Origin of the sequence: Paraburkholderia dilworthii, from assembly GCF_000472525.1 — a bacterium.
Classification (GTDB): domain Bacteria; phylum Pseudomonadota; class Gammaproteobacteria; order Burkholderiales; family Burkholderiaceae; genus Paraburkholderia; species Paraburkholderia dilworthii.
The window spans coordinates 1-56,269 of sequence record NZ_AWZT01000038.1 but is presented as its reverse complement, the minus strand read 5'-3'; the positions used below and the strand labels follow the sequence as shown (position 1 = coordinate 56,269).

58 protein-coding genes, 2 pseudogenes and 1 riboswitch (1 of these 61 cut by a window edge) are annotated in these 56,269 nt (G+C 59.9%); of the genes and pseudogenes, 35 read left to right on the top strand and 25 right to left on the bottom strand.

What is annotated here, in order from left to right; genetic code table 11:
• Positions 1-443, bottom strand: partial view of a LysR substrate-binding domain-containing protein gene (locus F759_RS45445; RefSeq protein WP_456088827.1) — the 5' portion only. It extends 757 nt beyond the left edge of the window; 443 of the gene's 1,200 nt are visible here — the first part of the coding sequence; the start codon lies at positions 441-443; the stop codon falls past the left edge of the window.
• 102 nt (positions 444-545) lie between these two features.
• Here F759_RS45445 and F759_RS0126345 point away from each other — a divergent pair, with 102 nt between their 5' ends.
• Positions 546-1,280: an SDR family oxidoreductase gene (locus tag F759_RS0126345; RefSeq protein ID WP_027802490.1), complete on the top strand. Its 735-nt coding sequence runs from the start codon at positions 546-548 to the stop codon at positions 1,278-1,280.
• A 348-nt stretch (positions 1,281-1,628) separates the two neighbouring features.
• On the opposite strand, the gene F759_RS38645 is transcribed toward F759_RS0126345, so the two are convergent.
• Genes F759_RS38645 through F759_RS0126310 form a run of 6 tightly spaced genes read right to left on the bottom strand, consistent with a single transcriptional unit; the run spans position 1,629 to position 6,821 of the window.
• Entirely contained in the window at positions 1,629-2,528 is a 900-nt protein-coding gene (locus F759_RS38645; RefSeq protein ID WP_051377470.1) for an amidohydrolase family protein, read from the bottom strand.
• A complete protein-coding gene (locus F759_RS0126330) occupies positions 2,525-3,610 on the bottom strand; it encodes a GntG family PLP-dependent aldolase (protein WP_051377469.1) in 1,086 nt (361 codons plus the stop codon). The genes F759_RS38645 and F759_RS0126330 overlap by 4 nt, the downstream gene beginning before the upstream one ends.
• A gap of 18 nt (positions 3,611-3,628) precedes the next feature.
• Positions 3,629-4,363 carry an amino acid ABC transporter ATP-binding protein gene (locus tag F759_RS0126325; RefSeq protein WP_027802488.1) on the bottom strand — a complete coding sequence of 245 codons (735 nt, stop codon included), beginning with the start codon at positions 4,361-4,363 and terminating at the stop codon, positions 3,629-3,631.
• A 16-nt stretch (positions 4,364-4,379) separates the two neighbouring features.
• A complete protein-coding gene (locus F759_RS0126320; RefSeq protein ID WP_036025295.1) occupies positions 4,380-5,066 on the bottom strand; it encodes an amino acid ABC transporter permease in 687 nt (228 codons plus the stop codon).
• Between the two features lie 10 nt (positions 5,067-5,076).
• A complete protein-coding gene (locus tag F759_RS38640; protein ID WP_036025291.1) occupies positions 5,077-5,853 on the bottom strand; it encodes an amino acid ABC transporter permease in 777 nt (258 codons plus the stop codon).
• Positions 5,854-5,891: 38 nt separating this feature from the next.
• Positions 5,892-6,821: an amino acid ABC transporter substrate-binding protein gene (locus tag F759_RS0126310; protein WP_027802486.1), complete on the bottom strand. Its 930-nt coding sequence runs from the start codon at positions 6,819-6,821 to the stop codon at positions 5,892-5,894.
• 74 nt (positions 6,822-6,895) lie between these two features.
• Between F759_RS0126310 and F759_RS0126305 the strand changes: the two genes are divergently transcribed.
• Entirely contained in the window at positions 6,896-7,906 is a 1,011-nt protein-coding gene (locus tag F759_RS0126305; protein WP_322787115.1) for a LysR substrate-binding domain-containing protein, read from the top strand.
• Positions 7,907-8,084: 178 nt separating this feature from the next.
• Here the strand turns inward: F759_RS0126305 and F759_RS0126300 are convergent, their stop codons facing one another.
• Positions 8,085-9,299, bottom strand: coding sequence for a D-amino acid dehydrogenase (locus tag F759_RS0126300; RefSeq protein ID WP_027802484.1), 1,215 nt, complete (start codon positions 9,297-9,299; stop codon positions 8,085-8,087).
• A gap of 172 nt (positions 9,300-9,471) precedes the next feature.
• A riboswitch (glycine riboswitch) is annotated at positions 9,472-9,560 on the bottom strand.
• Between the two features lie 849 nt (positions 9,561-10,409).
• On the opposite strand from F759_RS0126300, the gene F759_RS0126295 reads away from it, so the two are divergent.
• From F759_RS0126295 to hutG, 5 genes are all read left to right on the top strand, one after another.
• Complete coding sequence (locus tag F759_RS0126295) at positions 10,410-11,159, top strand: IclR family transcriptional regulator (protein ID WP_027802483.1); 750 nt, start codon at positions 10,410-10,412, stop codon at positions 11,157-11,159.
• Positions 11,160-11,242: 83 nt separating this feature from the next.
• Positions 11,243-11,998, top strand: coding sequence for a transporter substrate-binding domain-containing protein (locus F759_RS0126290; protein WP_027802482.1), 756 nt, complete (start codon positions 11,243-11,245; stop codon positions 11,996-11,998).
• 17 nt (positions 11,999-12,015) lie between these two features.
• Complete coding sequence (locus tag F759_RS0126285; protein WP_027802481.1) at positions 12,016-12,684, top strand: amino acid ABC transporter permease; 669 nt, start codon at positions 12,016-12,018, stop codon at positions 12,682-12,684.
• Positions 12,681-13,457, top strand: a complete 777-nt coding sequence (locus F759_RS0126280; protein WP_027802480.1) for an amino acid ABC transporter ATP-binding protein — start codon at positions 12,681-12,683, stop codon at positions 13,455-13,457. Before F759_RS0126285 ends, F759_RS0126280 begins: the two co-directional genes overlap by 4 nt.
• Positions 13,454-14,422, top strand: a complete 969-nt coding sequence (hutG, locus tag F759_RS0126275) for a formimidoylglutamase (RefSeq protein WP_027802479.1) — start codon at positions 13,454-13,456, stop codon at positions 14,420-14,422. The genes F759_RS0126280 and hutG overlap by 4 nt, the downstream gene beginning before the upstream one ends.
• Before the next feature lie 187 nt (positions 14,423-14,609).
• Here hutG and F759_RS0126270 read toward each other — a convergent pair whose 3' ends face one another.
• The 3 genes from F759_RS0126270 to F759_RS0126260 form a co-directional block, all read right to left on the bottom strand.
• Positions 14,610-14,795: a hypothetical protein gene (locus tag F759_RS0126270; protein WP_027802478.1), complete on the bottom strand. Its 186-nt coding sequence runs from the start codon at positions 14,793-14,795 to the stop codon at positions 14,610-14,612.
• Between the two features lie 462 nt (positions 14,796-15,257).
• Positions 15,258-15,791 carry a hypothetical protein gene (locus F759_RS38635; protein WP_051377468.1) on the bottom strand — a complete coding sequence of 178 codons (534 nt, stop codon included), beginning with the start codon at positions 15,789-15,791 and terminating at the stop codon, positions 15,258-15,260.
• A gap of 214 nt (positions 15,792-16,005) precedes the next feature.
• Positions 16,006-16,380 (bottom strand): winged helix-turn-helix transcriptional regulator, encoded by a 375-nt coding sequence (locus F759_RS0126260; protein WP_027802477.1) that lies wholly within the window; start codon positions 16,378-16,380, stop codon positions 16,006-16,008.
• A gap of 85 nt (positions 16,381-16,465) precedes the next feature.
• On the opposite strand from F759_RS0126260, the gene F759_RS0126255 reads away from it, so the two are divergent.
• The gene (locus F759_RS0126255; RefSeq protein WP_027802476.1) at positions 16,466-17,200 is read left to right on the top strand and encodes an SDR family NAD(P)-dependent oxidoreductase; all 735 of its coding nucleotides are present in this window, start codon (positions 16,466-16,468) and stop codon (positions 17,198-17,200) included.
• A gap of 72 nt (positions 17,201-17,272) precedes the next feature.
• The gene (locus F759_RS0126250) at positions 17,273-17,872 is read left to right on the top strand and encodes an NADPH-dependent F420 reductase (protein WP_027802475.1); all 600 of its coding nucleotides are present in this window, start codon (positions 17,273-17,275) and stop codon (positions 17,870-17,872) included.
• A gap of 249 nt (positions 17,873-18,121) precedes the next feature.
• On the opposite strand, the gene F759_RS0126245 is transcribed toward F759_RS0126250, so the two are convergent.
• Positions 18,122-18,574 carry a winged helix-turn-helix transcriptional regulator gene (locus F759_RS0126245; RefSeq protein WP_027802474.1) on the bottom strand — a complete coding sequence of 151 codons (453 nt, stop codon included), beginning with the start codon at positions 18,572-18,574 and terminating at the stop codon, positions 18,122-18,124.
• Positions 18,575-18,733: 159 nt separating this feature from the next.
• Between F759_RS0126245 and F759_RS38630 the strand changes: the two genes are divergently transcribed.
• Entirely contained in the window at positions 18,734-19,354 is a 621-nt protein-coding gene (locus tag F759_RS38630) for an NADPH-dependent F420 reductase (RefSeq protein ID WP_051377467.1), read from the top strand.
• Between the two features lie 162 nt (positions 19,355-19,516).
• Here the strand turns inward: F759_RS38630 and F759_RS0126235 are convergent, their stop codons facing one another.
• Both F759_RS0126235 and F759_RS0126230 read right to left on the bottom strand, forming a co-directional pair.
• A complete protein-coding gene (locus F759_RS0126235) occupies positions 19,517-19,963 on the bottom strand; it encodes a type II 3-dehydroquinate dehydratase (protein ID WP_027802473.1) in 447 nt (148 codons plus the stop codon).
• 4 nt (positions 19,964-19,967) lie between these two features.
• Entirely contained in the window at positions 19,968-21,251 is a 1,284-nt protein-coding gene (locus F759_RS0126230) for an MFS transporter (protein ID WP_027802472.1), read from the bottom strand.
• A 186-nt stretch (positions 21,252-21,437) separates the two neighbouring features.
• Here F759_RS0126230 and F759_RS0126225 point away from each other — a divergent pair, with 186 nt between their 5' ends.
• Entirely contained in the window at positions 21,438-22,223 is a 786-nt protein-coding gene (locus tag F759_RS0126225) for an IclR family transcriptional regulator (protein WP_027802471.1), read from the top strand.
• Between the two features lie 252 nt (positions 22,224-22,475).
• On the opposite strand, the gene F759_RS0126220 is transcribed toward F759_RS0126225, so the two are convergent.
• A complete protein-coding gene (locus F759_RS0126220) occupies positions 22,476-23,378 on the bottom strand; it encodes a LysR family transcriptional regulator (RefSeq protein WP_027802470.1) in 903 nt (300 codons plus the stop codon).
• A gap of 132 nt (positions 23,379-23,510) precedes the next feature.
• Here F759_RS0126220 and F759_RS0126215 point away from each other — a divergent pair, with 132 nt between their 5' ends.
• The 7 genes from F759_RS0126215 to maiA all read left to right on the top strand — a co-directional run bounded on the left by F759_RS0126215 (position 23,511) and on the right by maiA (position 29,116).
• Complete coding sequence (locus tag F759_RS0126215) at positions 23,511-24,497, top strand: FAD-binding oxidoreductase (protein ID WP_027802469.1); 987 nt, start codon at positions 23,511-23,513, stop codon at positions 24,495-24,497.
• Between the two features lie 51 nt (positions 24,498-24,548).
• On the top strand, positions 24,549-25,805 hold the full coding sequence (locus F759_RS0126210; RefSeq protein ID WP_027802468.1) for an aromatic ring-hydroxylating dioxygenase subunit alpha: 1,257 nt from the start codon (positions 24,549-24,551) through the stop codon (positions 25,803-25,805).
• 1 nt (position 25,806) lies between these two features.
• Positions 25,807-26,280, top strand: a complete 474-nt coding sequence (locus F759_RS0126205) for an aromatic-ring-hydroxylating dioxygenase subunit beta (protein ID WP_027802467.1) — start codon at positions 25,807-25,809, stop codon at positions 26,278-26,280.
• 8 nt (positions 26,281-26,288) lie between these two features.
• Positions 26,289-26,612, top strand: a complete 324-nt coding sequence (locus F759_RS0126200) for a non-heme iron oxygenase ferredoxin subunit (RefSeq protein ID WP_027802466.1) — start codon at positions 26,289-26,291, stop codon at positions 26,610-26,612.
• Positions 26,613-26,621: 9 nt separating this feature from the next.
• The gene (gene gtdA, locus F759_RS0126195) at positions 26,622-27,668 is read left to right on the top strand and encodes a gentisate 1,2-dioxygenase (RefSeq protein WP_027802465.1); all 1,047 of its coding nucleotides are present in this window, start codon (positions 26,622-26,624) and stop codon (positions 27,666-27,668) included.
• 88 nt (positions 27,669-27,756) lie between these two features.
• Positions 27,757-28,455, top strand: a complete 699-nt coding sequence (locus tag F759_RS0126190) for a fumarylacetoacetate hydrolase family protein (RefSeq protein WP_027802464.1) — start codon at positions 27,757-27,759, stop codon at positions 28,453-28,455.
• Positions 28,456-28,471: 16 nt separating this feature from the next.
• Positions 28,472-29,116: a maleylacetoacetate isomerase gene (gene maiA, locus F759_RS0126185; protein WP_027802463.1), complete on the top strand. Its 645-nt coding sequence runs from the start codon at positions 28,472-28,474 to the stop codon at positions 29,114-29,116.
• A gap of 102 nt (positions 29,117-29,218) precedes the next feature.
• Here maiA and F759_RS0126180 read toward each other — a convergent pair whose 3' ends face one another.
• From F759_RS0126180 to F759_RS0126170, 3 genes are all read right to left on the bottom strand, one after another.
• The gene (locus F759_RS0126180; RefSeq protein WP_027802462.1) at positions 29,219-30,445 is read right to left on the bottom strand and encodes a porin; all 1,227 of its coding nucleotides are present in this window, start codon (positions 30,443-30,445) and stop codon (positions 29,219-29,221) included.
• A gap of 107 nt (positions 30,446-30,552) precedes the next feature.
• Entirely contained in the window at positions 30,553-31,890 is a 1,338-nt protein-coding gene (locus tag F759_RS0126175) for an MFS transporter (RefSeq protein ID WP_027802461.1), read from the bottom strand.
• A gap of 330 nt (positions 31,891-32,220) precedes the next feature.
• Entirely contained in the window at positions 32,221-32,682 is a 462-nt protein-coding gene (locus F759_RS0126170; RefSeq protein ID WP_027802460.1) for a MarR family winged helix-turn-helix transcriptional regulator, read from the bottom strand.
• Between the two features lie 21 nt (positions 32,683-32,703).
• On the opposite strand from F759_RS0126170, the gene F759_RS0126165 reads away from it, so the two are divergent.
• The 8 genes from F759_RS0126165 (at position 32,704) to F759_RS0126130 (ending at position 42,539) form a co-directional block, all read left to right on the top strand.
• Positions 32,704-33,318, top strand: a complete 615-nt coding sequence (locus F759_RS0126165) for a flavin reductase family protein (protein WP_244438917.1) — start codon at positions 32,704-32,706, stop codon at positions 33,316-33,318.
• A gap of 69 nt (positions 33,319-33,387) precedes the next feature.
• Positions 33,388-34,617 (top strand): acyl-CoA dehydrogenase family protein, encoded by a 1,230-nt coding sequence (locus tag F759_RS0126160; RefSeq protein WP_051377466.1) that lies wholly within the window; start codon positions 33,388-33,390, stop codon positions 34,615-34,617.
• 17 nt (positions 34,618-34,634) lie between these two features.
• Positions 34,635-35,627, top strand: coding sequence for an amidohydrolase family protein (locus F759_RS0126155; protein ID WP_027802457.1), 993 nt, complete (start codon positions 34,635-34,637; stop codon positions 35,625-35,627).
• A gap of 122 nt (positions 35,628-35,749) precedes the next feature.
• Entirely contained in the window at positions 35,750-37,150 is a 1,401-nt protein-coding gene (locus tag F759_RS0126150; protein ID WP_027802456.1) for an MFS transporter, read from the top strand.
• 77 nt (positions 37,151-37,227) lie between these two features.
• Positions 37,228-38,451: a porin gene (locus F759_RS0126145; RefSeq protein ID WP_027802455.1), complete on the top strand. Its 1,224-nt coding sequence runs from the start codon at positions 37,228-37,230 to the stop codon at positions 38,449-38,451.
• 23 nt (positions 38,452-38,474) lie between these two features.
• On the top strand, positions 38,475-39,350 hold the full coding sequence (locus F759_RS0126140) for an intradiol ring-cleavage dioxygenase (protein ID WP_027802454.1): 876 nt from the start codon (positions 38,475-38,477) through the stop codon (positions 39,348-39,350).
• A gap of 37 nt (positions 39,351-39,387) precedes the next feature.
• Positions 39,388-40,455: a maleylacetate reductase gene (locus F759_RS0126135; protein WP_027802453.1), complete on the top strand. Its 1,068-nt coding sequence runs from the start codon at positions 39,388-39,390 to the stop codon at positions 40,453-40,455.
• Positions 40,456-41,729: 1,274 nt separating this feature from the next.
• Positions 41,730-42,539 (top strand): DUF4336 domain-containing protein, encoded by an 810-nt coding sequence (locus tag F759_RS0126130; protein ID WP_244438916.1) that lies wholly within the window; start codon positions 41,730-41,732, stop codon positions 42,537-42,539.
• Positions 42,540-42,568: 29 nt separating this feature from the next.
• On the opposite strand, the gene F759_RS43705 is transcribed toward F759_RS0126130, so the two are convergent.
• Positions 42,569-42,889 (bottom strand): hypothetical protein, encoded by a 321-nt coding sequence (locus tag F759_RS43705; RefSeq protein ID WP_152530710.1) that lies wholly within the window; start codon positions 42,887-42,889, stop codon positions 42,569-42,571.
• Between the two features lie 251 nt (positions 42,890-43,140).
• On the opposite strand from F759_RS43705, the gene F759_RS0126125 reads away from it, so the two are divergent.
• The 7 genes from F759_RS0126125 (at position 43,141) to F759_RS44345 (ending at position 47,552) form a co-directional block, all read left to right on the top strand.
• Positions 43,141-43,563, top strand: coding sequence for a MarR family winged helix-turn-helix transcriptional regulator (locus F759_RS0126125; protein ID WP_027802451.1), 423 nt, complete (start codon positions 43,141-43,143; stop codon positions 43,561-43,563).
• Between the two features lie 32 nt (positions 43,564-43,595).
• On the top strand, positions 43,596-43,829 hold the full coding sequence (locus F759_RS43700; protein ID WP_027802450.1) for a hypothetical protein: 234 nt from the start codon (positions 43,596-43,598) through the stop codon (positions 43,827-43,829).
• A gap of 222 nt (positions 43,830-44,051) precedes the next feature.
• Positions 44,052-44,183: a hypothetical protein gene (locus F759_RS44875; RefSeq protein ID WP_274533491.1), complete on the top strand. Its 132-nt coding sequence runs from the start codon at positions 44,052-44,054 to the stop codon at positions 44,181-44,183.
• Positions 44,184-44,349: 166 nt separating this feature from the next.
• Entirely contained in the window at positions 44,350-46,326 is a 1,977-nt protein-coding gene (locus F759_RS0126110; protein WP_027802449.1) for a chloride channel protein, read from the top strand.
• Entirely contained in the window at positions 46,310-46,564 is a 255-nt protein-coding gene (locus tag F759_RS0126105; protein ID WP_027802448.1) for a hypothetical protein, read from the top strand. The genes F759_RS0126110 and F759_RS0126105 overlap by 17 nt, the downstream gene beginning before the upstream one ends.
• A gap of 275 nt (positions 46,565-46,839) precedes the next feature.
• Entirely contained in the window at positions 46,840-47,130 is a 291-nt protein-coding gene (locus F759_RS44350) for a hypothetical protein (RefSeq protein WP_244438915.1), read from the top strand.
• A gap of 29 nt (positions 47,131-47,159) precedes the next feature.
• Entirely contained in the window at positions 47,160-47,552 is a 393-nt protein-coding gene (locus F759_RS44345) for a DUF4396 domain-containing protein (RefSeq protein WP_244438914.1), read from the top strand.
• 980 nt (positions 47,553-48,532) lie between these two features.
• Here F759_RS44345 and F759_RS0126085 read toward each other — a convergent pair.
• From F759_RS0126085 to F759_RS0126055, 4 genes and pseudogenes are all read right to left on the bottom strand, one after another.
• Entirely contained in the window at positions 48,533-49,801 is a 1,269-nt protein-coding gene (locus F759_RS0126085; RefSeq protein WP_244438918.1) for a cation:proton antiporter, read from the bottom strand.
• 86 nt (positions 49,802-49,887) lie between these two features.
• Positions 49,888-51,669: a glycoside hydrolase family 15 protein gene (locus F759_RS38620; protein ID WP_036025285.1), complete on the bottom strand. Its 1,782-nt coding sequence runs from the start codon at positions 51,667-51,669 to the stop codon at positions 49,888-49,890.
• A complete protein-coding gene (locus F759_RS41310) occupies positions 51,666-52,040 on the bottom strand; it encodes an SDR family NAD(P)-dependent oxidoreductase (protein ID WP_322787116.1) in 375 nt (124 codons plus the stop codon). The genes F759_RS38620 and F759_RS41310 overlap by 4 nt, the downstream gene beginning before the upstream one ends.
• 220 nt (positions 52,041-52,260) lie before the next feature.
• Positions 52,261-52,563, bottom strand: a pseudogene (locus tag F759_RS0126055) (GMC family oxidoreductase); the annotation flags it as partial.
• Between the two features lie 317 nt (positions 52,564-52,880).
• Here F759_RS0126055 and F759_RS0126050 point away from each other — a divergent pair.
• Both F759_RS0126050 and F759_RS0126045 read left to right on the top strand, forming a co-directional pair.
• Complete coding sequence (locus tag F759_RS0126050; RefSeq protein WP_027802442.1) at positions 52,881-53,255, top strand: sensory rhodopsin transducer; 375 nt, start codon at positions 52,881-52,883, stop codon at positions 53,253-53,255.
• A gap of 72 nt (positions 53,256-53,327) precedes the next feature.
• The gene (locus F759_RS0126045; RefSeq protein WP_152530709.1) at positions 53,328-53,633 is read left to right on the top strand and encodes a hypothetical protein; all 306 of its coding nucleotides are present in this window, start codon (positions 53,328-53,330) and stop codon (positions 53,631-53,633) included.
• A 1,402-nt stretch (positions 53,634-55,035) separates the two neighbouring features.
• Here the strand turns inward: F759_RS0126045 and F759_RS45220 are convergent.
• Positions 55,036-55,443 carry a BspC domain-containing protein gene (locus tag F759_RS45220; RefSeq protein WP_407668555.1) on the bottom strand — a complete coding sequence of 136 codons (408 nt, stop codon included), beginning with the start codon at positions 55,441-55,443 and terminating at the stop codon, positions 55,036-55,038.
• A gap of 438 nt (positions 55,444-55,881) precedes the next feature.
• Positions 55,882-56,259, bottom strand: a pseudogene (locus F759_RS38615) (LysR family transcriptional regulator); the annotation flags it as partial.
• Between the last annotated feature and the right edge of the window lie 10 nt (positions 56,260-56,269).

Sequence of the window (56,269 nt, the reverse complement as noted above, 5' to 3'; positions counted from 1 at the left end):
TCGTCGCCGATGCGGATGGCGACGTCGATTCCGTCGTCAACCAGATCGATGATGCGATCGGTCAGGTTCAATTCGATTTCGATCTCAGGATACATTTCCAGAAACTTGAGAACCAGGGCATTGAGGCGCAGTTCGCCAAGCCCCATTGGCGCGCTAACTGCCAGCTTGCCTATCGGTCGTTGGGTCTGCCCCCGGACGTCCGCGACAGCATCGGCATACTCTTCAAGAATCTGCTTGCACCGCTCGTAATACCGTCGACCTTCTTCAGTCGGCGTCAGGCTTGTCGTTGTCCTTTGAAGCAGCCGAACGCCCAAGTCCTTCTCGAGCGCGGAAATCATCTTGCTCATCGTCGGCTGGCCGATGTTCTCCTCCCTGGCGACTGCTGAAAGACTGCCTAGTTCGACCGCACGCGCATACAACCGCATAGATAGAAGTGAATCCAAGAGATTCCCTTGTGGAATGAGCTATATGCAATTCTCGCGCATTCCGCGGCGTTACGGAATGGCGTAACGTTCATCCACCTTCACTTCGTTGACGAGAAAACAATGAAATCTACGATGCAATCGCCGCTCCGGGACACCCATGTCATCGTGTTTGGCGGCAGTTCGGGAATCGGCCTTGCGGCTGCGGCTGCGGCCAAAGCGAGGGGCGCCGAAATAACGCTCGTTGGGCGGACCCGCTCGAGGCTCGAAGCCGCGGCGCGGACGATTGGCGGCGCTCGTACAGCGGTTGCCGACATCGGGGACAAACATGCTGTCGAAGCGTTATTCGAGGCAATGACGCGCGTCGATCACCTTGTCGTCACCGCGGGCAGCTTCATTACGGGCAAGCTGGTCGACAGCGACCCGGACCGGCTTCTGGCTGCTTTGCACGAACGCATCGCCGGGCCCGTCTACGCAATCAAGGCCGCGTTGCCACTGATGCCACCTACGGCCTCGATCGTACTGACGAGTGGACAGCTCGCCGATCGTCCAACAGGGCAAGGCACTTCGGTGATCGCTTCTGCGGTGCGCGGCGTCGAAGCGCTCGCCCGGTCGCTCGCGCTTGAGCTCAAACCTGTTCGAGTCAATGTGATTTCGCCTGGGTTCGTGGACACGCCGCTGTTCGACGTATTTGACCCGGAAAATCGTGCCGCGATTCTCGCTCAGGCAAGCGCCACCTTACCTGGTGGCCGCATCGGGTATCCGGAGGAAGTTGGCGACGCGATTGCATTTTTGCTGAGCAATGAATATACGAATGGTGAAGTGCTGCATGTCGATGGCGGCGGTCGCTTCGTATGAAGCGAAGCGACATTTCTGCCATGAGGTCGAATCTATAGCGGACTCTAGCCACCGGCGCCTGTCGCTGCCAAGGCGTCCCCTGGTAAGCCAGCTGGCATCGCCGGCGTGGGCGCAAACCATTTTTCGATCAGCGGACGCAAACACTTTTCAGCGGTTTCTATCGGCCTTCCCTTCGATCTCGTTGCCGTTGACGCGGCCGCGGCCTGTTGCAATCGCCATTACGCAGTTTGTGCCACCTGAGATTCGATCACTTCGCACGTTTCGCTGGGGTATCGCGACAACGTGCCGGTGGTCACCATGACGTATACCTTGACGTGCGGCAGGTCCATACATCATGTCCAGTGCCGTTCACCTTAACGTCGGGCTCTCTGCGGCAAACTGGTTCGTTGGGTCGCTAAAGCCGTAAAGTCTCGCGGGGTTATCCACAAGGATCTGACGGCGGGTGGACGCGCATTCAGTCCATCGGTTCAGACCTGCAATGATGTTTGATGGCTGCGGACCTGGCCTCATTGACGTATGCGGCCAATCGCTGCCCCAGACCAGGCGATCGGGAGCAACACTGATCCAATGTTGGGCCATCGCGTCCATATCCGAAAACGTGCCGGCCTCTCCGATCAGTGAGTCGAGATAAGGTGCCGACAGCTTGAGCCACGCGCGACCGGTCGTCAGCCATCGTTCGACAAGTCGTCTGGCAGGGTGCGCTAGTCCAGCCTGGATTGGCAGGCGCGCGAGATGATCGAACACGAATTCCGTAGGAATGCGATCCAGCAAATCGCTGTATTCGATGATCTGGGCGGCAGTCCAGTGCAGTTGTAGATGCCAGCCGAGCTCATGCACCCGGTGGCTCAACGTCTCGACCATTTCAAAACTGGTGGGCGCATCGTCGGGCGTGTAGAGCGTGAACCGGATACCGCGGATGCCGCCCGCGTTTAGCGCGTCCAGTTCGCCATCGCTGATGTCTGGCCGGATGGTCGCAATGCCGCGCGTCCGGTCGATGCCAAGCTGGCGTATCGCATCGAGCGTGACGGTGTTGTCTACATCGTAATTCCGCGGGGTGACAATCACGGTGCGCGTCGTGCCGAAGCTCGGCTGAACCTGTCTATAGTCGTCAACGGTTGTCGGCACCGCCGACATATCATCGGCTGCGAGCGTCTGCCTGAACCTGGCGTTGAAGATATGGATGTGTGCGTCGCATGCGTCGGCGGGTACGTGGTGCTGCACGCCCGTTGAAGCGGCCTGTCTGTTCATGCCTGCCCCTGCTTTTCTAACACCTGCGCGAACGCATCGACGGTGTGACTGATATCGGCATCGTCAATATGGCGATGGGTCACGCACCGGATAGTTTTTTCGCCCCACGGACGAGTCAGTACGCCCAATTCGGCTAGCGCTTTGACCCATTGATGGCTGGACATTCCTGTTCCCCCGACGTGTACCTGCACGATATTGGTTTGAGGTTTACCCGCGGCAAAAGGCAAGGGCGCGCCGATACCGTTCAGACGCGTGCTGAGCGCGCGCGCCTTGGCGTGGTCGTCCACGAGTCGCTTGCTCATCGTCTGCAGGGCTTCAAGGCCGGCGGCGGCCATGATGCCAGCCTGGCGCTGGGTGCCGCCAAGCATCTTCCGATATGCCCGCGCTCTGGCGATCGCAGCATCGCTCGCTGCGAGCACCGCGCCGACAGGTGCGCTCAGACCTTTCGAGAGACACAGTGAAACGGATTGGGCATATTGCGCAAGCGTCGCCGCGGGTACTTCGAGTGCGGCTGCCGCATTCATCAGGCGCGCTCCGTCGATATGCACGGCCACACCCGCCCGCTGCGCAATGTCATGGACGTCTCGCATATGTGCGAGTGGCAATACAGCGCCGCCGGCATTGTTGTGTGACGTTTCCATCGCGATGAGACCCACACCGATCCTGTATGAGCCCGGCCGGACCGCCGCCTCCATCCGGCCCAGATCCATCGCGCCGGCCTCGCCTTCGATTGGCGTGTAAGCAAGGCCAGCAAGCAACGAGCCGCCGCGCTCGGTGGTGAACATATGGGCGCTCGATTCGAGCAGTACCTGTTCGTGCCGCTGCGTATGAGCAAGCACCGCGAGCAGGTTCGCCATTGTGCAGGTGGGCACATAGAGCCCGGCGTCCTTGCCTAGCATCGCCGCAACGGCGGTTTCAAGCGCATGGACGGTCGGATCGCCATCGAGACCATCATCGCCGACTGGCGCCTCACGCATGCACGCATACATGGCTTCGGTCGGGCGAGTGACGGTATCGCTGCGCAGATCTGCCAGCCGCGCGTGATGTGCGTGGCGGGAATCGAAAATGGGAAAGTCCTGCATATCGGCTCTTGTGAAAGGCTAGTGATGGAGGATCTTCGACAGGAAATGACGCGAGCGCTCGCTGCGTCCGGCGCTGTTGCCAAAGAAGTCGTCCTTGCTGCAATCTTCGACGATGCGGCCGCCGTCCATGAAAACGACGCGATCCGCGACGCGTTGCGCAAACCCCATCTCATGAGTGACGACCATCATCGTCATGCCATCGCGAGCGAGATCGGTCATCACGTCGAGCACTTCGTTCACCATTTCCGGATCGAGTGCCGACGTCGGCTCGTCGAACAGCATGACGGCTGGATCCATCGCCAGCGCGCGGGCGATCGCCACGCGCTGTTGCTGACCACCTGAGAGCGCTGCGGGATATTTGTCACGATGTGCTGCAAGACCGACCCGTTCGAGAAGCTGCATGGCCCGCTTCTGAGCCGCGCCGCGATTGCGTTTGAGTACGCGCGTCTGGGCGAGGCACAGGTTATCGAGGACGCTCAGGTGCGGAAAAAGTTCGAAGCCCTGGAAGACCATGCCTGCACGCGAGCGGATCTTGCCGAGGTCGACGCGAGCTCCGGTGACGCCGATCCCGTCGATGTGGATTTCGCCTCGCTGGACAGTTTCGAGACCGTTGACTGTCTTGATGAGCGTCGATTTGCCCGAGCCGGACGGACCGCACACCACGACCACTTCGCCAGCGGTCACCTGCGTGCTGCAGTCGGTCAGCACCCGGAAGGCACCGTACCACTTACTGATATTTTCAATCTGGATCATAGATAGGTCAGCCGGATCAGTGCGCGTGCCGCGCGGTTTCGAAACGTTTGATGAAGCGTGATGCGCCAAAGCAGATAACGAAATAGACGACTGCGGCAAACACGTACATCTGCACCGTGCTGCCGTCGCGAGCCGCGATTTCGGACGCTGCGCCGAAGAAATCGGTCATCGAGAGCACATACACGAGGGACGTGTCCTGGAACAGCGTAATCACACGCGTCAACAATGCAGGTGTCATATTGCGCACCGCTTGAGGCAGCACGACCGTGACCATCGTCTGACGATAACTGAGCCCGAGCGCGAGACCTGCCTGCATCTGTCCTCTTGCAATGGACGCAATGCCGGCGCGCATGATTTCGCAAAAATAAGCGGACTCGAAGAGCGTGAACGTGATGACAGCGGAGCGATACGCGCCGACGTCGACCGGAGTAGGCGAACGTACGATCCAGGCACCGACGTACGGGGCGAGGAAATAGAACCAGAAAATGACCAGCAGCAGCGGCACGGAGCGCATGCCGTTCACAAACAGCGTTGCTGGGACAGATAGCAGCCTGGATGGCGACATGCGGCAGAGCGCGAGCAGCGTGCCGAGCATCAGACCGAACACGGCGGCCAGTGCCGTGAGCGTCAGGGAAAAAGTCAGGCCGACTTTCAGCAGATACGGTAACGAAGCGACAATCTCTTTCAGTCCGAGGAAGGTCATGGTGTCCGTCCTAAGAGGGTTCGACTTCGGACAGCGGCAAGGCGGACGACACCTTGCGCGAGCCGGCCGACGGCGCCGCTAACCTGCGCTCGACCAGCATCAGCCCATAGACCACCACGCTGTTAATCGCAAAGTAGACCAGCGTCGCGGCGCTGAACGCTTCGAAGATGTGAAAACTGAATTCCTGCATCGACCGCGCCGCGCCCGTCAGTTCAAGCAGGCCGATCGTCATCGCGACCGAGGAATATTTGATCGTCGCCATAAACTCGGACGTGAGCGGTGGCACGACGATGCGAAACGCCTGCGGCAGGATCACGAAGCGGTACGCCTGGAAGCCCGACAGACCAAGCGCGAGCGCCGCCTGCCGCTGGCCCGCGCGCAGCGACCGGATACCGGATCGCAAGGTTTCCGCAATGCGCGCCGTGCCGTAGAAGCCGAGGCAAAGCAGCGCGGGAAAAAACTGGCCCCACGGCTGCTGGATCTGTTTGATCGCGGTGCCGAGCGACCTGGGAAGCAATTCCGGCAGCACGAAATACCAGAGAAACATTTGCACCAGCAGCGGCACGTTGCGGAACAACTCGACGTACGTCGCAGCAATAGTTCGCGCGATCTTCGAATCGACCGTACGCATCACGCCAATGATCGAGCCGAGCAGCAGCGCGATGGCATAGGCGCTCACCGCGAGTGCGATGGTCCAGCATGCTCCAATCTGCATCGTCTGCAGGTAGGTATGGACACCGTCGGGCGAGAGGTCGTTGAAACTGGCCCAGTTCCACTCATAGTTCATGGCTGCGCGGCCTCGAAGTGGGGTTGCTTAAGTGTGGCTTATTGATAAGCCGCGGGATCGCCGGAATCCGACGGATGTTCGAAGGCATGTTTAAGTTCGGCGCTCATCGGATACTTCAGATTGATGCCATTCGGCGGCACCGGCGCGTTGAACCATTTGTCGTAGATCGCGTAAATCTGTTTTGACTTCATGAGATCGAGTACGGCGCCGTCCACGGCCCGCTTGAAACGCGGATCGTCCTTGGGCTCGACGATGCCGTACGGTGCGAGCAGCATTGCCTTCGTGCCGATCACATAGTCCTGTGGCTGGTCTGAAGTCGCGACCAGACCGTAGGCGAGCCCGTCGTCCGTGGAGACGGCCATCGCGCGGCCGGTCTTCACCGCGATGAAAGACGCCGCGGTGTCGTTGACCGGGAGCACCGAAATGTTCAGGTGTTGCTGCGTGCTGATCTGCTGGATAACCTGCAGATCCAGGCCCCCCGCAAGGCTCGTCACCGTCTTGCCTCTGAACGCAGCGGGCGTGTTGACATCCAGTCCACTGTCCTTGCGCGCCATCAGCACGACCTTCGCGACATACGTGGTCGGCGCGAACGAGACGAGCTTGTGGCGCTCGACTGTGTTGGTGGTGTTGCCGCATTCCAGATCGATTGTGCCGTTTGCCAATAGAGGCAGACGCGTGGCCGACGTCACGGGCAAATAGCGGATTTTCAGATCGGCAAGGCCAAGCGTGCTCTTGAGACTGGCAGCGATGCGTTGGCATATTTCAACCGAGTAGCCGACCGGCTGATGTGCGTTGTCCAGATAGGCGAAGGGCAGCGAGGTGGTCGGATAGCCGACGGTAATCGTGCCGGTTTCCTTGATGCGATCCAGCCGGCTGGCGCTATCCGCATAAGCTGCGGTCGTCAGGCCGAGTCCTGCGTAGAATCCCGCGAGCGTCATCGCAGCGGTCAGGATGGAAGAAACTTTCATGTCCTTAGCTTCCCTTAACAATCGATTTAGACCGCGATCCCGGACCGCTGCAGTGCGATTCAAAACAACGGAACTTGCTTGGCTACGAACTCAATATCGGTCATCAATATGCTAAAGTCCAATGCGTCTCTCGCATTGAACGATACAAAAACGATATGCAAAAGCTAAAGTTAGGATTTCGCCACATCGAGGCTTTCCGTGCTGTCATGTCGTCAAACTCGATGACGAATGCCGCTCGCGTCATGCATACATCGCAGCCGCAGGTGAGCCGCCTGATATCGCAGCTCGAGACCATCACGGCGTTTCCGCTTTTCGAACGTAACGGTAGCCGGCTCAATCCCACCCAGGACGGATTGCGTTTTCATCGCGAAGTGGAACGGACCTTTGCCGGGCTGGCAGAACTTGAATCGGTGGCTGCCAACATCCGTTCGTTCAGCGCCGCGCGGCTGAGCATCGCCGCGATGCCGCGGCTGGCCGGCGATCTGCTCGTTAAGGTTGTCGCTGAATTTCACGCTGCGCACCCCGATGTTCTAGTGTCAATTCACTCCGGCAACGCGGTGAATGTGGAGGAGTGGGTCCGCTCAGGCTTCTGCGATACCGGCCTGGCTCTACTCACCGGGGATGCACCTCACATCCGTCGCGAGACGATTGCGACCCTCCGGTGCGTCGCGGTGCTGCCGAGGGACCACCCACTTTGCCGCCTGCGCAGGCTGAAGCCCGCGCACTTCGCAAATCAGCGATTCATAGCGCCCACCGGAGAAAGCGCGCTCAGATCCACGATTGACGATGTATTCGCGGCCGGGCATGTGCCTCGTCAGATCGTCGCGGAGGCAAGTCTTGGTTCGTCGGTGTGCGCGTTGGTGCGCACAGGCATGGGCATCAGTCTGGTCAACCCGCTAGCAGCTCGCGATGAATTTGTTAATGGAGGAATCGAGGTGCGGCCCTTCGCGGTGAATATACCGAGCGAGGTTGCGCTGCTGTTCCCGCCCTACCAGGCTCAGACCCGGCTGGTAAGTGCATTTGCACAGATAGCGCGTCCGGTTATCCGCGAAGAAATGGAAGTGCTGAATAAAATGTACACCTAGCCGGCGATAAATAGCTGGAAGCGACCACGCCGCTGTGGACGGCAAGAATACCGGGGAAGGGCTGCTGCGTTGTCCAAAAGACCACTGCGGCGACGAGGCGGCGCTCGTATCGAAGCTTGCGCGATCGAAGCGGCCGTCATTGGACATTGGCCGCTTCGAGATCGACTCGTTCGTTAGTTCAAGCTTCGATTGCCTGCGCAAGCGATTCGGCAGTTGCGACGGACAGGGTCCAACCGAGATGGCCATGTCCCGTATTGTAGAAAACGCCCGGGCGCTTGCCGCGTCCGACTCGGGGCAACATGCGTGGCAGCATAGGGCGTAGACCCGCCCAGGGAATGACCCGCGCGGTGGAGACTTCAGGGAACAGGCGGCGGGTCCATTCGACCAGCGGCGTTACGCGGTCCGCACGAATGTCGCGACTGAAGCCGTTGATTTCAGCCGTGCCCGCCACGCGGAAGCGATCGACGCCGAGCCGGCTCGTGACAATCTTGGCCTTGTCGTCGAGCAGGCTGACCCAAGGCGCCGCGCGCTGGCTTTGTTCGTCGTCGAGGCAGACGGTGATTGAATAGCCCTTCACCGGATAGACGTTGACGTGGTCGCCCAACATGGCGCCGAACGCGCGACTGCCGACACCTGCGCACACGACGATCTGTTGGAAAACGTCCGCGTTCCGTGCACCTGCGTTCGTCGCGTCGATGGTGAAGTGCCCGTCACCGCCTTGCTTGATCGAGTCGATCGACGTGTCGTAACGGAACTCGACGCCGCGACGCACGCACGCGTCGGCCAGACCGCGCGTGAACTTGTGAATGTCGCCAGTCGAATCGGACGGGGTGAAAAAGCCGCCGTAAAACTCACCCTGCAACGCCGGTTCGATGAGACCGATTTCGTTCGCGCCGACCGCATACCGATCAAGGCCGCCTTCACGCAGCAGCACGTTCACTCGCGCGGCGGCGTCATAGTCCTTGCGATGCCCGTAGATATGCAGAATGCCGCGGCGTTCCAGATCGAACTGGATGGCTTCTCGCTCCGCGATCGAAAAGAGATGCTCGCGCGCGGCCAGTGCGAGGCGTACGGTTTCGATGGTATTCGCGCGGTAGTTCGGGATCTGACGCAGGAATTCACCCATCCACGAATACTTGTGCCATGAAGGAGACGGGTTCAACAGGAGTGGGGCGTCGCGCGTGAGCATCCAGCGCAGTCCTTTCAGGACGGTGGCCGTATGGTTCCAGACCTCCGCATTGCTGACCGAAAGCTGTCCGCCGTTCGCGAACGAGGTTTCCATTGCCGCATAACGATGGCGTTCGTAGACGGTGACATTGAAGCCGCGGCGGGCGAGGGCGTAAGCGGTCGTGACGCCGGTGATCCCGGCGCCGATAATGGCGATTCGTGACATAAGATGGTCCAGATCGAGTTGAGCATCCCCGGTTGGCTGCCATCGCGCTGCTTCGCGCGAGACGGCCTCCGGCGTTTGATGCCCCATCTGTCCCTGTACCTGAGAGTTTCGCCCGGCCGACAAAGGTCAGGCTCCCCTTCGGTGGACGCACGCAGCGTCACTCTCCAGATGTTCCTGCAGCACAGTCCTTTTGCCTGAGAGTTTCCGGGGCGGTTGCTCCGTCGGCGTCGCTCACTGAACGATCTCTCCCGTGCTGCATGCGTGGAACCACGTGACGTTACAGGACAACGCGAGTTGCTACAAGCACCTAAATTAGTAAGCTGTTTTGACGTTTGACGTTTTAATGCCCAAGCGCCGGGCAGGAACCGTCTTTGGCCTCGGGCACGCTTCGGGCAAAACCCTCGATCAGCGAGATGTCCGTTGTGGTATCCCCGGTGTCATGTGTGACGACCGTTGGGGGCGTCCATTAACCTTGGGAGTTTGGAGTCGGCGCACTGCTCGCCAGCATCTCGTGGGCATACAAGGAAAGCGGGATCGTAATCGAGTCATTGCACGCGGGTCCGCTGATCTTTCACTGAATATCAGCGGACATGATCCGCGTTGAACGTGCAGTCTTATTTGAGAATTTAGTTATGCGAATCGAAGAAAGGATGTTGATGGGTCATAGGGATTTCTGGGCACGAATGGGTCGATTCATGTGATCAACGCGGTAACAGGGGCGACGATCGGACGGCCGCCGCTGAGAAATGGGCCAGCGTACTGTCCCGTTTCCGAGCGGCAGCCGTCATACGTGCGCAGATTTGGCGAGCCAGTCCGAACTAGAAGAGGCCGGGACACGGCGCTTGGGCGCCTGATCGAAACCTCGAACTGGACTTCGGCTCTGGCCACATCGTGCGCACAACTTGTCCGTCGGGTTCCCGAATAGTGCAGCCGCTCCGACGGCAGGATTCCTCGGTCGCCCAACGGCGGATCGTGGCCGGTCACTGCCCATTCGACGTCCTACCTCGGGAAATCCCTCTCCACTGATTCCCATTGAGCGAGAATACGGTTTTTTGATTTTGAGAATCTTCTGGCATTCTGAACGCCTGGTGGATCGTGGATGGCGTGATCGTGAACGTGGAACAGGGTGTGACAGGTGCCGAACGGGCATTACTGGTGCTGGCCGCCCTTGCCAGTCATGGCAAGGCGATGTCGGTCAAAGATCTGCTAGCCGTGACCGGGCTTGCGCAAAGCACACTGTATCGTCAGATCGCGCTGCTCAAGCGCTGGGGCTTCGTCGCTGAAAACGCCGGGTATTACGCGCCCGGTCCGATCAGCCTGCAACTCGCGCTTGGCTTCGATGTGAATTCGCTGCTCGTCGAAGCGAGCCGCAGTGAAATGCAGCAGCTCGCGCGCGCATCGCAGGAAAGCATTGGACTGGTGGTCGCGGTCAGGCATCAGGTAATGTGCCTTGAGATGGTGGACAGCCAGCATTCGTTGCGCTGCTCATTCGAGAAAGGCCGCGCCGTGCCGCTCAAGGCGGGCGCCTCGGCAAAGTCCTTATTGGCATTCATGGCCGACAGGGCGCGCGTCGAAGTACTCGACAGCGTGTTCGACAACGACCCCGTCGGCCGTGCCGCGATCGAAGCCGAACTTCAACAGATTCGCGCCCAAGGCTACGCCGTTAGCGATAGCGAAGTCGACCCGGGCGTGTGGGGCGTCAGCGCTCCGATTTTTCATCATAGTGGACGCGGCGCTGGCAGCAGCGCGTCGATCACGCTGATGGCGCCATCGACACGCGCCATCGGGCGAGAAAGCCAATTCATCGACGGGACGCTACGTACGGCCCGCGCCATTTCCGAGCATATGCAAACCGATTAACGGGACGAAGCGTTTCAATTTCATCATTTAATACGGATACCGAATTAACCGCACGAACTGATAGAACCACAAGGAGCCTAACCATGAAGCTGCAACGACTGTTGTCTCTCGGATGCGTCGCCTTCGCCGTGACGTTTGGCGGATTTTCCATCGCGGCGTCAGCACAAACGCCGGATGTGCTGAACGTTGCCACCGACGCCACTTTCCCGCCGATGGAGTACACCGAGAACGGCGCGCGCACCGGCTTCGACGTCGACCTCATGAATGCGCTCGCGAAGGTGATGGGCAAGCGCGTGCAATGGACCGACATTGACTTCAAAGGGCTGATTCCAGGCCTGATCGCGCATCGTTTCGACGCTGCGATCTCTGGCATCTACATTACCGACGAGCGCGCGAAAGTGGTCGACTTCACCGATTCGTACTACGCGGGCGGTCTGGCTGTGCTGGTGAAAAGCGATTCACCGGTCAAGACGGTGGCCGATCTGAACGGCAAGAAAGTGTCGGTCCAGGTAGGCACGAAGTCGGTGAACTTCCTACGCGATAACTTCCCGCAGATCAATCGCGTCGAGGTCGAGAAGAACCAGGAAATGTTCGACCTGGTGGGCATCGGCCGTGCCGACGCTGCTGTAACGGGTAAGCCGGCCGCGTATCAAGTTGCGAAAACGCGCACCGGCTTTCGCGTACTCGACAAAACGCTGACGACCGAAGCCTACGGCATCGCCGTGCGCAAAGACGAGCCGCAACTGAAGGCAGCGTTCAACACCGCGCTCGCCAGGATCAAGGCTGACGGCACATATGCGGCGATCGTCAAGAAGTGGTTCGGCGCGAGTGCGCAATAAACGGCTGGACACACGAAATGGAACTTGACTTCTCGCCGGTGATTGCCGGTTGGCCAGACATCATGCATGGCGCGTTGGTGACGGTCGAAGTGACCGCCGCGTCCCTTGCGCTCAGTTGTGTGCTTGGACTGCTGATCGGCATTGGTCGGCTGACGCCGCAGCGGCGCGTCGTGTACGGCTTCTGCACCGCGTACCTGATGTTCTTCCGCGGCACGCCGTTGCTTGTGCAACTTTTCTTGCTGTTCTTCGGCCTGCCGCAATTCGGCATTCTGCTGCCGGCGTTTGTATGCGGCATGCTGGGGCTCGGTCTGTATTCGGCGGCTTACGTATCGGAGATCGTGCGCGGCGCGATTCAGTCCGTCGATCGCGGCCAGATGGAAGCGGCGCGTTCGATCGGCATGTCGTCGGGGCAGGCCATGCGTGCGATCATTTTGCCGCAGGCCATCGTGCGGATGATCCCGCCACTCGGCAACGAATTCATCGCGTTGATCAAGAACTCGGCGCTGGTGTCGCTGTTGACGATCGACGATCTGATGCATGAAGGCCAGAAGATCATCAGCGTGTCCTATCGTTCGCTCGAAGTGTATCTGGCCATCGCGCTGGTGTATCTGGTGTTGACGCAGGCGACCAATTACGCGCTGCATCGCGTCGAGCGTCGTTTGCGTGCGGGAGGGATGGTGCAATGAATACCGTGGCCAAAGTCAATGAGCCTATTGTTAGCATTCGCGGTCTGACGAAATCGTTCGGCTCGCATACCGTGCTCAACGGCATCGACTTCGATATTCAGCCGCAGCAGGTCGTGGTGGTGATCGGGCCGAGCGGGTCGGGCAAGAGTACTTTTCTGCGCTGCTGTAACGGACTCGAACAAGCAGAAGGCGGCACGATCGACATTTGTGGGCATCGGCTAGTCGACCAGGGCGAGATGCTCAAGGAGCGCTCGCTGAATGCGCTGCGCACCGAAGTCGGCATGGTGTTTCAGTCGTTTAATCTGTTCCCGCATTTGTCGGTGCTGCACAACATCACCGTGGGTCCACGCATGTTGCGCGGTCTCAGCAAAGGAGAGGCCGAAGCGGCTGCGCTCGCGCTGCTGGAGAAAGTCGGGCTCGCGCATAAGGCGCATGTGATGCCGGCGAGCCTGTCCGGCGGTCAGAAGCAGCGGGTTGCGATTGCTCGCGCACTGGCGATGCAGCCGCGTGTGATGCTGTTCGACGAGCCGACGTCCGCGCTCGATCCGGAACTCGTCGGCGAAGTGCTGCAGGTGATGAACCTGCTCGCGAGCGAAGGTATGACGATGGTGGTCGTCACGCACGAAATGGGCTTCGCGAAAGAAGTGGCGGACGTGGTGGTTGTCATGGACGGTGGGGTGATCGTTGAAGCGGGGCCGCCGTCCACGATTTTTTCTGCGCCTTTGCAGCCGCGCACACGCGCATTCCTGCAGGCGGTGTTGTCGCGCACATGAGAGTCCCATTCCATGACAAGGTGTGGGCGGGCCGTTCCGACGACGGCGAGCCCGGCGACACGCGGCGTGTTTTCAATCAGGTGATTCCGTTCCGCAGCGCTATGCAGATGCAGCGCAATGCGCCAGTGATCGTCGGCTTCGGTTCCGATGAAGGCGTGCGCCGCAATCAAGGGCGGCTTGGCGCAGCGCATGCGCCAAAAGAATTGCGCCGTGCGTTGGCGGGCTTGCCAGCCAAAACGTCGATGGCGGCGCTCGCCGATGCAGGTGACGTGGTGTGCGACGACGGCGACCTGGAAGGCGCCCAGGCGGAACTGGCCCACGTGGTCAGCGAAGTGCTGGCGTGCGGTGGGCGGCCATTGGTGTTCGGTGGCGGTCATGAGGTCGCGTGGGGCACGTATAGCGGTTGGCGGCTGCATCAGCAGCGTGAAGCCGGCAACGCTGATATGTCACTCACATTGCGCAAGCTGCTGATCATCAACTTCGACGCTCATTTCGATCTGCGCCAGAAGCGCCCAGCGAATTCCGGCACGCCGTTCGATCAGATCGCGGTCGACTGCGCGGAACGAAGGGTGCCATTCAACTATGCGTGCTTCGGTATTAGCGATCTGGGCAATACTGCTTCTCTGTTCGCGCACGCGGAGCGACTCGGCGTGCACTACGTGCTCGACGTCGATATGCAGGAAACGCAACTGGCGCAGCGTCTTGATGAGCTTCAGCAGTTGCTCGACGCAGCGGACGACGTCTACCTGACAATCGACCTCGACGTGTTGCCGGCAGCCACCGCGCCCGGTGTGTCGTCGCCCGCCGCGTTGGGCGTACCGCTATCGGTGGTCGAAGCGATGGCGCTGTGCGTGCGGGCTTCGGGCAAACTCCGCGCGGCGGATATCGCGGAGTACAACCCGACGCTCGATCAGGATACGCGCACCGCGAAAGCGGCCGCGCGACTCGCGTACAGGTTGCTTTGAATCACGTGACCATGCTCGTCGTAACACGTGGGTAGAAGAAATGGCTCGACAGATTCCTGACCAGGTTGAACAGTTGCCGACGAGGCCGGATGCCGTATCGACGCAGCGCAGATAAATTCACCGGAAGCGAATTAAAAGAGGCCCCCTCGTTCGCGGGGCCTTGAGCCACGAGATCACCGTGTTTCTGTTAGTACGTCACAGAAGCCCCACTGCCAGAAAAACTGTGCTGGACAGGAGAGTCATATGCATAGTCGGCAGCGGCCTGGATGATGTTCACGATCTGCTGCGGCAACCTGCCGCCGCTGACGGCGGTCATCGCAGTACGCTCCATCTCAACGGCTACGGGGAGGTCTTTGATTACTAGCGTGTTCATTTCGATTCTCCAAGGGCAAATTAGTCAGTCAGGAATGTCAGAGCTTGTTTTGAGGGTGTCGCCACTCCTCGATGGTGATCAAAGCAAAGTGCGCGCCAAACAGTGGCGCCGCGGTAAGCGATCACACAAGTGGTTGAACGTATTGGATTTCAATGGCGATCAGTGTGAATCGGTAGGCAGACGTGCGCGCTGCGGTCGGTGGGTCGGATCCAACTTTCCGTCTGGGGCTGTGTGTTAGATCGCGACACATGCGGCCCGCCTACGTATCCCGTTTGTACGGTGTCCTCGAGGCTTGGAATCCGATCGAAGCCTGACGAAAATGAGTCTGTCGCGGGCAGTCTCGCTTTCCCGCTGGACTGCTATGGCCACCACGCTGCTGTGCCTACGGTGGCGAAACTGCGCTTAGGCTCCTACGTACCTGCGCTTTTGAAAATCACTTTCCTCGACGGATCGGCCGTCCAACTACCGGGGATCGCCAACGTGGCCGGACGAATCAGGCGAAGGAGCCTCCCTCAATGCGGCGTTCAACGCGATAGAGACGTAGGACGTCAAAAGGGCTTTGGAAGCGACTTGCATCTCGCCGCCAACGTCGTTTTGGACCGAGCGCAGCTTTGAGGCGAAAGGCGAGGTGGGACCGTACTTTGCAAGCGAACGCAGTTCGTCGGCCGTCAACTCGTTTGCGTAGGCAGACGCGAGGTTCGCGTCCCAGCTCGCTTGATAGTCACTGCGGTATAGGCTCAGCTTCGCGCGGACGAGCGATGCGGCCTCCGTTCGTCCGAGTCGGTGCACCAGCGCGGCAAAAGTCACCGTGCGGATTGCGACCATCCAGGCCAGCGAAGGAAGATTGCTCCCGATATGCTGTTGCTCGACAAAAAGTGCCGCCGCGCCGCGTGTATCGTCCGACGATGCCCGTGCCATACGCAACGGGCTCAGCGTAAGCGACAAAACGGCGACGCAGCACGTGAATGCCTTTGCACTGGAGTACTTGACGCGCATGGTTATTCTCAGTTCCGCAGTGACGGCTTTATCGGCACTCTATCGCGATACTTGAGCCAGGGACCATGCTTGAGCGAGTCTGCACAGATGTCCTCATAACTCCGCGTCAATTGGCAACGATCCAGACCATGACGTCAAATGACTCAGACTGGCCCATATCCGGGCCGACGGCGAGCGGGCCAAACGGACCCAAAGCGCACGGTCGATTTGCAATTCACGGCGATGGTTGTTCCGACGCATCGCGCCCGGCGAAGATGCTTGCCATTTCCGCCGCGTTCTCGGTTCCCCAAGTGCACAGTGGGACGATCGCGTCGGCCAGGCTGCGACCGAGCGGGGTCAGCGCGTAATCGACGCGCGGCGGCACCTCCTTGTAGTCGGTCCGCGCTAGCACCCGATCGGCCTCCAGATCCTTCAACTGCTGAATCAGCACCTTGTCGCTGACGCCTTGCGTCAAGCGCTTGAGTTCGCCGTAGCGCTTCGGGCCGTCGCGTAAAAAAAACAGGATCAGCGGTTTCCACTTGCCCGAGATGATGCGCAGCGTAGCGTTGAGCCCGCAGCCGGTATCGCAAATTTGAGAGGGTGTCGTCATGTTTCGGTACTTACCAAAAAGTGCATACTTGTCATAATGTAATCAGGTCTGGATACTTGTGCAACTCCCACAAAGGATCCATGACATGACCAGACTGAATGGAAAGACCGCCGTGATCACCGGCGGTGCTACCGGCATCGGCCGCGCCGCGGCACAGCGCTTCATCGAAGAGGGCGCTTTCGTCTTCATTTTCGGCCGCCGACAGGAAGCGCTCGACGCCGCTGTGGCCGAGCTCGGGCCTAATGCCCGCGCGGTGAAGGGCTCGGTTTCCGATCCGGCCGACCTCGACCGGCTCTACGCGGCTGTGAAGGCCGAGCGCGCAAGCCTCGACATCGTCTTCGCCAATGCCGGGGCCGGAAGCCCGCTTCCGCTCGGCAAGATCACCGCCGAGCACATTGACGAGATCTTCAATACCAACGTCAAAGGCTCGATCTTCACTATCCAGAAGGCGCTGCCGCTGATGGGCCGGGGCGGTTCGATCATCCTGACCGGATCGAGCGCCGGCACCACGGGCGCCCCGGCATTCAGCGCCTATAGCGCGAGCAAGGCCGCGGTGCGCAACCTCGCGCGGACCTGGGCGGAAGACCTGAAGGGCACTGGCATCCGGGTGAACGTACTGTCGCCGGGGCCGACGGCGACCGAACTCGCGAAGGAAGCGCTAGGCGAGGAAGGCATGAAAGCGTTCGCCTCGATGAATCCGCTTCAGTGCATGGCCGATCCGGCGGAGATCGGGGCGGTGGCGGCTTTTCTCGCGTCGCAGGACAGCAGCTTCATGACTGCCAGCGAGGTCGCTGTCGACGGCGGCCTGGCGCAAATCTGACGCGCCGTGCCCGGCCGGTCACTCCGTTCCGTATTCGGAGCCGGTAGGGCGTGGTGAACCAAAGGAGAACATATGAGTTACGCAATTATCGGCTTCGGCAAGATTGGCCAAGCTCTTGCAAAGGCATTTGTCCGCAGCGGCATTGAAGTATCTGTTGCAACCACGCGCGACCCGGAAAGCTTTGCATCCGATGCGGCCGCGATTGGACCTGAGATCATCCCCAAAAAACTCGCGGACGCCGTCAAGGCGGACATCATCTTTTTGGCTGTCCGTTTCGAGTCGCACCGGGACGTCGCGAAGGCGCTGCCCGCGTGGCAGGGCAAGACCATCGTCGATGTGACCAATGCCTATGGCGTGCCCCCTGAGGAACTCGGAGGACAGCCCTCTTCCAGGGTCGTCGCGCACGCCTTCACCGGCGCGCGACTGGTCAAGGGCTTCAATCATCTGGTCGCTGCTGTACTTGACCAGGATCCGGCGGTACATGGTGGCAGGAGAGCAGTGTTCCTGGCGAGCGACGATGACAGCGCCGCGGCGGAGATTGGTGCGCTAGCAGAAAAACTTGGTTTCGCCCCGATCAAACTTGGCGGGCTTTCGGAAGGCGGGCTGCTTGTGCAGGCGCGCGGGAATAGCTGGGGTCGACTGATCTTTAAGGACCTGGTCCAGTTCGACTAGTTAATCGTGATCGTAGATCTCGACGCGATCCTGCCTCTCAAAAAGAGCAACCACTGTGTGATTGAAGCGCGGGCGCCGCCGGCGGTCGAGGTCGGCGTCCGGACATCGATCAGCCGCTGGGGTCGGTGAAACATTAATGGCGGGTTCCCGGACCGTTTCGGACATCGGCCTCGCTATTCGCAGCACCTTGTAGCCGGTGGTTTATGCATATCGTTCGTGCGACAGGAAGGGGCGTGCTTCCCGCCTTGCTCATTCCTTGCTCTCAGGAAAGATACATCCGCCATTGCGGACCAGCGCCTTCACCTCTTCGCTCACCTGCATGGGGCTCCGACTTAAACGAGCCAGGAACTCCTTGCGGCGCCGCAGGTACGACTTCGAATCGTGCTTCGCGCTCCAAAGGACTATGTTAAGCACGATGGGAATGAGATCGAGGCCCTTGTCGGTCAGAGTGTAGAAGTCCTTACGCCTGTCGTCGGGGCTGGGCGCCCTCGAGAGAACTCCTTGCCCCTCAAGAAAGGAAAGGCGGGAAGCCAGGACATTGGTCGCGATTCCCTCCTCCGATTTCAGGAACTCGCCATACGTCTTCTTGCCGACAAAAACGATGTCGCGAATGATCAGGAGCGACCACCGGTCGCCGAAGATCTCCACGCCGTAATTCACTGCGCAATGGGACCGAAGGTCCTCTTTACACGTCGTCTTCATGGGCAGATTTTAACATCGCTTGCATCTCGCAAGTTAAGTTCGCTTGTTTACTTGCATTTTGCAAGTGATGTGGCTAGCATGGTTTGTCCGTCGAGCGCGGTCGTTGGATCGCGCCGGCACTCCATGAATGGTCAACCCACATCAGCAAGGGAATTCGAAATGAAAATCGGCTTTATCGGCGCTGGCCCTGTCGCCCAGACGATCGCTAAACACGCACTATCGGTCGGCCACCAGGTTTTACTTAGCAACTCGCGCGGACCTGAGTCACTCGCCGCGCTTGTGGCGGAGTTGGGTTCTGGCGCTGCGGCCGGAACGGCGAGAGAGGCTGCGGAGCAGGATCTCGTTGTGCTCGCCGTCAAATGGTGGAACGTACAGGCGGCGTTATTTTCAGTCGGCGACTGGACGGGCCGGATCCTGGTGGATACAACCAATCGCGTTGCCAGCGTTCAACCTTTGGCGCTAGGCGACATAACCGGTCGGACGTCGAGCGAGATCGTCGCAGATCTCGCTCCGGGAGCGAAGGTCGTCAAGGTGTTCAACACCGTTCCGATGTCCTGGATCTCGGATTTCTCGCCGGCAAAGCAGAAGACCGCATTCTTCGTGTCCGGAGACGACGTCGGCGCCAAAAAGGCGGTAAGCGACCTTATTGATGAGATTGGTTTCTACAGTCTCGATCTAGGTTCACTCGCAGAGGGCGGCCGACTCCAGCAAACCGGCGGACCGCTCGTGGGGGTAAATCTCACGTTCAGCGAACGGTTCGTCCTTCCTACGATCGACTGACCGGGGCGGTGGCTAACGGCCAATTTCTGTCACTCGCCAGAACCATGCAACGGTCTCTCGAACGGCCGGTCTGTTCCGAAATCAGCCGATGCTCGATGCGCGCATGTCGGCCGAAGCGGACTCCCGCGGGCAGCCCGCGTGCTTCCTAAATTGAGGGACCGCTCAAGTCTGGTTGCCCCACAGATCTTCAATCGCGCGTATCGCTAGCAAATATCCATTCGCTCCTGCCCCACAGATCACCGCGGTCGCCGCCACCGAGATCGTCGAGTGACGATATTCTTCCGAACGCTTGTGGATGTTGGTGATATGCAATTCCACTACCGGCCGTTGGATGAGCTTGACCGCATCGAGTACCGGAATACGACCGAACGAAAAGCCGGCCGGATTGATGATCAGCGCGGCGTCCTGCAGGAACGCTTCCTGGATCCAGCCGATGAGCTCGCTTTCGCTGTTGGTCTGACGGAATATGCAGTCGAACTTGAGCGCGTCGGCGAGTGTCAGGCAGTTCTGTTCGATGTCCTTCAGCGTGGTGCTGCCGTATATGTGAGGCTCCCTTACGCCCAGCATGTTCAGGTTCGAGCCATTGAGGATGTACAGTTTTCGAGTCATGGTTTCAATGTGTAGAGGAGCGTTCCAAGGCGGTGCCTTTGGTTTCCCGAGATACTGCGATCATGAGGAAGGAGAGCAGATTCAGCGAGCCACAAACAGCCACGATGGCCCACGGAGAACCATGAAAGGCATTGAGCAGCGCGACAGCGACAATCGGCATTGGCCCGCCGGTGAGCAGGTTGGCTCCCGAGTACGACAGTGCTGACCCGGTGTAGCGCGCCTCGGTCGGAAAGGACTCGGCGAACCATACCGGCTGGATGCCGCTCTGGAACTGTGTGAAGCCGAGGAACGCGCCCATCACGGCCATTGTCATGGCGATCGAATTCTGGTCGAGAATCGGAAAATAGACCAGGCAGCAGATCAGCGTGCAGAACGAGCCGATCATCAGCGCACGTTTGCGTCCAATCCTATCGCTCAGATAGCCGCCCGCCAGCGCGCCCGCGATGGCGCAGACATTCGCAACCATCAACAGCATGAAACCGGTCTGCTTGGGTACGCCGAGGTGTTTCGTCAGATAGCTGAGCGAGAAAACCACGATCAGATAAAACAGCGCGGCCGGGCCGCAGAAGAACAGCGTCAGGCGAAGCGCGGTGCGCCAGTGATATTTGAAGACGGTGCCGAGCGGATTGGCGGCCCGTTTGGGCGAGCCACTCTTCCTGAGTGCCTCGAAGGCCGGTGTCTCGCTAACCTTTCTGCGGATGTAGATGCCCAGCAGCACCAGGACAAAGCTTGCAAGGAACGGAACCCGCCATCCCCAGGAATCGAAGTCATCCGACGAAAGCAGCGCAGCCAGCGTGAAGAGCGAGAAATTGGCGAGGATCTGGCTGAGCGGCGAGCAAATGCCGAGCAGGCCCGAATACCAACCACGTCGGTTAGCAGACGCATGCTCCACTGCCATCAGTTGCGCGCCGGTCGATTCGCCGCCAAGCGCAAAACCCTGGATGATGCGCAGCGAGACCAGCAACGTCGGTGCCAGGATGCCAACCTGGTGATAGGTGGGCAGCAGCCCCATCAGGAACGACGACACGCCCATCACCGACACGGTGACCAGCATCAGTTTGCGGCGCCCCCAGCGGTCCCCGAGCATGCCGCAGATCACCGCGCCCAGCGGGCGGGCGGCGAGCCCGGCCCAGAAACTCGCCAGCGACGCGAGCAGCGAGGCGGTCGGGTCGAGGGACGGGAAAAACAGCTTCGGAAAAATCGTGGCCGCGACCACGCCATACAACGCGAAGTCGAACCATTCGAGCGCTGTGCCGACGGTCGCGCCTGCCACCGCACGACGCGCCATCAAGTGGGCCTGCGCGGATTGTTCTTCCGCGGCGAGGTCTGAGTCAGCGAAAAATGACATGTTGTCTCCTGATTCTCGGTATGTTGAAACGTTCGTTCTGGCGACGAACAAGTGCTATTGTTTCCGCTGCAAAAGAGGGGTGTTCCGCACCGGAACTGCGTTTCACATCGTAGGATATGGCGAGAAATGTCGCTCAAACACGGCCTTAAAATTCTCGATTTGCTGGCGTCGCAAGGCGAAGGCGCAGGCCTCGTGGCTATTGCCGACGCGTTGTCTCTGCCCCGCAGCACCTGTCACCGCCTGCTTACCGAACTCGTTGAAGGCGGGTATGTCAGGCAATTGGTCGATCACAGCCGCTACATTCTGACAATGCGCATGACTTCGAACGGGCTCGAATTCCTGAGCTTGACGGGCATCGCAGATATCGCCCAGCCAATCATCGAACGCGTCGCCGCGCAGACCGGTGAACTGGCACGGCTGTCGCTGGTGGACGGCGAGGCAATTATCTGGGTGGGTAAGGCGGACGGACAGCGCATCGGCTTTCGCTACGATCCCGACATGGGCCAGGCAGCACGACTTTCGTGCACGTCGACCGGACACGCGTGGCTCATGACGATGACCGACGAACAGGCGATCGCACTCGTTTTGAAGCAGGGCTTCGGACAGCCGAATGAGTTCGGACCGAATGCGCCGACGACGATCAAAGCGCTGCTGGGTTTCCTGCACGCTGCGCGCGTGCGTGGATACGCGATGATCGACGAGGTGTTTGCTCCGCGCATGTCAGCGGTGGCGGCGCCCGTGGTAAGTGGCTCGCGCTGCGTCGGCGTTATCAGTTTGGCCGGACCGCGGGCGCGGCTGACTGCCGGGAAGATTCACGAGTACTCGGTATTGTTGCGGGAGGCGGCGAATGAGCTTGCCCAGTTGAGCAATATGGCGGGATTTCCGGGTCGGCCGCCACTCGGCAAGGGATGAGGACGAACCGGACTGACATCGTGCGGCCGGTGAACGTGGTTTGCTAGGCCGATGACACGCCGAGCGACTAACAGGATTGAATGGCCGCTGTGCTTTGGAAACTGCCGAATTGGTGGAACTAGGCCCAATGTCGGCTCTGGGCCGCGGGGCTCGACGAAGGCTTCCATCGTGGGCTGGTGGAAGCGACGGGCAACAATGAATTAGAGCAGCGTGGTCAAGATCATCCGCGGCATGCCACCGTTAATTGAGCGGCTACAACGAAAACTCTTCGAACACCAACTGCCGCAGCCATTGATTGCCGGGCTCCCGATGGTTCTTCGCATGCCACAGAACATTGATGGCAATGTCCGGAATCTTCACCGGGCATGCAGCCTGTTCGAGCGCGAAGGGCGCGAGGGTTCTTGTGGCATATGCCTGCGGCACAACGGCAATCAGATCCGTCGTCTGAAGGATGTGGCCGACAGCCACAAAGTGCGGTACACGCAGCCGTATGTTTCGCGCCATACCCGCACGCTGGATCACATCGTCCACCATGCCGTGACCGGTGCCTTCGGCCACGATCGACACGTGCTCGGCCTCGCGGAACGCGGCGAGCGTCATGCCCGCTTTGGCAACCGCATGCCCCTTGCGGAAGATGCACACGTATCGTTGCCGGAACAATCGGCGCTGGAAAAAGCCTGTCTTCAGGTCGGGAATGAAGCCGATCGCCAGGTCCACGCGTCCGGTTTCCATCTCTTCCTGAAGCGTGTCCGATGTTCTGCGCACCGTGCTGATGGTGACGTTCGGCGCGATCTTGCCAAGCCGTTTCATCAACGCGGGAAGGAAATAGATTTCACCGATATCCGTCATCGCGACAGTGAAGGTGCGGCTGCTCGATGCGGGATCGAATGTCGTCGTCGCGTTGAGCGTGTTGTAGATTGCGCCCAGCGCAAAGCCGATGGGCTCCGCCAGCGTTTCGGCAAAAGGCGTCGGAATCATGCCCTTCGATGTCCGAAGGAACAACTCGTCGCCGAGAATGCGGCGCAAGCGGTTCAGCGCATTGCTGATGGCCGGCTGCGAAATGCCGAGCTTCTCGGCAACCGCTGACACGCGACGCTGCCGCAGCAGTTCATTAAAGACCACCAGCAGGTTCAAGTCGATGTCGTGAAGTTCCATAGCTTGTCTCCGGTGGCCGCAGGTGCGCATTATCACTGGCAGTGATGGAGTATATCAAGCATCTTCTATTCATTTATAGCGCAGCCGGCGGCATCATGGCCTCATCAAGACCAGCCCGGAGACACTGGCGCCATGAAAGTATCCATTCTGCCGCTTCAACGCGCGCTCGACGCGCGTGCGGGCGACAACCTGCTCGACCTCCTGCGGGCCAACCAGATCCCTGTTTCGTATAGCTGCATGTCGGGCCGCTGCGGTACATGCCGTTGCCGCGTGGTTTCGGGCAGTGTGCTCACTGCCGGCAGCGGCGAATCGAACGCACCGATCAACATGGGCGAGTCGGTGTTGGCCTGCCAGACGACGCTCGTCGACGATTGCGCAATCGAAATTCCGGAAGTCGACGAGATCGTCGTTCATCCCGCGAAGATACTGAAGACGACTGTGCTTTCCATTGAGGACATGACGCACGACATCAAGCGTCTGCGCCTGAAGCTGCCTAAAGCATTCGAATTCTCGCCGGGACAGTACGCGAATCTTCAGTTCACGCCGCACCATGCGAGGCCGTATTCGATGGCGGTTACGCAGAACGCCGACGAGATCGAATTCCATATACGCGTCGTGCCCGATGGCAGAGTTACCTCCTACGTCGAAAACGAGTTGAAGGTCGGCGACATCGTGCGCGTGAGCGGTCCTTTGGGCACGGCATATCTACGCCGCAAGACGACAGGTCCCATCGTATGCATCGCGGGCGGCACGGGACTCGCGCCGATCCTTGCGATTTTGCGCGGCATCGAGCAGGCCGGCATGGAGAACGACGTGCATGTCTATTTCGGTGTTCGCTCGAAGGCTGACATCTACGGCGAACCGTGGCTCGATGAATTGCAGCGCCGGCTTGGACGCATGCGCTTTCACGTCGTCGTCGCATCGGGCAAGCAAGTGGACGACTACCGCAACGGCGTCGTCACGCAAGCCGTGAGCGACGACTGGAGCGACATGAAGGGCTGGAGCGCATACGTGGCCGGCGCACCGGTCATGGTCGACGCCGCTTCGATCCTGTTGCGACAGAAAGGGGTTGAGCCTGGGCGAATCTATGCCGATGCGTTTCATTCGAGCGGCGTTTGATCTGTGCGCGTGGGCACGCATCGCGCTATTAATGATTCTTGGAGACAACACATGATCGAGGCACCCGTTGCTTTCAGGCAGCCGGCATGGAAGGATGAAGGCAGTAGCCGCATCCCTTTTGCAGCCTATACCGACGACGCCATCTACAGGCGCGAACTGGAGCGCTTCTTTTATTCCGGGCACTGGTGTTACGTAGCGCTGGAAGCCGAAATACCGAATCCTGGCGATTTCAAGCGCACCGTGATCGGCGAGCGTTCCGTTATCGTCACGCGGGCTGCGGATGGCCAGATCCATGTCGTCGAAAACGTCTGTGCGCATCGCGGCGTGCGCTTCTGCCGCGAGAAGTCCGGCAACCGGAAGGACTTCACGTGCCCGTATCACCAGTGGAACTACGACCTGAAGGGCAACCTTGTCGGCGTGCCTTTCCGCCGCGGGGTGAAGCTCGACGGCAAGATCAATGGCGGCATGCCGCCGGATTTCGATCCGAAAGAACACGGTCTCACGAAGCTGAAGGTTGCCGCGCGCAATGGCGTGGTGTTCGCATCGTTCGAGCATGACGTGCCGTCGTTCGAGGACTATCTCGGTCCAACGATCCTCGGCTATTTCGACCGCGTTTTCGACGGACGCAAGCTCACCATTCTCGGCTACAACCGGCAACGCATTCCGGGCAACTGGAAACTGATGCAGGAGAACATCAAGGACCCGTATCACCCGGGCCTTCTGCACACGTGGTTTGTCACCTTCGGCCTCTGGCGCGCCGACAACAAATCCGAACTCAAGATGGACGAGCACTTCCGTCACGCCGCGATGATCTCGGCACGCGGCACCGGCGGCAAGGGTGACGTGACGAGTGGCGTGTCCAGTTTCAAGGAACAGATGACCCTGCACGACGACCGCTTTCTCGACGTGGTCAAGGAAGAGTGGTGGGGCGCTCCGACCGCCGTGATGATGACGCTCTTTCCGAGCGTGATCATCCAGCAGCAGGTTAATTCGATTTCGACACGGCACATCCAGCCGAACGGCCACGGTTCATTCGATTTCGTCTGGACGCATTTTGGCTTCGAGGAAGACAGCGAGGACATGACGCAGCGGCGGCTTCGCCAGGCGAACCTGTTCGGGCCGGCTGGGTTCGTCTCCGCGGACGATGGCGAAGTGATCGAATTCTCGCAGGAAGGCTTCGAGCAGAAGCCGTTTCACCGAACCGTCGCGGAACTGGGCGGGCGCGAGGTGGCCGACACCGACCACATGGTGACCGAGACGCTGATCCGCGGCATGTACCGCTACTGGCGCCGTGTGATGGAGGCTTGAGATGCTCGACTTCAATGCCTATCAGCAACTGCTCGCGCTCTATGCCGACTACGCCGCAGCGCTCGACAACAACGAACTGGACAAGTGGCCAGAGTTCTTTACCGACCAATGTGTGTACAAGGTGCAGCCTCGCGAGAACTTCGAGCGCGGCTATCCGCTCGCGACGCTTTCGTTCGAGAGCCGCGGCATGCTGAAGGACCGGGTTTTCGGCGTGACCGAGACGATTTTTCATGACCCGTACTACCAGCGGCATGTGGTGAGCGTGCCGCGCATTCTCGAAGCCGACGGGCAACGGATTCGCGCCGAAGCGAACTATGCTGTGTTTCGCACGAAGCCCGACGACATATCCACTGTGTTCAACGTGGGGCGCTACATCGACACCATTCGCCGCACGGATCAGGGCTTGAAGTTCGAGTCGCGCATCTGTGTGTTCGACAGCGAGTTGATTGCCAACTCGCTGATTTATCCGATTTGAGGTTGCTCATGAGACAGCAATGGACAAGAGTCATCGAACTCGTTGAAGTGCCGAACGACGATGTCGTCGCGGTGCAGGCCGCCGGCAAGGAACTCGCCATTTACGGCGTCGGCGGCGAAGTTTTCGCCACCGACAACATTTGCACGCACGGCCATGCGCGTCTGTGCGACGGCTTTCTCGAAGGGCATGAGATCGAATGTCCGCTGCATCAAGGACGTTTCGACATTCGCGATGGACGCGCCATGTGCGAACCGCTCACGAGCGATATCCGGAGCTATCCGGTCAGAATCGAGGCGGGCAGCGTGTTCGTCGACATCGACCATCGATCCTAGGAGACGCACATGAGCGCGCAAACGCAGCAGGAGGAACGCACGATCTATTACGAACGGATCGCGCAACAGCGGCTTGCACCGCTGTGGGAGTCGTTGCATAACCTCGTGCCGAAAACGCCGCGCCCGCAGGCGCAGGCCGCAATCTGGAAGTACGCGGAGATCCGCGATCTGGTGATGCAGTCGGGCGCGTTGATCAGCGCCGAGGAAGCGGTCCGGCGCGTGCTCGTGCTTGAGAATCCCGGACTGCCTGGCAAATCGAGTATGACGCCGACGCTTTATGCCGGCCTGCAACTGATCCTGCCGGGAGAGATTGCGCCGAGCCACCGGCATACGCAATCCGCGCTGCGCTTTATCGTCGAAGGGCAGGGCGCATGGACGGCCGTGAACGGCGAGCGCACGACCATGAAGCCCGGCGACTTCATCATCACGCCGTCATGGGCGTGGCACGACCACGGCAATCCGTCAGTCGACGAAGGCGGTGAGCCCGTGATCTGGCTGGACGGCCTGGATATTCCGCTCATCGCGACTCTCGATGCGGGATTCGCCGAGACCTACCCCGAATCGACGCAACCGGTGCTGCGCCCGGAAGGTGACAGCTTCGCCCGCTTCGGACACAACATGATGCCGGTGAGGCATCGGGCGACGGACCCCTCGTCGCCAATCTTTAGCTATCCGTACGAACGCAGTCGCGAGGCGCTCCACGCGCTTTACCGAAACGGCGAACTCGACGCCTGGGATGGTGTGAAGCTGCGCTACGTCAATCCCGCGACCGGCGGCTGGCCGATGCCGACTATCGCGACGTTCATGCAATTCCTGCCTGCGGGATTCGCGGGCCGCACCTATCGCAGTACGGACGCCACGATCTATTGCGTCGTCGAAGGCGCCGGGACGGCGCGTATCGGCGACACCGTGTTGCCGTTCGGACCTCACGACGTGTTCGTCGCGCCGTCGTGGCAGCCAGTTGCGCTCGACGCGTCGACCGACTGCGTTCTGTTCAGCTATTCGGACCGCCCCGTTTTGTCCGCGTTGAATCTGCTGCGCGAAGAACGCGTGTAGACGCTGCATGTCAGCGGCGGCGCGTGTCCACCGTGCGAGCGAGGCGCGTGTGGTTTTCCACCATTTCAATCAAGTGAGTTCCCTCATCATGTCATTCGTTTTCCCTCCTGAAGCGCCTGTTGCCCTGCCTGTTGTCGGCAGCGATGCCCAGTTCGCCGTGCGCCGCGTCTACTGCGTGGGCCGCAACTATGCCGCCCATGCGCGCGAGATGGGCTTCGATCCGGATCGCGAACCGCCGTTCTTTTTCTGCAAGCCCGCGGATGCCATCGTGCCGGTCGCATACGGCGAGCCGCTGGCGCTGGAGTATCCGTCGCAAACCGGCAATTACCACTATGAGGCCGAACTGGTTGTGGTGATCGGCAAAGGCGGCACGGATATCGGCTTGGATCGCGCGCTCGATCACGTGTGGGGCTATGCGGTCGGGCTCGATATGACGCGCCGCGATCTGCAGATGAAGATGCGCGAGATGGGTCGTCCGTGGGAAATCGGCAAGGCTTTCGACCGCTCGGCGCCCGTCGGTCCGATCCATGCCGTTGAAGACGTCGGCCATTTCGCCGCGGGCGGCATCTGGCTCGACGTCAACGGCGTCACGAAGCAGAAAAGCGACGTATCGCATCTGATCTGGTCGGTAGCGGAGACGATTGCGGATCTGTCGAAGTTCTTCCACCTGCAACCGGGCGATGTGATCTTCACCGGCACGCCCGAGGGCGTTGGCGCGGTCAACAAGGGCGACACAATGACCGTCGGCGTTGAGCGGCTTGGCGAGCTTACCGTTGCGATCGTCTGAGACGGAGGAACGCGCGATGCAACTTCATAGTTTCTTCAACAGCTCGACTTCGTACCGCGTGCGCATCGCGCTCGCGCTGAAAGGGCTCGCTTACGACTATCAGCCCGTCAACATTCGTGTGGGGGAGCATCGCGCCGAGCGGTACGTTGCCGAGGTCAATCCGTCGGCAACGGTGCCCGCGTTGGAAGACGGGGACTTTACACTCGGCCAGTCGCTCGCGATCATCGATTATCTCGACGCGCGATACCCCGAGCCGCGGCTGATTCCTAGTGAGCCCGCGCTGCGGGCGCGTGTGCTCGAGCTGTCCTCGCTGATCGCCTGCGACATGCATCCGGTCAACAATCTCCGCGTGCTCGGCTATCTGCAGACGGTGCTGAAGGTGTCGCCCGAACAGAAGGACGCGTGGTACAGACACTGGGTGTCGGAAGGGATGAAAGGCGTAGAGCGGATTCTTGAGCGTCATGGAAGCGGCACGTGGTGCTTCGGCGAAGCGCCGACGCTGTCCGACTGCTGCCTGATTCCGCAGATGGCGAACGCGCAGCGCATGGGTTGCGATCTGAGCGGCTTTCCGTTGAGCTTTGCCGTCTATGAGCGCGCGCTGAAACATCCCGCTTTCGACGCCGCGCAGCCGCAGAAGCAGCCCGATTTTGTGACGCCATAAGTTTAGGTTTCCAAACTTAAGCCTGTGCCAGAGGTTCTTCACTGCGTAACACTCGACGCGGTGCGTCCGCTGAATGTCAGCCGGGCGCACCGCGTTTTGCGTTTAGAACTTGTGCCGCAGTCCGACGCGCAGGCCCAACTGTTTGTTGCTTGCCGATGGCGTAAAGCCGCTGACATTGGCTACGGCCGACTGCCCGAGCGAGTCGTGCCCACTCGCGCGTTGCAGCACCGCGAGCGCGTACAGGTCGGTGCGCTTCGACAGGCTGTAGTCCGCGCCGAGATCGAACTGCATGTATTTGGCCCCGCCGTCGCCCTTGACCGAATTGCGCTGCGTGTAGTCGAATGCAATGCCCGTGAGCAGCGTCGGCGTGATGCGCACGCGCACGCCCAGTTCGCCGCTCGTGAAAATGGCATTGCCCGTGTAACCGAGCGGATTCGGTCCCGACGCCGAGCCGAGCGATTCGAAGCGCGTATTCGTCACGACTGCGCTGACCGTGGTCCGGCTCATCGTGTAGGCGATGCCCGCGCCGATGATTTCGAGCGTCTTCGCCGACGCATATCCCGCCGATCCGGGCGACGCCTCGGGCGCGGTGGCCGAGCCGAATGAGCCGATGTTGTTCGCCGAAGCAAGGCCCTTGTTCGGCGTATTGCCGTAGAACGACACGTTCGGATCGCGTGCATTCAGGTAGCCGGCGCCGAGGGCGAGCGATCCACCGTTGTAGCTGACGCCGAGCGACCATATCTGGTTTTGTGTCGTGCTGCCCGCTACGCCGCCGAGGCTATACAGCCCGCCTGCGCGAATGCCGTGGAAAACCGGCGTCGTGAACTTGATCGAATTGTTGATGCGGTTCGTATTGCTGAGATTATCGACGTCGTTCAGATGCGACGACATGTAGCCGCCCCACACGCCCGACGCGCCGAACTGCTGCACCGACTCGACAAGCGGGTCGTACTGGCGGCCGGCCGTCAGCGTGCCATAGCTGGAAGACAGCAGACCCACATATGCCTGACGCCCGAATTCCGCGCCACCTTGTGCAAGCGCACCGCTATTGGCCATGAAGCCGTTCTCGAGCACGAAGATGGCCTGAAGTCCGCCGCCGAGGTCTTCGGCGCCGCGCAAACCCCAGCGGCTGCCGGACAGGCCGGTGGCGTGCGCGTCGGTGAGAGCGAACTGACTGGCACCCTTAGGATGCCCGCTGGTCTTTCCCGTCTGCGCACTGTTGGTGTAACTGATGCCGACGTCGATCAGGCCATACAGCGTGACGCTGCTTTGTGCGTGTGCGGCGCCTGCCGAAAGGGCAAGAGCGCAGGCAGCGGCGTGCTTCTTCATAGAAGTCTCCAGGTGTTGTGCGAAAAGTAAAACGCGCCTCGACGAGGCATGCGGGAAGCGATGGCGCCGGCTTGAACCGGCGCCCGAAGTAGCAGATCAGGACGGAGTCAGGCGACGGCCGATTGCGTGCGATGGCGTGCAGTGTGGACGCCGCATGCGTAGATTGCGGCGGAGGCGATCGCGGCGGGAACCGCGACGATGAGAAACAGCACCGAAAAGCCGATGTCCGCGCCGAGCAGCACGCCGCCGAATAGCGCGCCGCAGACCGAGCCGAGCCGCCCGATGCCGAGCGCCCAACTGATGCCGGTCACGCGGCTCGCGGTCGGGTAGTAGCGCGCCGCGAACGCGTTGGCGCCGATTTGCGAGCCGCTGATGCAGAAGCCGACGCCGGCAACCGCCACGGCAAGCAGTGCGCCTTGCGCGATGCCTGTCAGGGCGAGAAATAGTGCGCCTGTCGCATAGGCAAAGCCGAGAACCGCAGTCGGCGCAAAGCGGTCCATGAGCCGGCCGATGACTAGCGCGCCAACCGTTCCGCCGATCTGATACACGACACCGATCCGCGATGCGACGGCGAGCGACAGGCCGGCGTGATGAATCAGCGTCGGCAACCAGTTCGTCAGCAGATAGACGATCAGCAGGCTCATGAAAAACACGCACCAGAGCAGCAACGTACCCGTGCGGAAACCCGGCGTAAACAGCTGTCTGAGGGGCGAGCCCTCGGCTTTAATCTCCTGCAGGATGAAACGCGTATTTCCGTCGGCCGGCAACGGTGCAATGCGCTTGAGCAGCGCTCCGATCTTCGACGAGGGGTAGCCTTTCGCGACCATGAAGCGTACGGATTCCGGCAGCAGGATCACCATGATGGGCACGAGCACGAGCGGCAATACGCCGCCAAAGAGGAGGACGCTGCGCCATCCATGATCGGGCATCAACTGGGCGGCCACGACGCCGCCGAGTCCCGAGCCGAGCGTGAAGCCGCAAAACATCACGGTCGTGAGGAACGATTTGCGGCGCTCCGGACAATATTCGGAGGTAAGCGCAATTGCGTTCGGCATCGCGCCGCCCAGTCCAAGACCGGTGATGAAGCGAAGCGCGATCAGCGCGCCGACGCCAGGCGACCACGCAGCGGCCAGACTTGCTACGCCGAAGAAGGCGACTGTTGCGACAAGCGTCTTCTTTCGTCCGATGCGATCGGCGAGCGGGCCGAAGAGCAGTGCGCCGACCATCAGGCCGCCAAGGCCCGCACCGAACAGCGTCCCCAGTACCGACGCGCCGATGTGCCACTCGCGCATCAGCGCGGGAGCGATGAACCCGATACAGGCGGTATCGAAGCCATCGACGGCGACGATGCAGAAACAGAGGAGCACCACTCTCCACTGGAACGAAGAGAAAGGCTGCGCGTCGAGCCAGCCACGAACGTCGATGACGGGGGAAGGGGAATTCATGCGTTGTCTCCAAACGTATTTATCGTTTTGCTATGCCGTGCAAGGTAAATGGCCGGTCGCCTGCTCGTCTACGGAAGCAGGTGAATAGTCGACATTCACGATAGTTATTTCACGCGTCTTGCCGACGCATGATGCACGGAGAGACAACGGCGGCGGTGGGAGCGCCGTCTTTGCGACAGGCAGTCATGGCGCGGTGGACGAAGTGCGCGCCAGGGGATTCCATTACGGGAGTACCCGCTCAACGGTCTCTAATACTTGTTGTGCGCGAGTTGACCTGGCTCGCTGTAAAGCATCTGCTCGCTGCGAGCGCCAACTGCAAAAGCTGAAGCTTCAGACTTCGTCGGCCGGCGCGGTCAGCTCTTCCTCCAGCCTGTCCAGCAACACGAAAATATCGGACAGATTCTTCTTCAGGGCCTTCAGCGCCGTTGGCGAAAGATTGCCGATCGCCACAGCTTCGAAGTGTTGAGCGATCGGCACGAGTTGCTGAAGCAGTTTGTCTCCCGCACTCGTCAAATTGATCGCAACCGTGCGAGCGTTGTTCTCCAGCCGGCTGCGCGATACCAGCTTCATTTTCTCCATCGTCCCGATGAGCCTGGACAGCGTCGAAAGCTCGATGGTCGTCATGTCCGCCAGATCGTTCAGACGTTGTCCCGGCACCTCGTGAAGCGCAGCCATCACGCGGTACATCGGCAATGTCACGCCGTAGGACGCGATGCGGCGCGAGAAAAGCTCACCCATGCGAACGCCCACGCGGGCCAGCAGGTAAGGAAAAGAGTCGGTCAGCTTGTACACGATGGGGCACCTCGTTATCGATTGACAGATTCTATCAAAGCAACAGTTTCGGCCTCATTATTTTCATTGCCAACAGTTGCAAATGAAACTATAGTTGTTTCAACACGGTGCCTTGAAGCCCGGATCCCCAAAGGAGACGTCATGGATACGCACGTCGTATCGCTTTCACCCCAAACCGCTGCTTCCTTCCGGGCTGCCATGCGCCGGATTGCTTCGACCGTGACCATCGTGACTGCTTCGGACGGCGAACGCCGTCACGGAATGACGATGACGGCCGTCAGTTCGCTGTCGATGGACCCGCCTTCGATGATCGTGTGTGTGAACCAGACGACGTTCCTGCACGACATCCTGATGTCGGCACGAATCTTCTGCGTCAATGTTCTCAGACACGATCAGGCCGATGTGTCGAGTGCGTTCAGCGGGGCCACCCCGCCCGCCGAACGTTTCGATGTCGGTGCATGGAAACGCAACGAGCCCGGTATCGACTATCTGGCAACGGCTCAGGCGAACATTTTTTGCACCAAGGTCGCGGCATTTCCGTTCGGTACTCACACCATTTTCATCGGTAAAGCGGACGAAGTTCTCTTGAACGAAGACGACCGCCCGCTCCTGTACAGGAACGCTGCTTACTGTTGAGCGCCGTGGAGGTCGACCGTCTTTTCGTACCGGAACGCCCCAGCGGGAATTGATATCTGGAGGGATATTATGTTTGTTGCAGAAAAAGAAGACCGCGCGACTGGCGACGCGTTGCGGCCTACAGCGGAACAGATCCGTACTAGCATGTCGGCACTGAGCGCGGCGCTGAAGTCTCGCGCTCAAACGGTTGAGGCTGAACGGCGCGTTCCAATGGAAAACATTGAGGCATTGCGCGCCGAGGGTTACTTCGACGTGTTAAAGCCGAAGGCATTCGGTGGTCTCGAGTACGACTTTTCCACGCTGGTAGATCTGAATGTCGACCTCGCCAGAAGCTGCGCATCCACGGCGTGGGTCGCGGGCCTTCTCGCCGCGCATCAATGGCTAGTCGCGGGATTCCCGGAACAAGCTCAGCACGACGTGTGGGGCAGCAATCCGAACGCGCTTGTTTGCGGTTCGTACGCGCCGGCCTGTCAGGCGCAGGCAACCGAAGGGGGTTACCTGATCAGCGGGCGATGGAGTTTCGCGAGCGGCTGTGAATGCGCTCAATGGTCGCTTTGCGCCGCAGTGATTCCTCCGGACGGTGACAGGGATAAGCCCTCTCCCGCTTTTCTGCTGGTTCCCGAATCCGATTACGTCATCGACGATACCTGGCACGTGGTAGGACTGGCCGGTACGGGTAGCAAGACGCTGGTTCTCGATAATGTATTCGTGCCGAAGCATCGCCTGCTTTTCTTCTCGGAGACAACGAGCGGACAAACGCCGGGGGCGCGGACCTATAGCGAGAATCCAGGTTTTTCGATCCCGATGCTCACTGCGATTCCGTCCTGCCTCGCCTCGGTCGCAGTAGGCGCCGCGCTGGGCGCGCTGGAAGACTATCTCGAGCGCACGGCGCGGCGCGTGACGCGAGGCGCAGTCGCCGGCGCACAGAATCGCATGGCCGAATTTCCGACGATCCAGTTGCGCGTCGCCGAGGCCACGGCCAGTGCGGACGCCGCGAGAAAGATTCTGTTGAGCGACCTGCGCGAGCGCGAAGCCACGGTTTATCAGGGCGAACGCGTCTCTGTCGAGGAGCGCATTCGCAGTCGTCTCGGACAGGCATTTGCCGTTTCCCTCGCGATTCGCGCAGCCGAGGCGCTGAACGCGTCGACGGGAGGGCAGGGCCTCGATCTCTCGCATCCCGTTCAGCGTGCATGGCGCGACGTCAATGCAGTGGGGCGCCATATCAGCATGAACTGGGATACGGTAGGAACCATGTACGGCCAGATGGCGCTCGGGCTCGACCCCAAGGGTCAATACTAATACGATCGGAGCATCGCATGTCTTTCAAAGCAACCAGGAAAATTGCGCTCGAAGAGCACTTCGCAATCGACGCAACGGTTCAGGATTCCGCCGGTTTCGTGCCGGCCTCGTATTGGGTAGAACTCAAGGCGCGCCTGCTGGATATCCAGGGCCGGCGTATCGACGAAATGGATCAGAACGGTGTCGACCTCATGATCCTCTCTCTCAATGCGCCGACCGTGCAGGCTGTGCCGAATATCAAGGACGCGTACGACCTGTCGCGCCGCGCGAATGACTTTCTCGCCGAGCAGATCGTGAAGCGCCCGGACCGGTTCAAGGGTTTTGCCGCCTTGCCCATGCAATCTCCGGAACTCGCTGCGCGTGAACTCGAGCGCTGCGTCAAGGAGCTGAATTTCGTCGGCGCGCTGGTCAATGGATTCTCGCAGGTCGAAGGTTCTGACGCAGCGCTTTACTACGACTTGCCCCAGTACCGGCAGTTCTGGTCAGTCGTTCAGAAGCTCGATGTTCCTTTCTATCTGCATCCGCGCAATCCGCTTGCATCGCATGCGCCGATCTATGATGGACACGCGTGGCTGCTCGGTCCCACGTGGGCTTTTGGCCAGGAAACGGCGGTGCATGCGCTGCGTCTGATGGGCTCGGGTCTTTTCGACGAGTATCCGGAATTGAAGATTATCCTGGGACATATGGGAGAAGGTCTGCCCTATAGCATGTGGCGCATCGACAACCGCAACGCGTGGGTCAAAACCGAGCCGAGCTATCCCGCGAAAAAGCACATCGCGGAGTACTTCCACAATAACTTCTGGCTGACCACGTCCGGCAATTTCCGGACTCAGACGTTGATCGACGCGATGCTCGAGATCGGTTCCGACCGCATTCTGTTCTCGACGGACTGGCCATTTGAAAACGTCGATCACGCGGCGCACTGGTTCGAGGAAGCCGCTATCAGCGACAACGACCGCATCAAGATTGGAAGGACCAACGCAGCGCGCCTATTCAAGCTTGAGCCGTAATCGTCCTGACTGAATGAATGCAGCAGACCATGAAGCGGTGAAGTGAAGGATACGGGCACCGGCATCGGCAGCGCCGATTAGCCGCACTGCCCGATACGAAAATATAAAATGGAGTGAGACACATGCACAACGATTCGATCGATGTGAATGATGAACTATCAGATGCGCCTGTCGGCAGGATGCACATCAAACTTGGCATTCTGCTCGCATTGATGACGCTATTCGATGGCTACGACACGTTCAATCCTGCGTACGTGATCCACTATGTGCGCGGACCCTGGCTGTTGTCGCTACAGCAGGCGGGGCTGCTGGTTTCGAGCGGACTGGTCGGCTTCCTTTTTGGAGCCGCTATTCACGGCGCGATTGCTGACCGGTTTGGCCGCCGCATCACGCTCATTGCGGGACTATGGATTACCACCGTCTTCTCCGTGCTGACGGCACTCGCAGCAGACACTTTTGCCAGCTTCTGCACACTTCGCGTTTTGACGGGGCTCGGTCTGGGCGTTCTGTTGCCGCTTGCGACCACCTACATCAACGAACTCGCGCCGAGACGCGTCGAGAACACATTTGCATTGTGGGGCGTGGCCCTTGGATGGGCTGCGGGCGGCGCCGCGGCGGGACTCGTCGGTGTATTTCTCACGCCTCACACCGGCTGGCAGGGGTTGTATTGGATCGGCTCGCTGTCCATCTTGCTGATTCCTTTCGTGCACCTCTATCTGCCGGAGTCGCCGAAGTTCGCGCTACTGCGCGGCCGTGAAAGCGAAGTCAGGGGCATTCTTGCGAAGCTGCGACCGGAGCGGGCGCATCTTTATCAGACGCTTTCCATCAGGAAGCCGCTCGTGCCGGAGAAGGCTCCCGTTCTCGCGCTACTGGCCGCTCCATACCGCCGGCTTTCCATCGCTATCTGGTTGACCAGCTTTCTCAGTCTTTTTTGTATCTTCGGCCTTTCCGGGTGGATTCCGACGCTGATGCAGGCGCGTGGCGAGAGCTTCGGTATGAGCTTCGCGTTCGGCGCGTTGATGCAGGTGATGTCATTCGTCGGCGGCCTGGTGTGCGGACGTCTGGTCGACCGGACGGGGCATCCGCGGTTCTGGCTTTGCATGTGGTGGGCCGCAGGGGCTTTGTCAGTCCTGGCGCTCGTTTTTCTGCAGTCGCATTGGGTCAATCTGGTTTGCAGTGCAATGGCCGGTTTCTGCATCATCGGCGGCCAGTTTGTTCTCAACAACTTTACGGCTGCCTCCTATGAAACGCGGATGCGGGCGACCGCCGTGGGCATGGAACTCGCCGTCGGGCGACTTGGCGCGATCCTCGGGCCGTTTATTGGCGGAGCGTTGCAACAGATATTCGGTGGCACACAAGCGATGTTGCTCGCCATCGTCATTGCGGCGGGCGGCGCAGCAGTCACTGTGCGGTTTGCCACCAGATCGGCCGGTTGCCGCTTCGATAGCCGCGGTGAGGCTGACGATGTGGCAACGGCAACGGGCATCACCTCCGCAAACGGTCTGAACCAGGAATTGGGTTAGCAGCGGCCACAGCCACGCTGTCGTCGTGTTCAATAAAAGCGGTACAAATTAATAGTAGAACTAAAGGAGACTTCATAATGAAAAAGGCAGTCTGTGGTGGCGCTATTCTCGTGACGGCTTTATCGGCGCATGCGCAGAGCAGCGTCACACTTTATGGCGTTGTCGATGTGGGTATGAGCTACCAGAATAGCGCGCAGACAGGAAAATCGGGCGGTCAGGTGAACGGGAAAAGTCTGGTTGCTTTGACTGACGCACATGCGACAGGTTTGTCGGGTAGCCGCTGGGGCCTGCGAGGCGCCGAAGATCTCGGCAATCAGATCAAGGCTATATTCGTGCTTGAAAATGGCTTTATGGTCAATAGTGGCGCACTGGCGCAAGGCGGTGCCGAGTTCGGCCGGCAGGCATATGTGGGCCTGTCGTCGCCGAACATCGGCACCATGACGGCCGGCCGTCAGTACGATCCAGTGGTCGAGTCGATCCAGCAGTTTTCGGCTCCTTACTGGGCTGGGTATATGTCGTCGCATATCGGAGACGTCGACAATCTCGCGAATACCAGCCGCATCAACAATTCGGTCAAATACACGACACCAAGCTTCGGTGGACTGAAAGCCGGAGCACTTTACAGTTTCGGCGGAGTGGCTGGCAGCCAGTCGCGCAATCAGATCTGGTCGCTCGGTGTCAGTTACAACGGAGGCGCGTTTTCTGCGGGCGCCGGCTACCTGAATGCGCGCAACCCGAACGTCTCGTTCTATGGAAACACGCCGAACAAAGGTCTTGCGACGGTGAACAACATCGGCTCGCTCGGCTCGGCGACCGCACCGCAGGCGCTACCGGCCTACGCCGGCTATGCGTCTGCCAACACACTGGAAATCGTCGGTTTGGGAGCTTCATACGCGCTGAGCCGGACAACGGTCAGCGCGGTCGTTACCAACACGCGCTTTGAAGGCCTCGGATCAAGTTCTGGACCGAACCCGTTTGGGTACCGCGGCAATGCGGTATTCACGAACGCGGAACTGGGTGTGCGGACGTTGATTACACCGGCGCTGCTGGCCGGCGTCGCATTCGACTATACGACGCGCAATTCCGTCAAGGGCGATGGGGGAGCGAAGTATATGCAACTGAACTTCGCAATGGACTACAGTCTGTCAAAGCGCACCGACATCTATGCGCTAGTGGCGTTGCAACGGGCGACTGGTCGCGATTCGCTCGGACAGTCGTCAGTCGCTGCCATCAGCGGATTTACGCCTTCCGCAACGGACAAACAGGTCGGCCTGCGCCTTGGCATGCGTCACAAGTTCTGAACCGGTAGAAGTGGGAGATTACGATGCGTAACGTCGACGAAGACACCATCACACAGATCGTGTTGGCACGACATGCTGAAGGGGTAAATCCCCGCCTCAATCAGATCATGACGAACCTTGTCCAACACCTGCACGCATTCGCTCGTGAGGTCAGATTGACCGAGGAGGAGTGGTTCAAGGGAATCGAGTTCCTCACGGCCGCTGGCCATATCACCGACGATAAACGCCAGGAGTTCATTCTCCTGTCGGATACGCTCGGTCTGTCGATGTTGGTCACGGCGATGAATAACCGCAAGCCGGCTGGATGCACCGAGTCAACTGTGTTGGGCCCGTTCTTCGTCGCCGATGCACCGGCGTATCAGAATGGCGACGACGTGGCGAACGGTGCGAAAGGGGAACCTTGCTTCGTGATGGGAAGAGTGAAGGGGCTCGGCGGTGAGCCTGTCGCAAACGCCATTATCGACGTATGGCAGGCCGACTCCGACGGGTTCTACGACGTGCAGTACGACGGCAATGCTGACGCGCTCGGTCGTGGAAGATTGCGCAGCCGCGCGGACGGCTCATTCAATTTCCGGTCCGTCACGGCCGAGTCGTATCCGATTCCGTATGACGGCCCCGTCGGAAAGATGCTCGAGGCGCTCGGCCGTCACCCGTGGCGGCCCGCGCATCTGCATTTCATGATCGAAGCGCCAGGCTACGAGCGCCTGATCACACACGTCTTTCGCTCGGGAGACCGGTATCTGGATTCGGACGCGGTATTTGGCGTGCGCTCCTCTTTGATCGCCGACTGGCAGCAGCACGACGCCGGCATTGCGCCCGATGGTACAAAGATCGATGTGCCATACAGCACGCTGGATTTCACATTCGTCCTCAACCCTGCGCATGAAAGCGCGGTGTGAACCATCAGTTCAGGCTGTCTGAATCTCCAGGTGCGATATGGAATCTTTTATCTATCAGGCGCAGCCCGCTCGTGTCATCTTCGGTTCCGGGACCGGAGCACAGCTTGCCGATGAGGCGCAGCGGCTTGGACTGAAGCGCTTGCTCATACTATGCACACCTGGGCAGACCGCACTGGCCGAGCGTGCACGTCAATGGGCAGGAGAACGGGTGGTTGGCATATTCGCCGACGCGACCATGCATACGCCCGTCGATGTGACGGAACGTGCGCTTGATGTGGTGCAGGATCTGCGTGCCGATGGTGTCGTGTCCATTGGCGGTGGATCGACAATTGGCTTGGGCAAGGCGATCGCACTTCGGACGGATCTTCCGCAGATCGTCCTGCCGACGACCTACGCCGGTTCCGAAATGACGCCTATTCTCGGTGAAACGAAAGACGGTCTGAAGACGACGCAGCGAAGCCCGAGAATCTTGCCAGAAACCGTTATCTACGACGTGAATCTGAGCCTGTCGTTGCCCTCCCACATATCGGCCCTGTCTGCGTTCAATGCAATCGCTCACGCAGTCGAGGCGCTCTACGCACCGGACACTAACCCAATCATCTCGCTGATGGCACAAGAAGGTGTGCGCTCGCTCGTCCGTGCGCTGCCGGAATTGATCGAAGCGCCTCACGATCCCGCCGTCAGAAGTGACATGCTATACGGCGCGTGGCTCTGTTCATGTTGTCTCGGCAGCACCACGATGGGATTGCATCACAAGCTTTGTCATACGTTGGGCGGAGCCTTCAATCTGCCGCACGCGGAAACGCATACGATCGTGCTGCCGTATGTGCTCGAGTTCAATGCGCCGGCGATACCGGACGCAATGGCGCGTTTGTCCGACGCGATGAACGATGACGATCCGGTCAATACTCTCCTTGCTCTGGAGCGTGTCTGTCGGATTCCCATGGCGCTGAAGGACATTGGTATGCCGGAAGAGGGTATCGCCGGGGCGGTGGATCAGTTGCTGGCTAACCCGTACGCCAATCCACGGCCGCTGGAAACAACTGCGCTGACCGAACTGATCGAGCGCGCGTGGGCCGGCACTGGTAGCCAGGTTGCCGGATGATGGCGGCGTACCGGTGGCGAAATGCTTGCTTCAACACAGTTGACGGCCTTAGTGCAACGGAACCCGGGGGCAGGAGTCGCGAAGAATCTTGTCCACGTGCTGCGCAGCTAGTCTGGCGCAGCTTTGCCTTCCCACGAACTGGCGCCCGCGCCGCTGGCAGTCAGCTCGTCGCCCGGTTGGGGCGCAACCCGATATCACGTTGCTGCATGCGCTGCGTAGAAGAGCTGCCTTTCAAGAAGCAGATTCTTGACACACCAAGTTAGAAACGAGCTAGTCGTCGAAAGTGAGTTTCTGCGGAACCTCTGGCGGTGCACTCGATGGGTAATTCTTCGCAGTGCGGAATCTCGTTCTGTGCTGTCGTGGTATCGCATCGGTGTTTGTTCAGCGGGTTGCATTGCGCGATCGCTTCAATGCCGCAATCATGGGTCGCGTGGCTGCATCCGTCGCCATCCCTTCGATCGCCGATAGTGTCCGGGTTCCCGGTGCAAAGTGTGATTGCTCCAGATAGAAGGTTTCACCGGTCCGTGCCTCCGTCGTCCGCAAAATACGCTATTAAATCCTGTTGAAGTTCGCGTGTCGGACCATATGGAGCATTGGAGAACGACCGCATCAATGAACCACGGCCCGAACTCGAGGCTATTCCCGCGAGTGCGCTGAGCGTTGCGCGCACAGGACGTTGCCTCGGCGTGACGGATGCTCTCTATTGCGCCTTCCCGGCTCGCCGGTTGTCAAATGGCGAACTAGTCTACCGGCTTGTGTGATCGCCCAAAGAAGGAGTCTCGGGACACCCTGTGCATGAGCCGACTGCTGGTCTTTAAACCGAGGATACGGGTTCTCCACATTTCCTCAATCAACGACTGCATGTAAGCTCATCGCGCGCGGCGCTTGCGGGGGACTGGCCTGACAGTAACGCCCGGACGTCATTCTGTGCAGACCCGCTCCGAACCGAGCGCGCCTGTTCTTTTCCAGTGGTGGCCCGGTGAAAGCGGAGGGATCGTGATCAGACTTCTGGGTATTTTTGCACGGATGATTGGCCTGGCTGGGTGCATTACAATTATGCCGCATGGGCCAGACGCGGCGCTCGATGATACTTCTGCCTTCGCGGCTGGCTATCATGGAGCCCCTGCAATCGGAATTGGACCGGAGCCCAACGGGCAACACTGGCACCGATGATTTAAACCCTGCAAGACTATGGCCCGGTGCGAGCCCGATTTATGTCATGCTATGACTAAAGCCTGTCCGGCGCAGCTACACGCTAGGATCTGCACGGCGCAATGGCGCCAGTTTCAAAAATTCAGGGGGCTTACACGCCGATGAGCGCAGTCGACAGTCCTGCAACACAGACAGTGACGTATCCGCCGCTCGACACGTTGAAGGAGATTGCGCCGGATGTCTGGATCGTGGACGGTCCGGCGATCCGGTTCGGCATTCCTTGCTTTAGGATTGCGTTTCCAACCAGAATGACGATAATCCGTACCGCTGGACGGCAGCTGTTCATCCATTCGCCCACCCGGCTTACGCCTGCCCTCAAGGTTGCGCTGGCGCAGGTCGGAACACCGAGCTGGCTTATTGGGCCGAACCGGATGCACACCCGGTGGCTCCAGGACTGGTCATCGGCGTATCCGGACGCGCTGGCATATGTGGCCCCAAGCGACGGGAGAGGCATGTCGGATCCACCCATTACGCACCGTCTGCCACTGAACGGAATCACGGCCTACGGATGGGAACCGCATATAGCGACATTACCCATTGCAGGTAGTTACTTTACGGAAATCGTGTTTTTTCATCGTGTCTCGCGGACCCTGATCCTGGCGGATCTGATAGAAAACTTCGAGTCGGACAGGCTTGATTCTCCGATGGCGCGGATTCTCACTCAACTGGGCGGTGTGCGGCACCCCGATGGTCAGATGCCACGTGATATGCGGCTGTCGTTCGCACGGCACAGGAGCGAGCTCAGACTCGCCGTGGAAACGATGATCCGATGGGATCCCGAACGCGTCATCATCTCGCACGGCCGCTGGTATTGCAGAGACGGAGCTGCGGAGCTGAGGCGCGCCTTCCGGTGGCTGATCGGTCGGCAATGAGGACTCGGCATCAAAGGGTTTTGCACCGACTAGTGTGGTTTCGCGCTCCAGCCAGTGCCGAACCCGTACCCCTGCAATCGCTGGGGCATCGTTAAATGCTGGCGATCGTAGCGTCGCAGCGCGGAGAAATACGAAGGTCCGTTGATAACGGAGGGCGAGCGGTACTGTCGCGGATCCGAGGGGAAGTTTCCACCATCGTGCGCGCTGAACACGGGTTCGCCAGACAGGGTCTGTGGACCGTGCGACTCCAGCATCGCGACACGCACGGTGACCGGCGTGTCTGCGATGGCCGTAACCGCCGGTAGTGTTGCTAACGCGACAAGTAATGCGCACGCAAAATAACGGATCATCGATCACTCCCGGATAAGCGGGAATATCGCGGCTGCACGAACACGACAAGCAAGGCGACACGTAGAGAATCGGTCTCCCGCTCCTGGCGTTTTAGAATCGCAGCATCCTGACATGGCGAACGGCCTCTGAACGCTGCGTTCGCCGCAGGAGAGCAACACCCGGCGCACCGTCTGTACGCGTGCATGCCGTCGTGCGGTTTAAGCACAAGATGACATATTTTTAATGTGTTGTCGAATTTTCTGGAGGTGGGATGGGTTCCCGCAAAGGCACCACAGTCAAGGTACCGGGCAAGCCGGATCTGGAGGCAATGTCCGAATTCCGTTACCAGCTACGACAATTTCTCAGGTTCTCCGAAGAAATTACGCATGCGGAAGGCGTTACGCCGTTGCAGTACCAATTACTGCTTCATGTCAGAGGGTTTCCGGGGCGTAAATGGGCAACGGTGGGTGAACTCGCCGAGCGTCTCCAGGCCGCGCCGAACGGAACGGCCGCACTGGTCTCGCGCTGCGAAGCGGTCGGCCTCGTGGTTCGTCGGCCGGACACTGTGGATCGTCGTCAGGTTCAGGTGCATCTTACGGCGAAGGGTGAGCGCTGTCTGCTGAAACTGGCGTCGCTGCACAAGTCCGAGATGGAGTCGTTCGGCTGGGCATTCGGCGGAGCCGGCAGACAATAAGAAAACGTCTTCGTGCCTACGCGAACAACTATTTGCCGTATTTCATCCGTCCTGGCAGTGAAGGGCTACTCACGACCACTGGCTTTGTCGCATGCACGTCGCTGCTGGGCGTCACGGCCTTGCTGAACCCGATGGTCGTCCGATGGCTGCTTAACGTCAATTCAACCATTACAGGGTGGAAAATTCTGGTGCCGGTGCTCACCATCATCGGACTGATGACGGCGAGCAGATATTGGAACGTATTGAGCGCGGCGCCCGACAGTTAGCTTCATCTGCAGTAATCTGTGATCACTGGACGGGCTTCAAAACCAACACATTCCTGTTTTCGCTGGTTGCGATCGGTTTCGTGCTCTACGCCGTGTACTACCATGTAATTGCACGCAAGCGAGCTAGCCGGTTCGGCTGGAAGAACATCGCGTGGCTGTCGCCGTGGTTTGGCGGGGGTCTGGGTGTTGTCATGGCTGGGCAACGTCGGAGGCGGCCGGAACGTGATTGGTTTTGGTTGGGATATTCTGCTGCTGGCGGTCTGGCGCGTCATCGTCATCCTGTTCGCAATGCGCTGTGCGCTGAGCCCGGGCGGAACGACGGCCATGATGGAACGGATGAAACGCACCAGTTGAGCGCAGGCGCGAGTTGGGCAATGCGATCACGCGGCACGATGTGCCGGAAGACCGGCAGGACGCTTTTGCGGATCGCTGGGAAGCTGGACGCGAGGTCCGGAATGGCCGCCCGGACATGCATGACGCCAGCAGATCCACCATGTAGTCGTTCTGGGGATGACAAGCTATGACGGGCGAGCCTCATCGGCATGATCAGGATTCCTCCAGCCAGACGCACCACGTGAAGGTCGCGCCGGTGCAACCACGCCCGGTCGCTCACCTCGATGACGATTCCGTCATGCCGGTCGCCCTCTACTGGCTATGTTGTCTCGCGTTCGTCGTCGGCATTGTGACTGGGCTCGGCGCCGTCGTGTTCCGGGGACTGATCGGGCTGGTGCACAACCTGTTCTTTCTCGGGCAACTGTCGGTTGCCTATGATGCCAGCCGCTTCACGCCCGCATCACCGTGGGGCATGTTTGTCATTCTCGTGCCTGTCGTAGGCGGACTCGCGGTCACCTGGATCGTGAGCACATTTGCGCCGGAAGCCAAGGGACACGGGGTACCGGAGGTGATGGACGCGATCTACTATAAGCGCGGTGCGATCCGCCCCGTCGTGGCCGTGGTGAAATCGATTGCATCTGCACTGGCGATCGGCTCCGGCGCTGCCGTCGGACGCGAGGGGCCGATCATCCAGATCGGCTCCGCACTCGGATCGACTCTCGGTCAGCTGGTGACCATGACGGCCGGGCAGCGTATCACGCTGGTCGCCGCGGGCGCCGGTGCCGGCATTGCCGCGACCTTTAATACGCCAATCGGCGGGGTGCTGTTCGCCACCGAATTGATGATGCCGGAGATCAGCGTCAACACGTTTCTGCCTGTGGCGATTGCAACGGGGACGGCGACCTTTCTAGGTCGGCTGTTCTTCGGTGCTGCGCCAGCGTTCTTTGTCCCTGCGCAACTGGGCGCAATTCCAAACCAGCCGGGCAGTGCATTAACGCTGATCCTTTATGCGCTACTCGGTGCCGCAACGGGCGTGGCCGCGGCGCTGCTGATACGCGCGCTGCATTGGGCAGAAGATGGATTCGACAAGATACCGGGACGATACGGGCGTCACGCCTTCGGGATGCTGATCGTTGGCGCGACGATGTATCTGCTATGGCGCTATGCGGGGCATTATTACGTCGAAGGTGTCGGCTACGCGACAATCCAGGCCACGTTGTACGGACAACTGCAGGGTGGTGCTTTCCTGCTGATGCTGGCGCTGTGCAAGATGCTGGCGACATCGGTCAGCCTCGGTTCGGGTTCGTCTGGGGGCGTGTTTTCTCCGTCGCTTTTTATCGGTGCGACACTCGGGGCGTCGTTTGCGTCCGTGGTTGCGCTTGCGCTGCCGGGGGCACCCGTCAGCGCACCTGCGTTTGCGATGGTGGGCATGGGAGCAATGGTCGGCGGCGGCACAGGCGCCGCGATGACCGCGGTTGCGATGGTCTTCGAAATGACGCGGGACTATGACATCGTGCTGCCGATGATCATCGCGGTGGCCTTCAGCCTCGGCGCACGCCGGCTACTGTCTCCCGAAAGTATCTATACGCTCAAGCTCGTGCGGCGCGGACACCCGATTCCCAACGCCCTGCATGCGAATATGTTTCTGGTGCAGAGCGCGGCCCAGGTCATGGAAACCGATGTCTTCGTGCTCGATGAGCATGTACCGTTTCGCGACGTGCTTGCCGGTGTAGAAGGCGCCGCTTTCCGGCATGTCGTGATCACGAGGGCGCATGAAATCCACGGAGTGCTGCGGATCAATACCGGACTGCGCCGCGCCGTGAGTCATGGCGCTCCGGATATTTCACTTGGCGCTCTCGCGCAGCGCAACTTCATTGTCGTAGAGGAGAACGACGTTGCGTTCGGTGTGATTACCCGCCTTTGGAAACAGCGTGCGGCGATGGCGGTCGTGGTTGGGCGACAGGAGGGACACGGTCCCCTTCGCGTGCTCGGGGTGATCGCCAAGGAACACATTGCGGATGCAGTTGCGAGCAGCATAAAGATATTCCCGGGACAGGCCGAGAGTCGGCCCCGGCAAGGCGCCGTGAGGCCGTTTGACAGCAACCGAAGAAAGAAGAAAGTCGGCGGCGACGGCAAAGGAGCTGGCAATGAAACTGACGCATGACCTCGACAACCTCCGCGAGCGTATCGGCAGAGCACTTCACCTCGACTACATTAAACAGATGTCGGGCGCGATGCGAGCCGGAAAACTGGAACGGGGGCCTGAATGGGCGATCGTCTACCGGACGGCGCACGGTTTCTGCTGCATCTATCAGGGCGAAGCCGTCGAACTGCAGGAAATGCTCGATGTCCAGATCTGGGCCGAAGAAATGGATGTCCAGACCTGGTTCATCGGTCTTTGACTGCCGGCTAATTTTCGCGTCTGGAAACCATAGCCGGACCCTCCTGCAACCGGCGGCGCATATCGCGATCGCCAATGGCAACTGTCAGTTGCAGCGCTTCAAGGGCCGGCCGTGGCGCACGTTTCAAAGAGTGCGCGCCTCTTCATGGAGGCGCTCGGCTTCATCGGAAAGTCGTCGGAAGCTATAGCAATCAGGGAACAGGAACACCGACTGCTGGCAACCATCTCCGAATCGCTCATGTTTGGAGGGCAACTTGCGGCCCAGTGAGACAGTTGATGAGCTACGGTATCTTTCCCGTCTGGTTACACGGCCTTTCAATCGCATGGCTGGCACTGGGCGCGATTTGCGCCGTTGTAATCGTGGCCGATGAATTCCGGCGACCGCAGAAGATGTGGATCATGAACCTCGTCTCGCCACTGACTGCACTGTTCGGCACCTTCCTCTGGTTGGCTGCTTACTATGCTTGGGGCCGTAACTCCCCGGCGGCCGGGGATCAAAACAGCGACCCCGCTTTTCCGGCAATGGTGCTGAAGGGCACTAGCCACTGGGCGCCGGTTGCACGCTAGGGGACATCGTTGCAGAATGGGCGGCGTTTATGTTCCCGAACGTAGCAGTGTGGTTCGGTTGGCATACGCTCTTCGCCGAGAAGACATTCGCAGTCTGGATCGCTGACTTCATTGTCGCGTTTCTGCTCGGCGTGCTATTCCAGTACTTCACTATCAAGCCGATGCGCGACCTTTCCGTCCGGCAGGGCCTGGTCGCCGCGCTTAAGGCGGACATTGCCTCGATAAGCGCATGGCAGATAGGCATGTATGGATTAATGGCACTCATCCAGTTCTTCTGGTTCAAGCCGGCCTATGGCGGCATTGCGAACGTCGCCAGCCCGGAGTTCTGGTTTGCAATGCAGCTTGCGATGCTTGCGGGGTTTGCGACTAGCTATCCCGTCAACTGGCTGTTGATCCGTTCGGGTGTGAAGGAAAAGATGTGAGGCGATGGCGCGGCGCAACAGACATGGTGCGCAGGCCGGTGTCTGCGGTTCGCCATCATGCGCCAGCTGGCATTCGCCTTGGCTTTCCGACGACTTTCTGAATGCCGACGGTTTTTATTACAAGCCGTTTGAAAAAATGGCACATCGTGACATGTAATATCACGCTGTTCGGATGCCGAAGCGTTAAGACACCGTGATTGGCCTTTGCCCTGACGGGGCAAAGCTGCGGGTGCGTCGCTCGAAGCAGTATCTGGATCGTCAACGCTATTTGGGTATGCGGATGCGCTTGGGTGCGCGCGTTCCGTCTGGCATTGCACAACGCCGCACCATAGCGGCGTAAGGTGGCGCGGTAAGGCGTCGCTCGAAGTACTCTACAACCGTCATGCCGGAGCGCTTCTTCAGTCGGACGCCGATATTCACGCCTCTATAGAAGGATTGCGCCCGCAGATTGATCGTGTCGCCCTTATGTATGCTGCGAAAGCGACGCGCGCCTGTCCGCCACCTCAAAGCGATGCACCTCGCAATCGATTCGACGGATGCGTGAGAATGCAGCGTGAGAGCGGGTGCCCCGGAAAACAGGCTGTCCGTCCGCGTACAGGCGGTCGCAAGGATTGCCGAACATCCAAGCGCGATGAGCAGATGCCACGTCCGCCCGTTCTTCGGCGTTTTCTTCTTGTCGCCGGTTCGCGCATCTCGGGAAGAACTCGCCCGAGACATCCCGCTATAACCGATAACACTCAGACGCCGCATCATCGGCGCCCACCGCTGTCCCAGTCTGCTGCGCATCAATAGTTGGCTCCGTTTCGAGGGATTTCGAACGACAGCAAGGGTTCGAGTTAACGGCTATTGCAATCGTCAGCTGGCAAATTCCGCTGCCCGAAAAGGATAGACGATACACGGGGGAACGCGCAGGATCCCATTTACCACCCAGAGCGCGTCGGCGCCTGCGATCGGTACAGCAGGCGAAAACGGAGTGGTCGCTACATGCGCGAAGGGCCAGTTGCGCCTCGGTGGCTAACAGCTTTGCGCACGAGGCGGCCGATAGTCAAGCCTTGCCCGAAAATGGAAATCACGACAACAGAATAGGTCATCGCAAGAACTACATCTCGCGCGTTGCTAGCCGGAATCGACAGCGCAAGCGCGACGGAAATCCCTCCTCTCAGCGCACCCCACGTTAGCACTTTCCAGGAGCCCACGGGCAGACCGGCTGTTCGACCCAGGAACGCAACGGGAGCGCCGACGGAAAGCAGTCTCGACACGAGTGCCACGGCTGCAGCCAGCGCACCAGCCAACACGACAGTGGCCGGGAACGGGATGAGGAGTACCTGCATACCGATGAGTACAAACAGCAGCGCATTGAGGATCTCATCGATCAGTTCCCAGAACACGTCGACGTACTGGCGAGTCGTCGATGACATTGCGTGGCGGCGAGCGCGGTTGCCAGTCATGACACCGGCGACAACCATGGCCAGCGGCCCGGAGACTTCCAGATGGTTCGCGAGAGCATAGCCGCCGACTACGGCAGCAAGGGTGAGCAGCACTTCGATCTGGTAATGATCCACGGATTGCAGCAGTCGATATAGAGCCCAGCCGATTGCGTAGCCAAAAAGCAAACCGCCGCCTGCTTCTCGAAGCAGATCCACAAGTCCCGATTGCAGAGTTGGAGCCTTGCCGCTCGTCGCAAACGACAGAAGCAGCGAAAACAGCACGACGCCCACGCCATCGTTGAAGAGTGACTCACCCGCGATTACGACCTCGAGGCTTTTAGGAGCTCCGGCAGACTTGACGATGCCCATCACTGCGATTGGGTCGGTAGGTGAGATCAGCGCGCCAAACAACAAGCAATATGGAAGCGTCAGCTGGACGCCGATGCCTGGCAGGAGATACCACATGACGATGCCGACAATCGCCGTGGAGACGCTGGTGCTGATGACCGATAGCGCCATGACGTGCCATTTATATTTCTGGAGCCTCCCCAGATCGACGTGCATGGCGCCAGCAAACAGCATGAGTGACAACATTCCTTGCAACAACAGTCCACCGAGATCGGCAGAACGTATCAGGTTTGTTTCTGCGAGCCGGAGTTTGTGAGCGACGCCGAGCAAGTCCAGACCAAAGGCGTCGAGGCCGACGACCGCGACGGATACGCCAAGGGACGTGGCCATAACGCCAATCATTGTCGGAAAATGCAGGTAGCGGTGGTTCAGGTACGCGAGGATCGCTGTAAGAGACAGGCATATTGCAACCACATCGAACAAAGGATAGCTCCTTTAAATAGTCCGGGCGGGCGTTTCCACGAATCGCCCGCCGCATGGCAAGCGCTTGTCTGGGCAGGTTAGCCGCCGCCCCGTTGCAAGATCGATCCGCACAATCCCAACGCAGTGTTAACCACAGCGAGATGCGTCAGGGCCTGAGGAAAGTTGCCGGCCATCTGCCGATGCTGTGTATCGTACTGCTCGGAAAAAAGACTGACATCATTCGCCACGGCAAGCACACGCTCGAATTGTTCGCGTGCTTCAGAATCACGGCCCTGCATGTGCAAACAATCGGCCATCCAGCACGAACAGGCCAGGAAGACTCCTTCATTTGGCCCGTCGGAGTCTTTCTTGCGTCGCCGGATCAGACCGTCTTCGGTCAACTCCCGGCGGATAGTGTCAATGGTCGATGCCATGCGTGGGTCGTCGGCTGGCAAAAAGCCAACGAGCGGCATCAACAGCAGGCTTGCATCGAGTGTGTCACTGCCGTAGTACTGCGTGAACGTGCCCAGACCGGCGTTCCAGGCTTCGCGGCAGATTTCGTCGCGGATCGTTTCTCGAAGCACAAGGAGGCGTTCGACGAGCGGTGAGGTCCTTGGGCCACTGGTTGGACGGCGCGCGATGAAACGGTCAACTGCGACCCACGCCATAACGCGAGAGTACGTGTAGTGACGAGGTTGCGAACGGGACTCCCAGATTCCCGAGCCGCGCGTGTTCCAGACCGTCTCCACGTGCTCGACGATACGTCTTTCAATCTCTTCTTCGTGGCTGGAGGTCGGGAATCCGGCACGCCGCGCGACTGCGAGGCTGTCGACGATTTCGCCCAGTATGTCGACCTGATGCTGGACAGCCGCCGCATTGCCGACGCGTACGGGGCTTGCGTAACGGTAGCCTTGCAACCAGTCAATGGTTTGTTCGTGCAGATGGCGGTTGCCATCGACGCGATACATGACGCGAATGTCCTCGGGCGAACCGCTAATTGCCAGTAACAGCCAGTCGCGCCACGCAAGTGCCTCATCGTAAAGCCCGGCATTGAGCAATGCGACTAACGCGAAACTCGTGTCGCGCAGCCAGCAATAGCGGTAATCCCAATTGAGCTGTCCCGCCGGGGCTTCCGGAAGCGAGGTTGTCGGTGCCGCGACTATCGCGCCCGTCCTGTGGTAAATCAGCGCCTTGAGCGTCAGCAGCGAACGCCTGACTGCATCCGGCCACGCTGTTCTGCTGTTGTCGAACTGGCCGATCCACTCACGCCAGTACCGTTGTGTAGCGAGCAGGGCGGATTCAGCATCAAGACGCTCCAGTGCGGGCTCGTGCGAAGGACCATACCTGATGCAAAAGGCCACCCGCTTGCCAGCTTCCACATCGAAAATGGCGTCGACCGACTCATCGTTCGCATCGAGCTCGACGTCTGTGTGCAATACGACAAGGTCTGGTCCGACGCGGGCCTGCACCGTCCCATCGACTTCCGCGATCCAGGGCGACAGCGCTCCATAATCGAAACGTAGCCGCAGTTGTGAGCGCATGGTCACGACTCCGCGTAGTCCCGTCACGATGCGCACGACGGAACTTGGACCGTCGCCGACTGGCATGAAGTCGATCACCCGCACTGCACCGCTGTCCAATTCGAAGTCGGTTTCAACGACGAGCGTGTCTTGCTGGTAGCGGCGCTGCTGGTGAATGACCCGCTCGACCGGCGCGATCGACCAGCAGCCATTGTCGGCGGTGCCGAGCAACGCGGCAAAGCAGGCGGCGCCGTCGAAGCGCGGCCAGCACAACCAGTCTATGGAGCCGTCTCGACTCACCAGTGCAGCCGTCTCACCGTCGCCGAGCAGTGCGTAGTCTTCGATCGCGGGGCGGCTCATCGCAGTCGCCCCCGTCTGCGTGCAACAGCAGCCATCGCTATAGCGACCGCGCTTGCGCCCGGGACTCCGAACGGAGCTGTGCGATGGCGGTTGATGAACATAGGGGGCGCAAAGACAGTCGCCATCGCTACGTTCACCCGTACGTCGATGGGGCGGAGAGCCCGTTCGACGCGTGGGGCGGCAGCATCAAAGGCTTGCGCGTCGGCGACGTCGATGGGGATCGGAAGCGCTCGGATGCCATGCGTGCTACTGAGTTTGGACGCTGCGCGATTGAGCCGTTCACGACCGTGCGAGATGAGCACGACATCGTAGCCGTTTCGGACGAACTGTTCGGCCGTCGCGTGGCCTATCCCCGCGCCGGCACCTGTCATAACCGCTATCCTGGACATTAGCTGGCCCCATGTAGCTGACACATTTTTCTCTATACCAGTACGAGCCATTCCGGCGTCTCTAACTCCGGAGCGGCTCCCCCGCACCGTCGAGCAAAACCTGCGCCAGGACTTTCCGTCTCGGCGAGGGCGAGACGAATGTCCCTTCTTTTTCCTGCCTGCTTAGCGGTGCAAGCGACGCTGGAATTTCGTTACCGTCGCGCTAAAGCTCCCCGCGAGCGGCGAGCGCTTCAATACGGTCTGCAGTATGCAGCGCGATTGCCTGAATAGTCAGCGATCGATTAACGCCGCCGACGGTCGGAAATACCGATCCGTCGCAGACCCACAGGTTGTCGATGTCCCAGCTGCGGCAATCCGCGTTGAACACGCTTGTCGCCGGGCTGTCGCCCATGCGCGCGGTGCCGTGCAGATGCGCGGTATCGTCGATCTGGGTCCACAGATCACGGCCGCCGGCCGCTTCCATCGCGATGCTCATAGACTTCGGCGAGTGGTCGATCAGGCGGCGAAGAAGTCCCTGCCTTTGTCCTCGTAATTCCAGTGAGTTCACTCCCATCGGATAACGCAGATTCAACAGTAGAACACCTGACAGACAACCTGTTTGTACCTCGCGGCGTTACGCGGCTTTGCCCTCCATGTGTCAGCAAACGGCTGCGAAGCGTGCCAGCACCTTAATGCACGACGACCGGGTATCGAAACCGCAACGAGCGGGCGTCGCGAGTTTCGACGACTGTCACACGGAGCGGTGACCGCCGGGTATGGCGGTTGCGCCTGGTTGCGGGCGTAGTACACGCCGCACCACCAGGCGCGTAAGGGAGGAGGGCCATGCAAGCTATTGGAAAGACACGATGGGCGGTCGCGGAGGGCTATTTGCCACAGTACGGCACTGGCGATGGTCCCGACCTGGCCAGCCACGAGGCGGCGTGCATTTTGAACGCCGGCGATGAAGACGCGCACATTGAACTGACGATTCTCTTCAGTGATCGCGAACCGGCGGGACCATACCATGTCACAGTTCCTGCGAGGCGAACGCTGCATATGCGCTTTAACGATCTGAGCGAACCCGAGCGTATTCCGACGGGCACGGAATACGCCAGCGTGTTCCATTCGGACGTTCCCGTAGTCGTGCAGCATACGCGCCTCGATTCTCGCCAGGCCGAGTTGGCACTGCTGTCCACAATTGCATTTGCCAGTGATTGACGTGTGGGGTGCCGTCTTTCTTTGTGACAATCGTGCCGTCCTTCGCACACTGCGGCTGCGTCGATGCGTCTGATGCCGCCCACCAATGGCTGGCACAACGGGCTGCCGCTCGGACCGGCACGCTACTGTGACCTGGCCGGCACCTTCGCGCCGACGCTGTTGGACTCGATGACCATTCTGTCGGTCATAGCAGTGGTCGATGCGCTGGCTGGCCGCGCGCTATCGGCCTTCGGTCGTGGTAGCCGGCGTACCGAAGGGCTCGGCGCTGTGGTGATTGATCCTGTTCACCGTCGCGGGCTGGTTGCGCGACCGTTCCCACCATCGCATGACACGGGTTTCGCGCACCACTTCGTCAGACCGGTCGATCCGACTCCCTGATCGATTTTCCTCGTCGAAAGTACGGAAAAGATGGCTTGATGATGACAAACATGGCCTGCCTCGTGTCCTGGCGTCTGCTCAACCGTTGCTTTAATGAGTTACGCGCATGTTCTATTGCCTGATCGCGCGCAACTCGTTCAAGTGCTTCCGGTTGGCCCCGCGCCGCAAATGGTTCGATGCGCGCATATAACGTCTGACCCGATACCGTACGCCTCACCACTGTGTCGACCCACACAGGCGCCGACCGTGCACGCTTCCTGCCTCGTCTCGCTGATCTTATAAAATCAGCATGGACCGCTGACCCTCTCATATCCATCTCCGCCGCGAAAACCTGGCCTTTTAAATGATCCGCTGGAGGAAATCGGCCAGGCCGTTCCCCAGACCGACGAACAAGCTTTATCGGCGATGGAACCACAACTCACACGAGGCGCTTGCATTCCATTACATGTCACGGTGTGACATAAATGTCGAAGTTGATTCAGCATTTAGCTGAGGCGCAGCGACGCCGCCGTGTCCCTCGCGGCGGCGCAACCAAGGCGATCACTGTATTCCCTGCCATTGCGCGCCACGATTTCTATGACTAGTGACGCCTGATGGCGCAAACGGTGCAGCGGTTACACCAGGGGCTGGAACACGAAGCGGATTTATTGAAGCTACGCACTGTTCTACGGCGCATCGGGGCAAGACGGTGGTCGTAGCCCAGCTTGTAACCGGCGCCCGGCTTGTGGTTCCGTGAGGCATGCTTACGGACGAACGGACCACCGCGGTAGTGCATCGGACCGGCGTCCCGTCATAAAAGGAATAGAACAGCGACGACATACGATTGCCGACCGCATGGTTCGGTGAATTGGCCGTTGCGACCAGGTCGAGCCGCTGAGTGAGGCCGGGCACGCGCTTCGAGACACTGGCCATAGTAACCGCGAGGAAAACCATATAACGAGCCGTCTTACACAGCGGCGTAGTCTGGCAGCGAGTTGTCGCCGAGATCGTCGTGCTCGTTCACGGGGCTCTAGACGCGCGCTTTGATTCGCGACTGCAGTCTCGATGCTTGCAGGCACGGCGCCGTGAATTGCATGCGTCAGAACGGTTGATACGCTACCTGCGCGACAGAGGGTTTCGCCGTCGCACGGCCTCATCGTGGCGCGTCAATATCGACGAAGCGCTTTCTCGCGTTGCCGATGCCGGCAACGCCCCTTAGCGGAGGAACAGCAGGTCCTCGTCGAAACGAACGGTGCGGAAGGAAAAGGTCAACAGCGCCGTAAAGCGACGGTCACGCGACCGCGTGGAGAGCATTCGTTTTGCTGTAGATGGGTGCCAATCCCACTCGCGCGTGGGAGCCGGCGTTCGATCGGCGGGACAAGCGACAGCGACTGCTAGTGCGAGCGGCAGCCGGCCCCGTGCGCTATTGGCGCCGCGCCCTCGGACTAAGCGAGAACGAAACAACATGTTTGTGCCATACACCGCAGGAAGCCACCACTGGAATCCAAACATACTGTTGCCGAAGCTTGGCGACCGCAAGCATATGCACCGTTTCGTCCGTTGCAGTCAATCGCCCAGACTCTTGCGTGGGCCTTGCTGGCAGTACTTTTGCGCGCAAAGCATTACCTTCGGAGACGACGATTGAATCGTAGCGTTGCCCGGTTCGAACCCACTGGTCGAAGGCCGCAATGCAATTTATGACCGCTTTGCGAACGTGGATGCGTCTGAGATAGGAGTAGTCAGTTAATGGCGCGGGCTTCGTCTGGGCGCGAGCCAGGTGGTAAGTCCAGCAACAAACAACGAGAAACAAAAGGGTAGTGGTAACCTTCATCCAGTAGCAAACCCGATACGGGCACTTATCGATAGACAACGGGCTATGAGTATACTCGCAGCGTTCGATCGGTTTCGTACTCGCGTTGCCCGCCCCGCTTACCGCTCTCGTTTAGCGTTATTGACGCCTGCCCTAATTCACATCGAGGCATCGAATAACGCTAAGCGAAGACGGAAGCTCGGGGTTGAATCGGGGCGGTTGAACGTCGACCGACGAGTAACTTCCGGGTTCGGCCATGAAGAGCCGTTGAGAAAGTTGCGGGTTTGATATTCATAGGACGGCTGTGACTCCAACGCGGACACACAAGCGAAGTGCACCTGAATTACGGCTTTGCCGCAATCCGCCGGCAGCAAATTGAGGGCTGGTCAGTCGCGGCATCGAGGGATGCCTGAAGCTGAGTGAAAGCAGGCCGGCTCGGGAGTGAGAACATCGATCACACCCGGGATATCGTTCGATGAACGCTGGCAGCAACGGCACGATCTGCTGCCGGCCGAGCGCAACGGGCGCCGTCACGCGCACGAGGCCGCGCGGCTCGCCGGCCAGGTCCTTCACGCGCGCGAAGTTCATCTCGATCGTCTCGTAGGCCTCGCGCGTGCTATCGACGAGCGTCTGCCCTGCCTCTGTGAGCCTNACGCTACGCGTTGTCCGACGCACGAGCGGCACGCCGGCGGCCTCCTCGAGATCGGCGATGCGCTGGCTCATCGCAGCCTTGCTGATCCCCAGCCGCTGTGCGGCGGCCGTGAAACTCGCGGTCATGGCGAGTACCGTCAGCGAATGGATGTGCGGCCAGAGCGACTGGACATTTTGTGGATTCATTAAATGATTA

Coding starts and splice junctions, on each gene's coding strand:
- F759_RS0126225 (WP_027802471.1), top strand. CDS start 21,438: ATGTCGCTCAAACACGGCCTTAAAATTCTCGATTTGCTGGCGTCGCAA.
- F759_RS0126270 (WP_027802478.1), bottom strand. CDS start 14,795: ATGAACACGCTAGTAATCAAAGACCTCCCCGTAGCCGTTGAGATGGAG.
- F759_RS0126260 (WP_027802477.1), bottom strand. CDS start 16,380: ATGACGACACCCTCTCAAATTTGCGATACCGGCTGCGGGCTCAACGCT.
- F759_RS0126300 (WP_027802484.1), bottom strand. CDS start 9,299: ATGTCACGAATCGCCATTATCGGCGCCGGGATCACCGGCGTCACGACC.
- F759_RS0126105 (WP_027802448.1), top strand. CDS start 46,310: ATGAAACTGACGCATGACCTCGACAACCTCCGCGAGCGTATCGGCAGA.
- F759_RS0126285 (WP_027802481.1), top strand. CDS start 12,016: ATGGAACTTGACTTCTCGCCGGTGATTGCCGGTTGGCCAGACATCATG.
- gtdA (WP_027802465.1), top strand. CDS start 26,622: ATGAGCGCGCAAACGCAGCAGGAGGAACGCACGATCTATTACGAACGG.
- F759_RS0126280 (WP_027802480.1), top strand. CDS start 12,681: ATGAATACCGTGGCCAAAGTCAATGAGCCTATTGTTAGCATTCGCGGT.
- F759_RS0126215 (WP_027802469.1), top strand. CDS start 23,511: ATGAAAGTATCCATTCTGCCGCTTCAACGCGCGCTCGACGCGCGTGCG.
- F759_RS0126290 (WP_027802482.1), top strand. CDS start 11,243: ATGAAGCTGCAACGACTGTTGTCTCTCGGATGCGTCGCCTTCGCCGTG.
- F759_RS0126210 (WP_027802468.1), top strand. CDS start 24,549: ATGATCGAGGCACCCGTTGCTTTCAGGCAGCCGGCATGGAAGGATGAA.
- F759_RS38630 (WP_051377467.1), top strand. CDS start 18,734: ATGAAAATCGGCTTTATCGGCGCTGGCCCTGTCGCCCAGACGATCGCT.
- F759_RS0126155 (WP_027802457.1), top strand. CDS start 34,635: ATGTCTTTCAAAGCAACCAGGAAAATTGCGCTCGAAGAGCACTTCGCA.
- F759_RS0126145 (WP_027802455.1), top strand. CDS start 37,228: ATGAAAAAGGCAGTCTGTGGTGGCGCTATTCTCGTGACGGCTTTATCG.
- F759_RS0126175 (WP_027802461.1), bottom strand. CDS start 31,890: ATGAATTCCCCTTCCCCCGTCATCGACGTTCGTGGCTGGCTCGACGCG.
- F759_RS0126140 (WP_027802454.1), top strand. CDS start 38,475: ATGCGTAACGTCGACGAAGACACCATCACACAGATCGTGTTGGCACGA.
- F759_RS44350 (WP_244438915.1), top strand. CDS start 46,840: ATGAGCTACGGTATCTTTCCCGTCTGGTTACACGGCCTTTCAATCGCA.
- F759_RS38635 (WP_051377468.1), bottom strand. CDS start 15,791: ATGCGCGTCAAGTACTCCAGTGCAAAGGCATTCACGTGCTGCGTCGCC.
- F759_RS0126205 (WP_027802467.1), top strand. CDS start 25,807: ATGCTCGACTTCAATGCCTATCAGCAACTGCTCGCGCTCTATGCCGAC.
- maiA (WP_027802463.1), top strand. CDS start 28,472: ATGCAACTTCATAGTTTCTTCAACAGCTCGACTTCGTACCGCGTGCGC.
- F759_RS0126045 (WP_152530709.1), top strand. CDS start 53,328: ATGCCGCCCACCAATGGCTGGCACAACGGGCTGCCGCTCGGACCGGCA.
- F759_RS0126180 (WP_027802462.1), bottom strand. CDS start 30,445: ATGAAGAAGCACGCCGCTGCCTGCGCTCTTGCCCTTTCGGCAGGCGCC.
- F759_RS0126230 (WP_027802472.1), bottom strand. CDS start 21,251: ATGGCGCGTCGTGCGGTGGCAGGCGCGACCGTCGGCACAGCGCTCGAA.
- F759_RS0126220 (WP_027802470.1), bottom strand. CDS start 23,378: ATGGAACTTCACGACATCGACTTGAACCTGCTGGTGGTCTTTAATGAA.
- F759_RS0126190 (WP_027802464.1), top strand. CDS start 27,757: ATGTCATTCGTTTTCCCTCCTGAAGCGCCTGTTGCCCTGCCTGTTGTC.
- F759_RS0126235 (WP_027802473.1), bottom strand. CDS start 19,963: ATGACTCGAAAACTGTACATCCTCAATGGCTCGAACCTGAACATGCTG.
- F759_RS45220 (WP_407668555.1), bottom strand. CDS start 55,443: ATGAAGGTTACCACTACCCTTTTGTTTCTCGTTGTTTGTTGCTGGACT.
- F759_RS0126160 (WP_051377466.1), top strand. CDS start 33,388: ATGTTTGTTGCAGAAAAAGAAGACCGCGCGACTGGCGACGCGTTGCGG.
- F759_RS41310 (WP_322787116.1), bottom strand. CDS start 52,040: ATGACAGGTGCCGGCGCGGGGATAGGCCACGCGACGGCCGAACAGTTC.
- F759_RS38640 (WP_036025291.1), bottom strand. CDS start 5,853: ATGAACTATGAGTGGAACTGGGCCAGTTTCAACGACCTCTCGCCCGAC.
- F759_RS0126330 (WP_051377469.1), bottom strand. CDS start 3,610: ATGCAGGACTTTCCCATTTTCGATTCCCGCCACGCACATCACGCGCGG.
- F759_RS0126320 (WP_036025295.1), bottom strand. CDS start 5,066: ATGACCTTCCTCGGACTGAAAGAGATTGTCGCTTCGTTACCGTATCTG.
- F759_RS0126150 (WP_027802456.1), top strand. CDS start 35,750: ATGCACAACGATTCGATCGATGTGAATGATGAACTATCAGATGCGCCT.
- F759_RS38620 (WP_036025285.1), bottom strand. CDS start 51,669: ATGAGCCGCCCCGCGATCGAAGACTACGCACTGCTCGGCGACGGTGAG.
- F759_RS38645 (WP_051377470.1), bottom strand. CDS start 2,528: ATGAACAGACAGGCCGCTTCAACGGGCGTGCAGCACCACGTACCCGCC.
- F759_RS0126325 (WP_027802488.1), bottom strand. CDS start 4,363: ATGATCCAGATTGAAAATATCAGTAAGTGGTACGGTGCCTTCCGGGTG.
- hutG (WP_027802479.1), top strand. CDS start 13,454: ATGAGAGTCCCATTCCATGACAAGGTGTGGGCGGGCCGTTCCGACGAC.
- F759_RS0126130 (WP_244438916.1), top strand. CDS start 41,730: ATGGCGCCAGTTTCAAAAATTCAGGGGGCTTACACGCCGATGAGCGCA.
- F759_RS0126135 (WP_027802453.1), top strand. CDS start 39,388: ATGGAATCTTTTATCTATCAGGCGCAGCCCGCTCGTGTCATCTTCGGT.
- F759_RS0126255 (WP_027802476.1), top strand. CDS start 16,466: ATGACCAGACTGAATGGAAAGACCGCCGTGATCACCGGCGGTGCTACC.
- F759_RS44345 (WP_244438914.1), top strand. CDS start 47,160: ATGTTCCCGAACGTAGCAGTGTGGTTCGGTTGGCATACGCTCTTCGCC.
- F759_RS0126250 (WP_027802475.1), top strand. CDS start 17,273: ATGAGTTACGCAATTATCGGCTTCGGCAAGATTGGCCAAGCTCTTGCA.
- F759_RS0126310 (WP_027802486.1), bottom strand. CDS start 6,821: ATGAAAGTTTCTTCCATCCTGACCGCTGCGATGACGCTCGCGGGATTC.
- F759_RS43705 (WP_152530710.1), bottom strand. CDS start 42,889: ATGATCCGTTATTTTGCGTGCGCATTACTTGTCGCGTTAGCAACACTA.
- F759_RS0126200 (WP_027802466.1), top strand. CDS start 26,289: ATGAGACAGCAATGGACAAGAGTCATCGAACTCGTTGAAGTGCCGAAC.
- F759_RS0126125 (WP_027802451.1), top strand. CDS start 43,141: ATGGGTTCCCGCAAAGGCACCACAGTCAAGGTACCGGGCAAGCCGGAT.
- F759_RS0126050 (WP_027802442.1), top strand. CDS start 52,881: ATGCAAGCTATTGGAAAGACACGATGGGCGGTCGCGGAGGGCTATTTG.
- F759_RS0126245 (WP_027802474.1), bottom strand. CDS start 18,574: ATGAAGACGACGTGTAAAGAGGACCTTCGGTCCCATTGCGCAGTGAAT.
- F759_RS0126110 (WP_027802449.1), top strand. CDS start 44,350: ATGACGGGCGAGCCTCATCGGCATGATCAGGATTCCTCCAGCCAGACG.
- F759_RS0126345 (WP_027802490.1), top strand. CDS start 546: ATGAAATCTACGATGCAATCGCCGCTCCGGGACACCCATGTCATCGTG.